Below are 55,166 nucleotides of genomic sequence, written 5' to 3' on the forward strand. Positions count from 1 at the left end.
GCCGCGGCGGGTGCGTCGTGGGTGGCGGCGCCGAACGCGGCGGCCCAAGGGGAGAACGGCGACATCAGGCTCCACCGTGTGGGTGTGCCCTTCGGCGTCTCGAAGGACGACCCGCTGGTCTGCAAGTTCTACCTCGACGCCGTCAACTTCGACATCCTCACCTCGATCGGCTACACCATCACGCCGCAGCCCCCGCTGCCCACCGCCGCCACCGTCGCCGGCTCCATCCAGCTCGCCGGAGGCGCCGGTCACACCGACCCGCTGGGGCTGGCGGACGGGCAGTACAGGCTCACGTGGATCGTGGACGGCGCCCGGAAGGAGAAGGTCTTCCGGGTCAACTGCCATGACGGCAGGCAGGACGGGCCGCAGGACCAGAACGGCCAGAACGGTCCGAACGGCCCCAACGGTCCGAATGACCAGAACGGCCCGAACGGCGGCCCGAACGGCGGCCCGAACGACCAGAATGGCCAGAACGGTCCGAACGGGCAGATCCAGGACAACCAGCGCAGCGACTCTTCCTGGGGGGAGGGTGGTGACCACAACGGCCCGCAGGGCGGTGTGCACGCGGGTGGCGGCGGCATCGCCGACACGGCGGCCGCGTTCTCGCCCGTGGCCGCGGCCACGGCCGTCACCCTGGTCGCGGCCAGCGGTGTGGTGTACGTCCGGCTGATCCGCCGCCGGCCCAATGGCGCCGCGTAGGCGCAGACGCAGGCCCTGGTACCGGACCCGCGCCTACCGCCTCGCCAGGACGGCCCTGCTGGCGATCGTCCTGGTGACAGTGGTCCGGTGGTGGGGGCAGGACGGGTCGGCCGCGCCGGACGGGTCGGACGCTGTGGCGGCGTCCGGGCCGGGCGTGGCCGAGTCCGGGCCCCCGCCCCGCCCGTTGTCCCGGTCCCGGCCGACGTCGATGCGCATCCCGTTCCTGGGTGTCGACGCGCCGGTCACCGGGGTCCGGCTCGACCGGGGCCGGCAGCTGGAGACACCGCCGGTCGACGACCCGAAGCTGATCGGCTGGTTCCAGGGCGGCGCCACGCCGGGCGAGTCCGGCCTCGCGATCGCCGTCGGCCACCGCGACACCAGGACGGGACCCGCCGTCTTCGCGGCGCTCGCCCAGATCAGGCCGGGCAAGCGGATCGAGGCCGGGCGTGCGGACGGCCGTACCGCCGTGTACACGGTGGACCGGGTGAAGGTCTACGACAAGGCCGGTTTCCCCGACAGGGAGGTGTACGGCCCGACCCGGCGTCCCGAACTCCGCGTGATCACCTGCGGCGGCCTCTTCAGCCGGCGGACGGGCTACACCAGCAACGTGGTGGTCTTCGCCCACCTGACCGCGACGAAGTGACCGGGCGGGGGCCGCGGTTCGACCTGGACGAGTGAACTCGGGCGGGAAGCGGGGGCCTTCGGGGGACAATCCCTCTAGGAAGGGGGCATGCCCACTCAACCCCTCCGCAACCGGTCGGCCCTCGCCGTGGCCGGGATCCTGCTCGCCGGCGCTCCGACCGCGTACACGGCGCTGGCCGACGACCATCCCGCCGCCCCGGCGCGTGGCAGGCCGTACATCGAGACCCGGCTGCTCTTCGGCACCGCCCGCCCGGACGGCGGACCCGCCGTCACCGACCGGCAGTTCACGGCCTTCGTCGACAGGGAAGTCACCCCGGACTTCCCCGACGGGCTCACCGTGCAGAGCGGGCGGGGGCAGTGGCGGGACGCGCACGGGACGATCGAGAAGGAGCGGTCGTACGTGCTGGTCCTGCTGTACCCGGAATCGGCGGCCAGGGGCAGCGACCGGAAGATCGAGGAGATCCGGCGGGCCTACGAGAAGGCCTTCGCGCAGGAGAGCGTGGGCAGGGTGGACGAACACGCCCAGGTCGACTTCTGATGGTCCCGACGTGTGTCCCGGGGCGCGTCTGGCGCGCTAAAACTATCGCCGCTAGTTTGTGACTCGGACGACGCAGCCCCGCCGGGAGGAAGCAGCATGAAGGCACACGACGGCCTGTACATCGACGGCGCCTGGCGCGCCGCCGAGAGCCGGGACGTGATCGAGGTCGTGAACCCCGTCGACGAGCAGGTCGTCGGCCGGGTCCCGGCGGGCGGCGCGCTGGACGTCGACACCGCCGTACGCGCCGCCCGTGCCGCCCTTCCGGTCTGGGCCGCGACCCCGCCGGCCGAGCGGGCCGCCCGGCTCGGCGCGCTGCGCGACGCGCTCGCGGCCCGGAAGGACGAGATCGCCGAGACGGTCACCGCCGAACTGGGCGCACCGCTCAAGTTCTCCCAGACGGTCCACGCGGGCGTGCCGATCGCGGTCGCCGGCTCGTACGCCGAACTGGCGGCCACCCACCCCTTCGAGGAGAAGGTCGGCAACTCCACCGTCTACCAGGAGCCGGTGGGCGTGGTCGGCGCGATCACGCCCTGGAACTACCCGCTGCACCAGATCGTCGCCAAGGTCGCCCCGGCGCTCGCCGCGGGCTGCTCGGTCGTGCTGAAGCCCGCCGAGAACACCCCGCTCACCGCCCAGCTGTTCGCGGAGGCGGTGCACGAAGCGGGCTTCCCGGCAGGCGTGTTCAACCTGGTCACCGGCCTCGGCCCGGTCGCCGGGCAGGCCCTCGCCGAGCACCCGGGCGTCGACCTGGTCTCCTTCACCGGCTCCACGGCCGTCGGCAGGCAGATCGGCGCGGTGGCCGGGGCCGCCGTGAAGAAGGTCGCTCTCGAACTGGGCGGCAAGTCCGCGAACGTCATCCTCCCGAGCGCCGACCTCGCCAAGGCCGTCAACGTCGGCGTGGCCAACGTGATGTCCAACTCCGGCCAGACGTGCAGCGCCTGGACCAGGATGCTGGTGCACACCGACCAGTACGAGGCGGCGGTGGAGCTGGCGGCCACGGCGGCCGCCAAGTACGGCGAGCGGATCGGGCCGGTCGTCAGTGCCAAACAGCAGGCGCGGGTGCGGGGTTACATCGAGAAGGGCGTCGCGGAGGGCGCCCGGCTCGTCGCGGGCGGCCCCGAATCCCCGCACGAACAGGGCTACTTCGTCAGCCCGACCGTCTTCGCCGACGTCACCCCCGAGATGACCGTCGCACAGGAGGAGATCTTCGGCCCTGTCCTGTCGATCCTGCGCTACACCGACGAGGACGACGCCCTGCGCATCGCCAACGGCACGGTCTACGGGCTCGCGGGCGCCGTCTGGGCCGGGGACGAGGCGGAGGCGGTGGCCTTCGCCCGGCGGATGGACACCGGGCAGGTCGACATCAACGGCGGACGCTTCAACCCCCTCGCCCCGTTCGGCGGTTACAAGCAGTCGGGCGTCGGCCGCGAACTGGGCACGCACGGCCTCGCCGAGTACCTCCAGACCAAGTCCCTGCAGTTCTGAGGAGGTCGCCGCGATGACTTTCACGGTCCGAGCCGCCGTACTGCCCGCCGTGGGCGCCCCGCTGTCGGTCACCGGGATCGAACTCCCGGACCCCGGCCCCGGACAGGTCAGGGTCCGGCTCGCAGCCGCCGGTGTCTGCCACTCCGACCTCTCCCTCTCCGACGGCACCATGCGGGTCCCGGTCCCGGCGGTCCTCGGCCACGAGGGCGCGGGCACAGTGGTGGCCGTGGGCGAGGGCGTCACCCGTCTCGCGCCCGGCGACCCGGTCGTCCTCAACTGGGCGCCCTCCTGCGGCAGCTGCCCCGCCTGCGCACTCGGCGAGATCTGGCTCTGCGCCAACGCGCTGAACGGCTCCGCCGACGTCTACGCCCGTACGGCGGACGGCACCGACCTGCACCCCGGCCTGAACGTGGCGGCCTTCGCCGAGGAGACCGTGGTCGCCGAGTCCTGCGTCCTCCCGCTGCCCGCGGGCATCCCGCTCACCGACGCGGCCCTCCTCGGCTGTGCGGTCCTCACCGGTTACGGCGCCGTCCACCACTCGGCACGCGTCCGCGAGGGCGAGACGGTGGCGGTGTTCGGCGTCGGCGGGGTGGGCCTGGCCACCGTCCAGGCGGCCCGGATCGCGGGGGCCTCCCGGATCATCGCGGTGGACGTCTCGCAGGAGAAGGAGGGGCTGGCGCGGGCGGCGGGCGCCACGGACTACGTCGTCGCCTCCGACACCACGCCTCGCGCGATCCGCGCCCTCACCGGCAGGCAGGGCGTCGACGTCGCCGTGGAGTGCGTGGGCCGCGCGGTCAGCATCCGCGCCGCCTGGGAGTCCACCCGCAGGGGCGGCCGTACGACGGTGGTCGGCATCGGCGCCAAGACCGAACAGGTCACCTTCAACGCCCTGGAGCTCTTCCACTGGGGCCGCACCCTCTCCGGCTGCGTCTACGGCAACTCGGACCCGGCTCGCGACCTGCCACTGCTCGCGGAGCACGTCCGGGCCGGCCGCCTGGACCTGACCGCGCTGGTGACGGAACGGATCGCCCTGGAGGACATCCCGGTCGCCTTCGAGAACATGCTGGCCGGAAAGGGCGGCCGGGCGCTGGTGGTGTTCTGAGCGGGTGCCGTCACACGGGCTTCCGGGTCTCCTCGGGCCGCGTCTCCTGTGCGGCGGCCACGACCCGGGAGGTCCGTGCCCGCGACCGGGACACCGCGACACCGGTCAGGCACAGCACCCCGCCCGCGAGCGTCAGCGCACCGGGCACCTCGCCGAGCGCCAGCCACGACATCAGGACGACCAGCGCGGGCACGGCATAGGTGGTCGCGCCCATCCGGCTGGCCGTCGTACGGGCGAGCGCGTAGGCCCAGGTGGTGAAGGCCAGGGCGAGCGGGAACACGCCCAGGTACAGCATGTTGAGCGTCGCGGACAGCGGTGCGTCGGCCGCCTCGCCGACGAGCTGCCCGGCGAACGGCAGACACAGGACGGCGCCGATCAGGCATCCGAACGTCGTCACCTGGAGGGCGCTGGCGTGGCCGAGCGCCGGCTTCTGCGCCACGACGCCGCCGGCGTACGCGACGGCCGCCAGCAGGCACAGCACCACGCCGAGCACCGAGGAACCGCCCTCGCCCGACATCGACAGGCCGACGGTCACCGCGCCCGCGAACGACACGGCCATTCCCGCGAGCAGCCGCGGTGGCATCGGATCGCCGAGCAGCCGGGCGCCGAGCAGGGCGATCAGGATCGGGCCGATGTTCACGACGAGGGCGGCGGTGCCGGCGTCCACCTGCTGCTCGCCCCAGTTCAGCACGACGCTGTAGAAGCCGAACCAGAGGAGGCCGGACACCGCGATGCCGCGCCAGGCGGGCCTGGGCGGGAGCCCTTCGCGCCGCACCACACAGAGCAGCCCGAGCACGAGTGATCCGGAGAGCAGCCGGCCGAGGGCGAGCGCGCCGGGGGAGTAGGAGCCGCCCGCACTGCGGATCGACACGAAGGCCGACGCCCAGAGCACGACGGTGACGGCCGCTGCGGCGACGGGCAGGAGACGGTGGTCGGGCTTCTTCATGTGGTCGAGGGTAAGGAGCGGGGGCGGCCCGGGGCTGGCGGATTTCGGACGGCTGGGTGGGGACGCTCACCGGCGCTGGCCGCGCGCCGCCCGCGCCCACCCGTGCCGCCCCAGCGGCACGACTGCCCGCGGCTATGTAGGACGCGGCTGGACAGCGCCCCGTAAGGGGCGCTGGGGGTACCCCCGACCGAAGGCTGGGGGAGGAACTGCGCGACAAGCCCCCACCCACCCGCCCCCGAACGACCGCCGCAACCACCCCTACGCCGTCCCCCCAACCCGCTCAAACTGTTCATTCAACCCGTCCAGCAACGCCCGCAACCCCGTCTCGAACGCCCGCTCGTCCACTTTCTCCTGCTGCTCCGCGAGCAGATGCGCCTGGCCCAGGTGCGGATAGTCGGCCGGATCGTACGCGCTCGCGTCGTCCACGAAGCCCCCGGCGAACGACCCCAGCGCCGACCCCATGACGAAGTACCGCATCAGCGCCCCGATCGACGTAGCCTGCGCCGGCGGCCACCCCGCGCCCACCATCGCGCCGTAGACCGCGTCGGCGACCCGCAGGCCCGCCGGGCGGCGGCCGGGGCCGCGGGCGAGGACCGGGACGATGTTCGGGTGGTCCCGCAGAGCCGTCCGGTAGGACACCGCCCAGTCGTGCAGCGCGGTCCGCCAGTCCCGCCCGGCGCCGTCCCCGATGTCTTCGAACATCGACAGGTCGACCTGCGCACTGACCGAGTCCGCGACCGCCTCCAGGATCTCGTCCTTGGTGCGGAAGTGGTTGTAGAGCGAGGGCCCGCTCACCCCCAGCTCGGCCGCGAGCCGGCGGGTGGAGACGGCCGCCAGACCCTCCGCGTCCACGAGTTCCCGGGCCGCCCGGACGATCCGGTCGGTGCTGAGGAGGGGCTTGCGCGGTCGGGCCATGGCGCACATAGTAGGGCCGGAGAAAGAAACTAGCAGTGCTAATTTAAAGGGTGGTCGCATGGTGAACCTGGGGCTCAGCGAGGAGCAGACCGCCGTACGGCAGCTCGCCCGGGACTTCGTCGACCGCGAGATCACCCCGAACGTGATCGCCTGGGACCGGGCCGAGGAGGTCGACCGGGGGATCGTGAAGAAGCTCGGCGAGGTCGGCTTCCTGGGCCTGACCGTCGACGAGGAGTACGGCGGCTCGGGCGGCGACCATCTCGCGTACTGCCTGGTGACGGAGGAACTGGGCCGGGGCGACTCCTCGGTCCGCGGGATCGTGTCCGTGTCCCTGGGGCTGGTCGCCAAGACCGTTGCCGCCTGGGGTACCGAGGAGCAGAGGCGGCGCTGGCTGCCGGGGCTCACCTCCGGCGCGTACGTCGGCTGCTTCGGCCTCACCGAACCCGGCACCGGCTCCGACGCGGGCAACCTCACCACCCGTGCCGTTCGCGAGGGCGACGACTACGTCGTCAACGGCACCAAGATGTTCATCACCAACGGCACCTGGGCCGACGTCGTCCTGCTCTTCGCCCGCTCCACCGACGCCCCCGGCCACAAGGGTGTCTCCGCCTTCCTGGTGCCGGCCGACACCCCCGGCCTCACCCGCCGTCCCCTGCACGGCAAGCTCGGCCTGCGCGGCCAGGCCACCGCCGAACTCGTCCTGGAGGACGTCAGGGTCCCCGCCTCGGCGATGCTCGGCCCCGAGGGCAAGGGCTTCTCGGTCGCCATGTCCGCGCTCGCCAAGGGGCGGATGTCGGTCGCCGCCGGCTGCGTCGGGATAGCGCAGGCCGCACTGGACGCGGCCGTGCGGTACGCCGGGGAGCGCGAGCAGTTCGGTACGCCGATCGCCGGGCACCAGCTCGTCCAGGAGCTCATCAGCGACATCGCCGTCGACGTGGACGCGGCCCGGCTGCTGACCTGGCGGGTCGCCGACCTGATCGACCGGGGGCTGCCCTTCGCCACCGAGTCCTCCAAGGCCAAGCTCTTCGCCTCCGAGGCCGCGGTGCGGGCCGCCAACAACGCCCTCCAGGTCTTCGGCGGCTACGGCTACATCGACGAGTACCCGGCGGGCAAGCTCCTGCGCGACGCCCGTGTGATGACCCTCTACGAGGGCACCAGCCAGATCCAGAAGCTGCTCATCGGGCGGGCGCTGACGGGCGTCTCGGCGTTCTGAGTACCTCTCTGTGCCTGCCTGAGTATCCCGGCGGATGTGGCGGGGTCCGCGTTCGCCGATGCTCTGACCATGAGTGACACACCGGTCAGACACCAGAACACGGCCGCCTTCTACGGCCAGGCCGTCGCCTCCTTCGCCCTCGCCCTCACGGCCACCGCCATCGGCATCTTCCGGCTGCACGCGGACGCCTGGGTGCGCGGGTTCCTCGGCATCGCCGTGCTCTACCTCGTCACCTCGGCCTTCACCCTCGCGAAGGTCGTCCGCGACCGCCAGGAGGCCGGGCAGATCGTCAGCCGCGTCGACCAGGCCAGGCTGGAGAAGCTGCTCGCCGAGCACGACCCCTTCGAGAAGCTCTGACCCTCCGGGGCGCTCCGAGGCTCCCTGCCGCCCGTGAAAAGCTCTGAGCGGGCACACTAAGCGCTCGCTCAGCAGGGGCGGTATGGTGGAGCTCCGGTACCGAGAGGGGCGAGCGAGCGATGAGTACGGCGGAGGAGACGACCGGCGGCGAGGTCGAGCCGTGGGAAGAGGTCACCCCTGACGCGGCCCGGCGACTGCTGGTCGCCGCCGTGGAGGCCTTCGCCGAGCGCGGCTACCACGCCACCACCACCCGCGACATCGCGGGCCGGGCCGGCATGAGCCCCGCCGCGCTCTACATCCACTACAAGACCAAGGAAGAGCTGCTCCACCGGATCAGCCGCATCGGTCACGACAAGGCCCTGGAGATCCTCCAGACGGCCGCCCGGCGCGAGGGCACCGCCACCGAGCGGCTCGCCGACGCCGTCAGCTCCTTCGTCCGCTGGCACGCCGGGCGGCGCACCACCGCCCGGGTCGTGCAGTACGAACTCGACGCCCTCGGCCCCGACGCCCGCGCCGAGATCCTCGGCCTGCGCCGCCAGGTGGACGCCGAGGTGCGCGGGATCATCCAGGAGGGCGTCGAGTCCGGCGAGTTCGACGTGATCGACGTGCACGGCACCACCCTCGCGGTGCTGTCGCTCTCCATCGACGTCGCCCGCTGGTTCAACGTGAACGGCCCCCGGACCCCCGAGGAGGTCGGCGCGCTCTACGCCGACCTCGTGCTGCGGATGGTCGGGGCCAAGTAGCCGCCCGCCGTCCTCAGAGGTAGTACCGGGACACCGACTCCGCGACGCAGACCGGCTTGTCGCCGCCCTCGCGCTCCACGCTGAAGGCGACCGTCACCTGGACGCCGCCCGTGACGTCCTCCACGCCGGTGATCTTCGCGGTGGCGCGCAGCCGGGAGCCGACCGGGACGGGGGCGGGGAAGCGGACCTTGTTGGTGCCGTAGTTCACGCCCATCTTCACGCCCTCGACCGTGATCAGCTGGGGGCCGAAGAGCGGGAGCAGCGACAGGGTCAGGTAGCCGTGCGCGATGGTCGTGCCGAACGGGCCGGCGGCCGCCTTCTCCGGGTCGACGTGGATCCACTGGTGGTCGCCGGTCGCGTCCGCGAACAGGTCGATCCGCTTCTGGTCGACTTCCAGCCAGTCGGTGTAGCCCAGCTGCTCGCCCACGGCCGCCTTCAGCTCGTCGGGGGAGGTGAAGATCCTCGGTTCTGCCATGTCGCCGGCCCTCTCGCACTCACGGATCACGCGTGCATTGTCTAAGCAACTGCTTAGCATGGTCGGGTATGCGTCCCCTGTCAACGGACCGCGGCCCGCGTCCGGTGGGTAGGCTCTGCGGGGTGCCGCAGATTCCCGAGAAGATCCACGAGCTGACCGTGGGCCAGTTGTCCGCACGCAGCGGCGCCGCCGTCTCGGCGCTGCACTTCTACGAGTCCAAGGGCCTCATCAGCAGTCGGCGGACCTCCGGCAACCAGCGCCGCTACACCCGCGACACCCTGCGCCGGGTGGCCTTCGTCCGGGCGGCGCAGCGCGTCGGCATCCCCCTGGCGACGATCCGTGAGGCCCTCTCGGAACTCCCCGAGGAGCGCACCCCGACCCGCGAGGACTGGGCCCGCCTCTCCGAGGCCTGGCGCACGGAGCTGGACGAACGCATCCGGCAGCTCAACCGCCTGCGGGACCATCTGACCGACTGCATCGGCTGCGGCTGTCTGTCGCTGGCCACCTGCGTGCTGTCCAACCCGGACGACGCGTTCGGCGAACGGCGGGCGGGTTCCAGTCTGCTGCCGGAGCGGGTGGAACGCAGGCAGTAGGGGGTGCTCGGGTCACCGGCCGTGCTGGAGCAGTGCCTCGGTCACCAACTCGGCGTTGGACAGTGCCCGTTCGCCGTCGGGGAGCAGCAGGGTGTCCTCCAGGCCGATGCGGGTCGCGAGGCCCAGCCGGCCCGCCAGCCGCAGTACCGGCCAGGCGCCGCCCTCCTCGCCGTGCAGCAGGACCGGGCGGCCGTGGGCCGTGCCCAGCTCGGTGAGCAGGGTCCGCGCCGACTCCTCGGCGGTGGCCGGGTCGGGGTCCGTCACCTCCGCCAGCACCCGCAGCACCTGCGGCCCCAGCGGCGAGGCCGCGAACCGCGCCGCCCCGTCCGTGCCGGACCAGATGCCCGCCTCCACGCCGATGCCCATGACCAGCAACTGCTCCGCGACGTCCTCGGCGCCCGGTTCGTGCCAGTTGACCGAGGCGAAGTCGGGCAGGACGGACCAGGTGCCCACGCGCTTCAGCCGCAGCGCCGGATCGGGTGCGGCCCAGGCGCCGGTGGTCACTCCGATCGGTACGCGCACCCGCGCGCGGAGCGCGTCCACCGTCGGTTCGACCACGCGCGGGGACAGGCTCTCCCGCCCGCACGGGGTCCTCGGGTGCACATGGATCTCCGTGGCTCCGGCCGCGACCGCTTCGGCGGCGGAATCCGCCAGCGCCGCCGGCGACAGCGGCACGCCCGTGCCGTCGGCACCGCCACGGCGTCCGTTCAGGCAGACCTGCAGTTCCATGCTCCGATGGTGCCGGTCGCCACTGACAACGGCCAGGGCACCGGCAGTTGGGGGGTGCGGCATGTTGGGGGGTGCGGCATCCCCGGCGCACCCCCACGTGGTCAGGCCGACATGAGAAGCCGCCCGCGCCTGGCATAGGCCAGCGCCTCGGGGGTGAGGACCGGACGCGGCACCAGGATCCCGCAGTCCGCGCAGACCGGACCGGCGGAGGGCTCGTGGTCCAGGTCGTACTTCCAGATGAGGCGCTCCCCTTCGCACACCGGGCAGACCGTGCCCGGCTCGCGCTCCAGGGCGGCGATCAGCCGTCGCAGCACCTCGGCGAGTGGTTCGTCGGGATGGACCCGTGGGTCGTCGCACCAGGCCACTCCGAATCCGCCCCAGGTCAGCCGGTGCCAGTCGTCCACGCTGCCCGGGCGGCGCAGCCCGTCGTGCTTCTCCTTCTTGCGGCGCTCGGCGAACTCGCTCTCATAGCCGAGCCATACCGTCCGCGCCTCTTCCAGCTCCTCCAGCGCGCCCACGAGGCGCACCGGATCGGGGGAACGGTCCTCGGGACCGAACCCGGCCCGCGAGCAGAGATGGTCCCAGGTCGCGCGGTGCCCGTAAGGAGCGAACCGCTCCAGGCACTTGCGCAGCGAGTAACGCCGTAGCGCCAGATCGCACCGTGGGTCTCGCACCTGTCTCGCCAGACTCCGGAAACCGGCCATCGCCCTGCACCTCCGTCACACCTGCAGCTGTACTTCGGTCACTTCGGCGTCGCCGCACGGGCTGCGCGCGGCGTTGCCGTATAGACGTATCGACACTCGAATCGGCTCCATCCGATTTCCGATGCCGTCCATAAGGCCGCCCGCCTTGACCGACAGCCGGTGACACCGCCGACGCGGGCGAGCACTCCAAAACTTGACGCATGTTCATCTTCAATCTCGGGGATACCGGCGGTAACGTCCGGCACCACCACTCGTCGTGAGGAGCCCCCATGCCGCGGCGCACCAGACATCACGCGTTGTTCGACAGACTGAGAACTCCCCGCAAGCTCCCCGGGTTCCTGAAAGCCGCATCCGTATGCGTGCTCATCGCCGGGCTGCTCTCCCCGCTGGCCCAGGCGACCACGGCCGCGGCGGCCACGGCCTCCAACGACTACTGCGGCGGCCAGTGTTCCGACATCCTGCCGCCCGGCGAGAACGGCAACGCCACCCTCGCCCAGATCCTGCTCAACCAGGCCTTCGGCACCCAGCCCAGCCATGCCGAGGACCAGCTCGGCCCCTACAACAACCTCGCCACGGGCTACTCCACCCTCACCGACGCGAAGATCAACACGTTCTTCAACGACTCGTCGTTCGGGGTCGCGTCCAGTCAAGTCGCCTCCACGGAGAACCCGGCCGGCCGCAGCGACGTGACCATCGTCCGCGACAAGGCGACCGGGGTGCCTCATATCACCGGTACCACCAGATACGGCACGGAGTTCGGCGCCGGGTATGCCGCCGCTGAGGACCGGCTGTGGCTCATGGACGTGTTCCGGCACGTCGGCCGCGGCCAGCTCACCACCTTCGCCGGCGGTGTCGCCTCCAACCAGGGCCTCGAGCAGGAGTTCTACCGCAACGCCCCCTACTCCGAGGCCGACCTCCAGGCGCAGATCGACAACGCCGTCGCCAACAACGGCGCCCGCGGCCAGCAGGCCCTCGCGGACGCCGACGCCTACCTCGACGGCATCAACTCCTACATCGACGCCTCCGACAGCGGCCGGTACTTCCCCGGCGAGTACGTGCTGACCGGGCACAAGGACTCGATCACCAACGCCGGTACGATCGACCACTTCAAGATCACCGACCTGGTGGCGCTGGCCTCCGTGATCGGCGCGCTGTTCGGCTCCGGCGGTGGCGGCGAGGTCAACAACGCCATATCGCTGCTCGCCGCCCAGGACAAGTACGGCGTGACGGAGGGCACCAAGGTCTGGGAGTCGTTCCGTGAGCGCAACGACCCCGAGGCCGTGCTCACCGTCCACAACGGCGAGAGCTTCCCGTACGGCACCAAGCCTGACAGCCCGCAGGGCGAGGCGCTGCCCGACGCTGGCTCGGTGACCACCGAACCCCTGGTCTACAACGCCACCGGCACCGGCGCCGACCAGAGCGCCGGCGCCGCCTCCGCTGCGGCGACCAAGACCGCGCTCAGCTCGGCCAGGCGCGGCATGTCCAACGCCCTCGTGGTCAGCGGCAAGTACACCGCGAGCGGCCACCCGATCGCCGTGTTCGGACCGCAGACCGGCTACTTCGCCCCGCAGCTGCTCATGCTCCAGGAGATCCAGGGCCCGGGCATCAGCGCCCGCGGCGCCTCCTTCGCCGGTCTGAGCATGTACGTCGAACTGGGCCGCGGCCAGGACTACGCGTGGTCCGCGACCACCTCCGGGCAGGACATCATCGACTCCTACGCGGTCGAACTCTGCCAGGACGACTACCACTACCTGTTCCACGGCACCTGCACGGCCATGGACGAGGTCGAGCAGACCAACTCCTGGAAGCCGACCACGGCCGACGGCACGGCCGCCGGTTCGTACACCATGAAGGTCTGGAAGACGAAGTACGGCCCGGTCGAGTACCGGGCCACCGTCGGCGGGAAGAAGGTCGCCTACACCACCCTGAGATCCTCCTACATGCACGAGGCCGACTCGATCATCGGCTTCCAGATGCTCAACGACCCCGACTACGTGAAGAGCCCGCAGACCTTCCAGAGCGCGGTGCAGCACATCAACTACACCTTCAACTGGTTCTACGCCGACTCCTCGCACACCGCGTACTACAACAGCGGCAACAACCCGGTGCGGGCGAGCGGGGTCGACCCCGAGTTCCCGGTCTGGGGCCGGGCCGCCTACGAGTGGCAGAACTGGGACCCGTCCACCAACACGGCCGACTACACCCCGGCCGCCCAGCACCCCCAGTCGATCGACCAGGACTACTACGTCTCCTGGAACAACAAACAGGCGCTGAACTACACGACCGCGAGCTGGGGCGACGGCTCGGTCCACCGCGGCAACCTGCTGAACGACCGGGTCAAGAAGCTGGTCGCCGCCGGTGGCGTCACCCGCTCTGCGCTTGTCAAGGCCATGGCGGACGCATCGCTCACGGACCTGCGTGCCGAGGACGTCCTGCCGGACCTGTTGAAGGTGATCAACAGCAGTACGGTCACCGACTCCACGGCCGCCGCGGCCGTCACCAAGCTCCAGACCTGGCTGACCGCGGGCGGCAAGCGCACGGAGACCTCGGCGGGCTCGAAGACGTACGCCAACGCCGACGCCATCCGGATCCTGGACGCATGGTGGCCGCTGCTGGTGAAGGCCGAGTTCCAGCCCGGCCTCGGTGACGACCTGTACACCGCGTTCACCAACAACCTGTACATCGACGAGACCCCTTCGGCCGCCCACGGACCGACCGGTGCGCATGCCGGAAGCTCCTTCCAGTACGGCTGGTGGAGTTATGTCGACAAGGACATCCGGTCGGTGCTCGGGCAGACGGTGTCGGGACCGCTCGCCGAGCAGTACTGCGGCGGCGGCAGCCTCAGCGCCTGCCGGGACATCCTGATCAGCACCCTCAAGACGGCGGCCGGCACCAGCGCGTCCACCGTCTACCCCGGGGACTCGCTGTGCTCGGCGGGCGACCAGTGGTGCGCCGACTCGATCGTGCAGCGCACCCTGGGCGGCATCAAGCACTACAACATCAGCTGGCAGAACCGGCCGACCTTCCAGCAGGTCGTGGAGTTCACCTCACACAGGTGAGCCGCCCACCGGTGGGCTGATGCCCCACGGCGGCGGGGTCACACGATGTGCCCCGCCGCCAGCACCACCCGCGCCAGTTCGGGGTGCACGATGTCGCTGTGCGCCCCGGACGGCGGGCCGCCCCGCTTCACGACCGCCGCCGCGTCGACGTTCACACAGCCCGGCGCGGCGAGCGGGCCATGCAGCGCCGCCGCCAGGTCCAGCGACCGGGTCCCCGGCACCTCCTGGACGCCGTCGTGGCCCATCGCACCCCACCTGGCGCCCAGCATCCGCGCCACGTCCCGCCCAGCGCCGACTCGCAGTCGTCCGCCATCCGCGAGGCCAGCGGGTACAGCGTGCCGAGCGACTCGTCGAAGTGGGAGTAGCAGCACACCAGCGGACCGTCGATCCGGTTCTGCTGCCCCTGGAGCACTCCGCCGGCGCGCGGATCGTGGGGCAGCCGGGCGGCGAACGCGTAGTGCGAGAAGGCCCCCTGCAGCAGGGTCACGGACTTCACCGTCCGCACCCCGTCGGGCAGCCCGCGCAGCGCGAACGACACCAGCCGGCCGCCGAAGCTGTGCCCCACCAGATGCACCCGCACGTCCGGTACCGTCGCAGCCAGCTGCCCGATCACCCGCCCGAGCCCACGCTCCCCGACGGTCCCGGCGCGCCGCTTCATCGCGTAGTACGTCGCCTGCCGCAACAGCTCCTTCGCGCCGTCCCAGGGGTCGGGCAACGCGAACCCGGCCGTGCCACCGCTGCCCTGGAGGGCGGCCAGCGCCGCCGCGAACTCGTCGCACAGGGTCGTCGTGTCCCCGCTGAACAGCACGGGTTCGCTCTGCGGGACGCCCTCCGCGAGCGTGTCCGCGGCGAACAGCGGCTGCGGGCCGCCGGGGAGGACCTCGACCAGCAGCCGGACGAGGCGCCCGAACTCGTCCAGTTCGCCCGCCGGCCGCTGGTCCAGCATCCGCGCGAGCTGGTCGACCACGGTGGCCCGCCCCGGGAACGTCTCCAGCAGCGCGTGCCGGGTGTCCTTGTCGAGGACGGGGGCCTGTGTCTCCTCCGCCTCCGTGGCCACCACCGACTTGGGGAAGTCGGGGATCGGCTCGTCGCAGAACCGCATCGACGGCCAGATCACCCCCGCGTACCCGATCCGCGCCTTCGGCGCGAGCTTCGGGATCGGCGCGAAGAACCGCCGGTACAGGCGGGTCGCGCCCGAACGGTCGTTGTTCCAGCCGTGCGCGAAGACGATCAGGTCATGGAGGCCGTGGCCGCCGATCTCGCCCAGCAGCCGGTCGCGTTCGGCGCCGTCCGGGTCCCCGTCCGCGTCGAAGGTCAGTTCCCAGTAGGGAGCCACACTCATCCCAGGATCCGCCATACGAGGCTCCTCGTCCCCCGAACCGGTGCGATGTGCGCGCATCGTCCCGCCACCGGGCAAGGTTGGCCATACGCCGCGCCTCACCTGTAGAGGAGAAATTCCTTTCGGACCCGGCGGAATGCGGCGAGTTCGTCCTGCCACGCGCCGGCGATCTCGTCCGGGCCCGCGCCGGCGTCGATCATCGTGCGCACGCGCGCGGACCCGGTGAGCTTGTCGACCCAGTCGTCCGGGCGCCAGGCGAAGCCGCTCCACACCTTCTTCGCGGTGACCAGGAGGGCGATTCCGGTGCGTACCGGGTCGTAGGCGGCCCGGTCGTGCACATGGATCTGCACCCCGCCGACGGTTCTGCCCTGGAACTTGGAGAAGGTCGGCGCGAAGTACGCCTCCCGGAACCGCACGCCGGGCAGCGCGAGCTCGTTGGCGGCGGCCGCCCAGCGCGCGTCGATCCCCTCCGCGCCCAGCAGTTCGAAGGGGCGGGTGGTGCCGCGTCCCTCCGACAGGTTCGTGCCCTCGAAGAGACAGGTCCCCGAGTACACCAGGGCGGTGTCCGGGGTGGGCATGTTGGGACTCGGGGGCACCCACGGCAGGCCGTAGGCGTCGTAGAAGCGCGAGCGCCGCCAGCCGGTCATCGGTACGACGTCCAGGGCGACCGGCGTCCCCAGGAACTCCGCGTTGAACAGCCGCGCGAGTTCGGCGACCGTCATCCCGTGCGCCTGCGCGATCGGCTGCCGTCCGACGAAGCTGGCGAACTCCCGGTGCAGGACCGGGCCCTCGGCCGTGCGGCCGGTCACCGGGTTCGGGCGGTCGAGGACGACGAAGCGCCTGCCCGCCAGTTGCGCGGCCGCCATGCAGTCGTAGAGCGTCCAGATGTACGTGTAGAAGCGGGCGCCGACGTCCTGGATGTCGAAGACGACGGTGTCCACGCCGGACGCGGTGAAGACGTCGGCCAGGGCCTGTCCGCTCTTGAGGTACGTGTCGTAGACGGGGAGGCCGGTCGCCGGGTCGTCGTAGCGGCCCTCGGAGCCGCCGGCCTGGGCGGTGCCGCGGAACCCGTGTTCCGGGCCGAAGACCGCCGTCAGTTCGACCCGGGGGTCGGCGTGCATGACGTCGACGATGTGGCGGACGTCCTGGGTGATGCCGGTGGGGTTGGTGACGATGCCGACCTTCTGGGCGGCGAGGAGGGTGTAGCCGGCGGCGGCGAGGTGATCGAAGCCGGTTCTGAGGGTGCCGTGGGCGTCGGCCGTGGTTGCCGTGGGCAGGGCTGTCACGGCCGCTGCCGTTGCCGTGGCCGCGGTGAGCAGACTTCGTCGGGACGGGCGCATGTGGGGGGCCTCCGTCGTCGTCCGGGTGCAGGCCGGATGGGGTTGGTCGCGCAGTTCCTCCCCCAGCCGAAGGCTGGGGGTACCCCCAGCGCCCCTTCGGGGGCGCGCTGCAGCTTAGGGGATGCGACAGCTGCCCTTTTCTCAAACATACCGACCGGTTAGTGTGTCCGTGCTGAGCCGAGTCTGGTCGCGTCGTGTCGAAGGAGACCGATGGTGGGAGCCGTGCAAGATGCCCGAGTCGTCGTCACCGGGGCGGGAGGTGGCATCGGGGCTGCTCTCGCCCGTCGGTTCGCCGCCGAAGGCGCCCGTGTCGTCGTGAACGACCTGGACGGGGACAGGGCGGCCGCCGTCGCCGCGGAGATCGGCGGGATCGCCCTCGCGGGGGACGCGTCCGGCATCGTCGGTGCCGCCAGGGACGCGCTCGGCGGGAGCGTCGACGTCTACTGCGCCAACGCCGGGCTCGGGTCGGGTGGGTCCGAGGCGGCCGAGCCGGCCGTGTGGGAGTCCGCCTGGGACGTCAACGTCATGGCTCACGTACGCGCCGCCCAGGAGCTGCTGCCGGACTGGCTGGAGCGGGGGAGCGGGCGGTTCGTGTCCACCGTGTCCGCGGCCGGGCTGCTCACCATGATCGGTGCCGCGCCCTACAGCGTGACCAAGCACGCCGCCTACGCCTTCGCGGAGTGGCTGTCGCTGACGTACCGGCATCGCGGCCTGAAAGTGCACGCCATCTGCCCGCAGGGCGTCCGTACCGACATGCTCGCCGCCACCGGCAGCGCGGGCGATATCGTGCTCCAGCCGACCGCCATCGAACCGGAGGCCGTCGCCGACGCGCTGTTCAAGGGGATGGCCGAGGACCGGTTCCTGATCCTGCCGCACCCCGAGGTCGCCGACTTCTACCGGGCCCGGGCCACCGACCCGGACCGCTGGCTGACGAGCATGAACCACATCCAGCAGAAGTGGGAGGCATCCCGGTGAGCGAGTCGGTGACCGAGTCCATCTACGCCGCCCGGCCCTGGGTGGGGCTGCTCAACGACGTCCAGCGCGGGCCGGTCGACCCGCCCGCCTCGCTGGTGCACGCCCTGCGGGCCGCCGTGGCCGAGGCGCCCGACCGCACCTGCCTCGCCTACTTCGACGCCCGCCTCAGCTTCCGCGAGGTCGACGAGCTGAGCGACTCCGTCGCCGCGCATCTCGCCGAGCGGGGTCTGGCGCGCGGGGACCGGGTCGCCGTCATCCTGCAGAACTCGCCGCACTTCGTGCTCGCGCTGCTCGGCGCCTGGAAGGCCGGCGCGACCGTCGTGCCGGTCAACCCGATGTACAAGGCGGGGGAGGTCACGCACGTCCTGCGGGACGCCGAGGTGGCCGCGCTGGTCTGCTCGCAGCGGGCCTGGGAGTCGTACCTGCGCGACACGGCCGCCGACTCGCCGGTGCGGATCGTGCTCACCGCGAGCGAGCTGGACTTCCAGACGCGCGGCGACGCGCGCGTACTGACCTTCGAGCGGCTGCCGCAGGCCGCGGACGCCGAGGACCTGGTCGCCGTCGCCCGGAAGGGCGGGACGGCGCCCGACGGGCGGGACCCGGAGCCCTCCGACATCGCCCTGATCAGCTACACCTCGGGGACCAGCGGCGCCCCCAAGGGCGCCACCAACCTGCACGGCAACATCATGTACAACGCGGAGCGGCAGCGGACCGGGCTCGCGCTGCCCGACGCGCCGGTCTACTACGCCCTCGCGCCCCTCTTCCACATCACCGGCATGGTCTGCCAGCTCTGCGCCTGTCTCACCAGCGTGGGCACGCTCGTCCTGACCTACCGCTTCGAGCCGGGCCTGGTGCTGGAGGCGTTCGCCGAGCACCGCCCGCAGTACACGGTCGGCCCGTCCACCGCCTTCATGGCCCTGGCCGCCCACCCGGACGTCACCCCGGAGCACTTCGCCTCCTTCGTCAACATCTCGTCGGGCGGCGCCCCGCTGCCGCCGGCCCTGGTGGAGAAGTTCCGCGCGGGGTTCGGGCCGTACATCCGCAACGGCTACGGGCTGACCGAGTGCACCGCGCCCTGTGCCTCCGTACCGCCGGAGCTGGAAGCGCCCGTCGACCCCGTCTCCGGGACCCTCGCGGTCGGGGTGCCCGGCCCGGACACCGTCGTGCGGATCATCGACGACGAGGGCAACGAGGTGCCCTTCGGCGAGCAGGGCGAGATCGCGGTGCGCGGGCCGCAGGTGGTGCCCGGCTACTGGCGGCGGCCCGAGGCCACCGCCGAGACCTTCCCGGACGGCGAACTGCGCACCGGCGACATCGGGTTCATGGACCCGCAGGGCTGGCTGTACGTCGTCGACCGCAAGAAGGACATGATCAACGCGTCCGGCTTCAAGGTCTGGCCGCGCGAGGTCGAGGACGTGCTGTACACCCATCCGGCGGTACGCGAGGCGGCCGTGGTCGGGGTGCCGGACGGGTACCGCGGCGAGACCGTCAAGGCCTACATCAGTCTTCGCCCGGGAACTGCAACCGATCCGGACGATCTCGCCCTCTATTGCAAGGAGAGACTGGCCGCCTACAAGTATCCGCGCCAGGTGGAGATCCTGCCCGACCTGCCGAAGACGGCAAGTGGGAAGATCCTCCGACGGGAACTTCGTTCCCGACCGCAACAGGGTTAGCAGAATTACGAGAAAGGCAGGTGGCGGCAGTGCCCAGGACGACGGACGGAGACGGGGCTCCTGTTCCGCAGCGGCTTCTTGCCGCCGCCACCCGGCTCTTCGCGGAGCAGGGGTACGACCGCACCTCCGTGCAGGAGATCGTGGAGGCGGCCGGCGTCACCAAGGGGGCGCTGTACCACTACTTCGGCTCCAAGGACGATCTCCTGCACGAGGTGTACGCGCGCATGCTGCGCGTCCAGCAGGAGCGGCTCGACGCCTTCGCGAACGCGGACGAGCCGATCGAGAAGCGGCTGCGGGGCGCGGCGGCCGACGTGGTCGTCACGACCATCGAGAACCTCGACGACGCGTCGATCTTCTTCAGGTCCATGCACCACCTGAGCCCGGAGAAGAACAAGCAGGTGCGCGCCGAACGCCGCCGCTACCACGAACGCTTCCGCGCGCTCATCGAGGAGGGGCAGCGCGAGGGCGTCTTCTCCACCGCGACCCCGGCCGACCTCGTCGTCGACTATCACTTCGGCTCGGTCCACCACCTGTCGACCTGGTACCGCCCCGACGGCCCCATGACCCCCCAGGAGGTCGCCGACCATCTGGCCGACCTGCTGCTGCGGGCACTGCGGCCCTGATCGTCCGGTGCCGCCGGGCAAGGAGCAGCATGCTGGGTTTCATGGACGCCTACGTCCTGTGGCGCCGGATGCCGTTCCCGCGGAGCGGTTCGACCGCGGGCCTGGTCCTCGCGCACAGCGATCTGGCGGGCGCCGACGAGTACGTGACGACGGTGATCCGGTTCGTGGAGAGCGGGATCTTCAAGCCGGCGCCGGTCGACGTGCTCGCGGAGCTCCGGGAGCTCATGCTGCGGCTCGACCGGCTCGGTGCGGCCGCCACGGGTGCGGACCTGGAGGCCGCCCGCTCGCAACACGCGTACGCGGCCCTGCTGGACCTCGTCTACCGGCAGTACCTCGAAGCGGGAGGGTCACCGGCGTGAGCGGCCCCGCGAGAAAGGCCCCGGCGTGACGCCGGGGCCTTTCTCGTGCTCTTCCCGTCCTACAGGTACTTCTTCAGCTCCCGCCGCGCCAGCGACCGCTGGTGCACCTCGTCCGGGCCGTCGGCGATCATCAGTGTGCGGGCCCCGGCGTACAGGTCGGCCAGCGGGAAGTCCTGGCTGACGCCGCCCGCGCCGTGCAGCTGGATCGCGCGGTCGATGATGCCGACGACCGCACGCGGCGTGGCGATCTTGATGGCCTGGATCTCGGTGTGGGCGCCCCGGTTGCCGACGGTGTCCATCAGCCAGGCCGTCTTGAGGACCAGCAGCCGCAGCTGCTCGACCGTCACGCGCGCGTCGGCGATCCAGTTGTGCACCACACCCTGCTGGGCCAGTGCCTTGCCGAAGGCCTCGCGCGAGACGGCCCGGCGGCACATCAGCTCGATCGCCCGCTCGGCCATGCCGATCAGCCGCATGCAGTGGTGGATCCGGCCCGGGCCGAGCCGGGCCTGGGCGATGGCGAACCCGCCGCCCTCCTCGCCGACCAGGTTCGACACCGGCACGCGCACGTGGTCGAAGACCACCTCGGCGTGGCCGCCGTGGTAGTGGTCCTCGTAGCCGAAGACCTTCATCGCGCGCTTCACGGTGACGCCCGGAGTGTCGCGCGGCACCAGCACCATGGACTGCTGACGCCGGATGTCGGCGCCGTCCGGGTCGGTCTTGCCCATCACGATGAAGATCTTGCAGTCCGGGTTCATCGCCCCCGAGATGTACCACTTGCGGCCGGTGATGACGTAGTCGTCGCCGTCCCGCTCGATGTACGTGGTGATGTTGGTGGCGTCCGAGGAGGCCACCTCCGGCTCGGTCATCGCGAACGCCGAGCGGATCTCGCCGGCCAGCAGCGGCTCCAGCCACTGCTTCTTCTGCGCCTCGTCGGCGAACTGGGCCAGCACCTCCATGTTGCCGGTGTCCGGCGCCGCGCAGTTCAGCGCGGTGGGCGCCAGGTGTGGGGAGCGGCCGGTGATCTCGGCGAGCGGCGCGTACTGGAGGTTGGTGAGGCCGGCGCCGTACTCGGCGTCGGGCAGGAAGAGGTTCCACAGGCCCTGCCTGCGCGCCTCGGCCTTCAGCTCCTCGACCACGGCCGGGGTGTCCCACGGCGAGGCCAGTTCGGCCCGCTGCTCCTCGGCGACCGCCTCGGCCGGGTAGACGTACTCGTCCATGAAGGCGAGCAGCTTGGCGCGCAGTTCCTCGGTGCGCGCATCGAACGCGAAGTCCATGGCCGGTCAGCCTTCCTGAAGAGTGGTCAGTCCGTGGTCGATGAAGACGGGCACGAGGTCGCCGATGCGGTCGAAGCCCTGCCCGAGCGTCTGGCCCAGCGTGTACCGGTAGTGGATGCCCTCCAGGATCACGGCGAGCTTGAACCAGGCGAACGCCGTGTACCAGGCGATCTGCGCGACGTCCCGCCCCGAGCGGGCCGCGTACCGCTCGACCAGCTCCCGCGGGTCCGGGTGGCCGGGCGCCTCGGCGGTCGTCGACACCGGTGAGTCCGGCGCGCCCAGCGGCAGGCTGTACATCACCAGCAGGCCCAGGTCGGTCAGCGGGTCGCCGAGCGTGGACATCTCCCAGTCGAGGATCGCCTTGATCCGGTCGTCGTCACCGATCAGCACGTTGTCCAGGCGGTAGTCGCCGTGGATCACCGTGGGCGCGGGCGACACGGGCAGGCGGCGGCCCAGGGTCGCGTGGAGCTCGTCGATGCCGGCCAGTTCACGGTTGCGGGAGGCGTCCAGCTGCTTGCCCCAGCGGCGGAGCTGGCGGTCCAGGAAGCCCTCGGGGCGGCCGAAGTCGGCGAGGCCGACCTCCGCGGGATCCACGGCGTGCAGTTCGACAAGCGTGTCCACCAGGGAGAGCACGGCGTCGCGGGTGCGCTCCGGGCCGAGCGGGACGAGCTGGTCGGAGGTGCGGTACGGGGTGCCCGCCACGAACTCCATCACGTAGAACGGCGCGCCGAGGACATCCTCGTCCTCGCACAGCAGCACCGGACGCGGCACCGGCACCTCGGTCGGGTACAGCGCGCTGATCACCCGGTGCTCGCGTCTCATGTCGTGGGCGGTGGCCAGGACATGGCCCAGCGGTGGCCGCCGTACGACCCACTTCGAGGCGGAGTCGGCGACCGCGTAGGTGAGGTTCGACCGTCCGCCCTCGATCAGCCTTCCGGTCAGCGGACCGGTCACCAGGCCGGGGCGCTCGCGGTCGAGCAGGCCGCGCAGCCGGTCGAGATCGAGTCCGGGCGGGTGGTCGGGGCTCATGCATCGCTCCTACGAACGAATGAACAGGACCCAACTCATGATGCCGACCAGTCGGTATGTCGTCCAGCGGGTGAGCCAAACGTGACCGGGACCACCCTACGGCCCGAACGGCGGGCGGCGGCTCCCCGCGCGCAGAGCGGGGAGCCGCCGTGGGTGAGGGCCGGCTCAGTGATCGTCCCAGTGGCCGTCGTGCTCGGCGTGCCGGTGGCCGTCGTGCAGATAGTCGATGTGATCGCCGTGCAGGACCCCGGTGTGCCCGCAGCCCTCCCCGTGCCGGTGCTCGTGCGCCTCGTGGGTGACGTGGCCGTCGGGCTCGCACTCGTCCCAGTGGCCGCCGTGCTCGCGGTGCAGGTGCCCGTTGTGGGCGTAGTCGATGTGGTCGCCGTGCGGCACCTGGTCGTGCCCGCAGTCCGGTCCGTGGCTGTGGCCGTGTGCGGTGTGTTCCTGATGAAGGGTGGTCATGGTGCTCGCCTTCAGGGGTACAGGGTTCAGGAGTGTGGCGTGATGCCGACGGCCAGGCTGCCACGCAAACGGCACATATGCGGGCATCCCGGTTGCGTGGCGTCCGAGCACCCCGGAGGGTCGTTTGCATGAAAGGCATCAGCTACAGCCGGTACGGCGGCCCCGAGGTGCTGGAGTACGGCGAGGTCAAGGACCCGAAGGTCGGCCCCGACTCGGTGCTGGTGAAAGTCCGCGCGGCGGCCGTCAACCCGGTCGACTGGAAGTGCCGCGAGGGCCAACTGCACGGCATCCTGGACGCCGTCTTCCCGGTGATCCCCGGCTGGGACGTCTCCGGGGTGGTCGTGCAGCCGGGCGCCGCCGTCACCGAGTTCGCGGTCGGCGACGAGGTGATCGGCTACGTCCGCGAGGACTTCCTCTCCCGGGGCACGTTCGCCGAGTACGTCGCCGCCCCGGTGCGCACCCTCGCCCGCAAGCCGCGCAACCTCACCTACGAGCAGGCCGCCGGGCTGCCGCTGGCCGGCCTCACCGCCTACCAGGTGCTGGTGCACGCCCTGGAGGTCAAGCGCGGCGAGACGGTCCTGGTGCACGCCGCAGCCGGCGGGGTCGGCTCGCTCGCCGTCCAGATCGCGGTCCACCTCGGCGCCCGGGTCCTCGGCACGGCGAGCGAGCCCAACCACGACTTCGTCCGCGGCCTCGGCGGCGAGCCGGTGACCTACGGCGCGGGCCTGGCCGAACGCGTGCGGGGACTGGCTCCGGAGGGCGTGGCCGCCGTCTTCGACACCGTCGGCGGGGAGGCCCTGACCGTCTCGGCGAACCTCCTCGCCCCCGAGGGCCGGATGGCCTCGATCGCCGACCCGGACGTGGTGGACTTCGGCGGCCGCTACTGCTTCGTGCGCCCCGACACCGAGGACCTCACCCGGCTCACCGCGCTCGCGGAGCAGGGCGTGCTCAGCGTCCACGTCGCCGACACGTTTCCCCTGAGGGCGGCGGCCGACGCGCAGCGCCGCAGCCAGCAGGGGCACACCCGGGGCAAGCTGGTGGTCACCGTGGACTGGCCGGAGGAGGGCTGAACGGCGGCCGACGGGGGGCTACACGACCAGTGCGGCGGCGCACAGCGCGACGGCGACCGTGCACAGCACCGCCGCGGCCGCCTGCCGGGGGGTGAGAGCCGGGGGGTGGCCGATGACCGCGAGGGCGCGGATACGGCGGTGGGCGACCAGGAGGAAGCCCAGCCACAGGATGCAGCAGGCGGCGCAGGCGACGACGCCGGCGGCCGAGGTGCTGCCGTGCAGTGCGGTCTTGGCCGCGAGTACCGCGGCGACGGTCGCCGACAGGGTCGTACGGCGCCAGGCCAGCCGGGTCCGCTCCGGCTGGAGCCCGGGGTCGCGGGACGGCTCCGTCATCCCTCCCACCCGACGAGCACGACGACGACCATCGCTACGGCGACCACCGCGATGACCACGCTCAGCAGTGCCGGGAACCGGGACACCGGCAGGTCCTCACCGCGCCGCATCGCCCGCTCGCAGCGCATCCAGTGGTTCACGGCGCGCAACGAGCAGAGGACACCTGCGGCGAGGAGGGCGAGGGCGAGGCCGATGCGCCAGCCGCGGCCCAGGTCGGGCAGGAACTGGTCCACGGCGAATCCGCCGCCGATGAGGGCGAGGGCGGTGCGCAGCCAGGCCAGGAAGGTCCGCTCGTTGGCGAGGGAGAAACGGTAGTCGGGGGTCGTGCCCTCCTGCCGCACGACCTCGGGGGCGAACCACAGGCGGACGTTCCGTACGAATTCGATCACGTGTAGGAAGCCTACCGGGGGGCCGTCGTAGTCCGGGTGCGGGCCGGTGGGGGCTGATCGCGCAGTTCCTCCCCCAGCCTTCGGCCGGGGGAGCACCCTGCCAGCGCCGGTAAGCGTCCCCCCGCCTCAGCCCCGCCACTCCCGCAGCCGCTCCCACGCCGCCACCCCGTCCGGCACCCACTCCCACTCCCCGAGCCGAGACAGCAGTTCCTCCTCGCTCAGGAAGTCGTGCCACGCCACCTCCTCCACCTGCGGTCGCACCGGCAGCTCGCAGCGCGCCTCGTACACCGCCGACCACCAGCTCTGCCCGGCGCCGTCGTCGTACAGGAACTTGAAGAGGAACGTCGGCCGGGGGAGACCGCTCACGCCCAGTTCCTCCTCGGCCTCCCGCAGCGCCGCGTCGTCGTAGGACTCGCCCGCACCGACCACACCGCCGACGAACATGTCGTACAGGGAGGGGAAGACCAGCTTGGTCGCGGTGCGGCGGTGGACGAAGACGCGGCCGGCGGCATCGCGTGCCTGGATGAAGACGCAGCGGTGGCGCAGGCCCCGGGCGTACGCCTCACCGCGCGGGGACGTGCCGATCACCTGGTCGTTCTCGTCGACGATGTCGAGGATCTCGTCAGCAGCGCTCATGCCGCCATCCAACCAGGCGGGCGGCCGTCGGCGTCAGCGCGGCTGGAGGTCCAGTGACGGCTCCTTCGGCGCCGTACCGCGCGGCATCGCCGGATGCAGACCGAGCAGCACGATGCCCGCCACGATCGCCGCGAGCCCCGCCGCCTCCCAGGCCAGCGCCCCGGTGTCGGTGCGCAGCCGGTCCCCGAGGAACCCCACCCCGCACAGGATCCCGGCGAGCGGCTGGGCCGCGGTGAGCGCGGGCAGCGAGTTGCGCAGCTCCGCCGTCTCGAACGCGCTCTGGACGAGGATCAGCCCGGTGACTCCGAGCACCAGCACGCCGTACGGCTGCCAGCCGGTCAGCACCTCCATGATGCCGCCCTCGGAGAAGCGGGTGCTGGTGACCCGGGTCAGGGCGTCCTGGACGCCGTAGAGCAGGCCGGCGGCGAGGGCGAGCAGGGTGGGGCCCGCGCTCAGGCGGGACCGCTTGGCGTAGGTCGTGAGCAGCAGGGCTATGCCGACCATCACGCCGATGATCAGCCAGTGGCGCAGCGGGTTGGTGACGGCGTCGCCGCCGCGTGGCTGTCCGGCCAGGATGAACGAGGTCACCCCGCCCGCGAGCAGGATGAGGCCCGCCCAGCCCTGGTGGCTCAGGGGATGCCTGGTCTGGTGCCGGGAGAGCGCGAGGGCGAACAGGAGGTTCGTCGCGAGCAGTGGTTCCACGAGGGAGATCTCGCCCTTGCCGAGGGCGATCGCGCCGAGGATCATGCCGGCCACCATCAGGCCGATACCGCCGAGCCAGCGCGGCACCCGCATCAGGTCGAGCAGCAGCCGGGGCGAGAGGAAGTCGCTGAGCGGTGCCTTCTGGGCGACGTTCTGCTGGAGCACGAACCCGAAGCCCAGGCAACAGGCCGCGCTCACGGCGAGAATCAGAACCAGAACGGACACGCTGCGTACCTCGATCTGCGGCCGGGCTACGGAGTGCGTAGTGGCCGACTGTAGCGCTCCCGGATGGGGATTGCTCCGGGAGTACCCGGAACCGGGCGGTTGACTCGGTCACGCCGCCCGGGTCGATCACGGTGGGCGGTGCGGAGCGGCGACGGGACCCTACGGCCATGGTCCGACGCCCGGGCGGCCCGCGCCATGGCGTACACCACAGCCGGAACCCGGAGCCCCACGGCCACCGTACGCCAACCGGACCCCGGCGCGCGTCAAGTTCCGCTCCGCGCAAGGTAGTTGAACGGAGTACCAGCCCCGTTCAACTTGACGCAAAGTCTTGGCTGGGGGTTTGCTGTGCGTGATCGGCCGATGGCAGCCCGACAACCAGGAAGTTCCGCGGTGCCCCCAACCCCGCCCCTCTTGGGCCCAGGCCCGGCCGTGGCAGGCCCCGGCCCGGCCGTCGCCGAGGCTCCTCCCGCGACAGCGCACCCCGGGTGCGAACACTGTCCCGACGACGCCTTCGACGACGCCGAACTCATCTCCGCGCGGGCCGCGTTGGCCCAGGGCCGCTGGCAGTCCGCCCGCTCCCTGTTGCTCCACACGGGTGATGAATGGGACCGCCGGGGCCACCGCGTCACGGTCCTCGCCCGCGAGCCCTACGCCATCGCCTGGGCCCGCGAGTGGCTGCTCGCCGAGCCCGGCTCCGCAGGCGCCGCCACCCTGTACGCCCTGACCCTGGTCCGGCGCGCCCTGCGCGGCAAGGAGGAGCCGGACCGGGCCCGCGAGGCCTGCGCCGGCGCCGCCGCACTCGCCCCCGCCGACCCGACCCCCTGGCTCGGCCTCCTGCTGCTCGCCCGCCACCTGGGCACCCACGAGGAGACGCGCCGCGTCTTCACCGAGGTGCGCCGCCGGCATCCCGAGCACCACCACGCCCACCACCTGATGGCGGCCCGGATCGCGGAGACCGAGACCCGGGGGACGCACGAGCTGCGCGCCTTCGCGGAACGCGCGGCGGCCGACGCCCCGGCCGACTCCCCGCTCGCCGTCCTGCCGGTCGTCGCCCACACCGAACGCCACCGGGCGCTGGCCGCCGCCGGCCGGGCTCCCGCCGACCCGGCCGCCGCCGGGCACTGGACCGAGCCGTCCGCGCTGCGCGCCCTGGGCGCCGCCTTCGACTGGTGGCTGGAGTGGGGGATCGAGGAGCACCCCCGCCGGTACATCGACCTCAACCACCTCGCCCACGCCACCTTCGGCGCCGGCCGGTACGCCGAGGCCGCTGCCCTGTTCCAGCGGATCGGCCGCCATGCCACCGCGGCGCCCTGGTCGTACCCGGACCGCGACCCGTGCGAGGCGTTCCGGGCGGCCCGCGGGCGGACGCTGCGCGGTTCATGAGAAGAGGTTGTGGATTCCTTACGGCCGCCGGATTCCGTGGCCGAACACGGCCCGACGGTGTTCGAATGAGTGCGTGAACTCTGAACGATCCGAGGAACCACGGCGCACCGAGGAGGGCAGCCCGGTCGGCCGCCGGGTGTTCCTCGGCACGATCGGTCTCGGCGCGCTCGGCCTGGTGACCGCGCCGGTGCTGCAGCGCATGACCGAGACGGTCCTCGGCGCCTTCTCCGGCAAGGACCCCACGGGTCTGACCGGACTCCTCCCGAACGGCGGCGGCTTCCGCTACTACTCGGTGACCGGGTCCGTGCCGGACAAGACCGCCGCGGACTACCAGCTGAAGATCGACGGCCTGGTCGACAAGCCGCAGACGTACACCCTGGCCGACCTGCGGGCCCTGCCGCAGACCAGGCTGGTCAAGGACGTCCAGTGCGTGACCGGCTGGCGGGTGCCCGACACGCCCTTCGAGGGCGTCCGCCTCTCCCACCTCCTGGACCTGGCGGGCGTCCGGGACAGTGCCAAGGCGATCCACTTCACCTGCTTCGACGGCGCGTACACCGAGAGCCTCACCCTCGACCAGGCGCGCCGGTCGGACGTCCTGGTCGCGCTGCGCATGCAGAACAAGGCCATCACCCACGACCACGGCGGCCCGGTCCGCCTCTACGTCGCCCCCATGTACTTCTACAAGTCGGCCAAGTGGCTCTCCGGCATCACGGTCACCGACAAGGTCGAACCGGGATACTGGGAGAACCTCGGCTACGACGTCGACGCCTGGGTCGGCCGCTCGAACGGACGTGACGATGAGCCTACGAGCTGAGGCCCCGGCCGCCACGGACCGGCTGCACCGCTTCACCGCGGCCGAGCGCTGGATCCACCGCACCACGGCGCTGCTGATGGGCCTCTGCGTCGCGACGGCCGCCTGCCTCTACATCCCGCAGCTGGCGATCCTGGTCGGCCGCCGCGAACTGGTCGTCCGCATCCACGAGTGCGCGGGCCTCGCCCTTCCGGTCCCGGTCCTCCTGGGCCTCGCCTCCCGTGCCTTCCGCAGGGACCTCGGCTTCCTGAACCGCTTCGGCCCCCACGACAAGCTCTGGCTGCACGCCGCCCTGAGCCGTGACAAGCGCCCGTCCTCCCGGCCGGCGGGCAAGTTCAACGCCGGGCAGAAGATCTACGCGAACTGGATCGCCGGCGCGACGCTCGTCATGCTCGCCACGGGCCTTTTGATGTGGTTCACCCACCTCACCCCCCTGATGTGGCGCACCTCGGCCACCTTCGTCCACGACTGGCTGGCCCTCACCATCGGCATCGTCCTGGCCGGCCACGTCGGCATGGCCCTGGGCGACCCGGAGGCGAGACGGGGCCTGCGCACGGGAACGGTGAGCCGTGAGTGGGCCAAGCGCGAACATCCCCTGTGGCGGCCGTAACCGCGAGACGCCGCCGAACGCATGCCGACGGCGTCCGGCGGTGCCTCGTCGACCGCACCGCCGGACGCCGCTCCCGTCCCGCCTCTAGATCACCAGGGACAGCAGCAGCACCAGGCCGCCCGCCACCACCGAGATGATCGTCTCCATGACCGACCAGGTCTTGAGGGTCTGGCCGACGGTCAGGCCGAAGTACTCCTTGACCAGCCAGAATCCCGCGTCGTTGACATGGCTGAAGAACAGCGAGCCGGCGCCGATGGCCAGGACCAGGAGGGCCGTGTGGGCCGTCGACATGTCGGCGGCGAGGGGAGCCACCAGGCCCGCCGCGGAGACCGTGGCGACCGTCGCGGAGCCGGTCGCGAGGCGGATCGCGACCGCGATCAGCCAGGCCAGCAGCAGGGCCGGGATCGACCAGTCCTTGGAGATCTCCAGGATCATCTGGCCGACACCGCAGTCGATCAGCGTCTGCTTGAAGCCGCCGCCCGCGCCGACGATGAGGAGGATACCCGCGATGGGCACGAGCCCCTTCTCGACGGTCTGCGAGATCCGGTCCCGGGAGAACCCGGCCGGCCGGCCCAGCGTGAACATGCCGACGATGACGGCCGCGAGCAGCGCGATCAGCGGGGAGCCGACGACGTCGAAGACGCGCTGGACGGTGTCCGCCGGGTCGTCGACGACTATGTCGACCAGTGCCTTGGACAGCATCAGCACGACCGGCAGCAGGATGGTGGCGAGGGTGGCGCCGAAGCCGGGGCGGCTCGCCAGCTCCTCGGACGGACGCTGCGGGAGCATCCGGTCGGGGGCCTGCACGTCCACCCAACGGGCCGCGACCTTCGAGAACAGCGGACCGGCGATGATCACCGTCGGGATCGCGACCAGGACGCCGAGGGCCAGGGTGACGCCCAGGTTGGCGTGGACCGCGTCGATCGCGACCAGCGGGCCGGGGTGCGGCGGCACCAGGCCGTGCATCACGGACAGACCGGCGAGGGCCGGGATGCCGATGCGCATCAGGGAGTAGTGGCCGCGCTTGGCGACCATCAGCACCACCGGGATGAGCAGCACGATGCCGACCTCGAAGAACAGCGGCAGCCCGATCACGGAGGCGATCAGCACCATCGCCCAGGGCATCGCCCGCCCGCCGGCCTTGGCGAGGATCGTGTCGACGATCTGGTCGGCGCCGCCGGAGTCGGCCAGCAGCTTGCCCAGGATCGCCCCGAGCGCGATCAGGACACCCACGCCGGCGACGGTGGCGCCGAGCCCGGTGGTGAAGCTGGTGATGACCTTGTCGAGCGGCGCCCCGGCGAACGCGCCGAGCGCGAGCGAGCCGATGGTCAGCGCCAGGAAGGCGTGGAGCTTGAACTTGGTGATGAGCAGGACGATGACGGCGATGCCCAGCAGGACGGCGATGCCGAGCCGGGCGTGTCCGGCCGAGGTGATGGGCGCGACGGTGTCCGCTGCCAGCATCTCGACGCTGAGTCTGGTCACGGGGTTCCTTGCAGTTGTCGGAACGGGAACTGGGTGATTACTGAGGGGTGCGGTCGGGCAGCGCGTCGAGCGCGCGGACGGCCCGTGCGGTGATCTCCTCGGGGGTGCCCGAGACCTCCACGGCGACACCGGCCTCGTCCGCCTCCAGCGGCTGGAGCGTGGCGAACTGGGAGTCCAGCAGCGCGGTCGGCATGAAGTGGCCCTGCCGGTGCGACATCCGGTCCTCGATGAGCCGCCGGTCACCGGTCAGGTGCAGGAACACGATGCCGGGGGCGGCGGCCCGGAGCCGGTCGCGGTACGACCGCTTCAGCGCGGAGCTGCTGACCACTCCGCCGAGCCCCGCCCGCCCGTGTGCCCAGGCGCCGATGGCGTCCAGCCACGGCCACCGGTCGGCGTCGTCGAGCGGGTGGCCGGCCGACATCTTGGCGATGTTGGCCGGCGGGTGGAAGTCGTCGCCCTCGGCGTACGGGACGCCGAGCCGGGCGGCGAGCAGGGGACCGATCGTGGTCTTGCCCGTGCCGGCGACGCCCATCACCACGACGACGTGAGGGGTCCGCATCCCTGCCTCGCTCTCTTCCTCGGATGCCTCGGGTCCTCGCCGAGACCTCGACGAGAGGACACCGGCGTACGACATCCGGTGTCGGCCTCACTGAAACCCATTAGGTACGACGAATTCAAGAGTCTGTGACTAATAAGTCTGACTTTTTGGCCCTGTGATCCACTCGGTACGCTGAGTGCATGAGCACACCGGGCCGGGGCCTGCACGGCCGAGTACTGGACACCCTCGGCCCCGCCATCACCGCGGGCGAGTACCCGCCGGGCAGCGTCCTGCGCACCGACGAGCTCGCCCAGCACTTCGAGGTGTCACGCTCCGTGATGCGCGAGGCGGTCCGGGTCCTCGAATCCATGCACCTGGTCGAGTCCCGCCGCCGGGTGGGCGTCACCGTCCGCCCGAAGGCCGAGTGGAACGTCTACGACCCGCAGGTCATCCGCTGGCGCCTGGCCGGCGCCGACCGCCCGCACCAGCTGCGCTCGCTCACCGTGCTGCGCTCGGCGATCGAGCCGGTGGCGGCAGGCCTGGCGGCGCGGCACGCCACGGCCGAGCAGTGCGCCGAGCTCACCGAGTGCGCCCTCGGCATGGTCGCCAACTCACGCGGCCACAGGCTGGAGGGGTACCTCTTCCACGACGTGGCCTTCCACCGGGTGATCCTGGTGGCGTCGGGCAACGAGATGTTCGCCCGGCTCGGCGACGTCGTGGCCGAGGTCCTCTCGGGCCGTACCCAGCACGAGGTCATGTTCGAGGACCCCGACCCCGCCGCCGTCACCCTCCACGTCCAGCTCGCGGAGGCGGTGCGCGAGGGCGACGCGTCCCGCGCGGAACACCTGACCCGCGAGATCACGGCGGGCGCCCTCCAGGAGCTGGACATCCTCGCGCCGTAGCCCTACTGCTCCGGGAACTCCCCGTCCAGATACACCCAGGCCCCGTCGACCCGCTCGAACCGGCTGCGCTCCAGCAGCGAGCCGTCCCGGAACGAGGCGCGGAAGGTCACCGTGCCGGTGGAGTGGAAGGCCGAGCCGTCGGTCGTCGCCAGGATCTCCAGACCGGTCCACCGCATCCCGGGGTCCAGGTCGAGCCGGGCGGGCCGGGTCCGGGGATGCCAGGTGCGCAGCAGGTACGGCTCGTCACGCTTCACGAAGGCGCTGTAGCGCGAGCGCATCAGCGCCTCCGCGGTGGGCGCCGCCGCACCGCGGTGGAACCGGCCACAGCAGTTCTCGTACGTCTCCGCGAGACCGCACGGGCAGGCGGCGGACTGCTGCCGGGGTCGCTTCGGTGCCACGGACAAGCCCCCTACGCCGACTCGGCGTTGGTGGGCGGCTGGGCCGGACGTGCCGGGATCGCCAGGGTGGGGAGCGCGGGCAGTGCCGTGCGGTGCACCCAGGCGTCGAGGAGGCCGTCCAGCGGCTCGTCCGCGAACCGGTTGACGTGAGCCGTGAACATCGCGGTCGTCACTGACCCGCCCCGGTGCAGCCCCGCCCACGCCCGCAGCATGTGGAAGAACCGCTCGTCGCCGAGCGCGCAGCGCACCGCGTGGATGGTGACCCCGCCGCGTTCGTAGAGCCGGTCGTCGAACATCGCCTTCTTGCCCGGGGCCGCGATCCGGATGTCCTGCGGCAGTCCGGACAGCAACCGGTGGGCGCCGGCCGCCAGTTGCTGGGCGCTACGGCCGCCGGACCGCTCCGACCACAGCCACTCCGCGTACTTGGCGAGCCCCTCGTTCAGCCAGATGTGCCGCCAGTCGGCGATGGACACGCTGTTGCCGAACCACTGGTGGGCGAGTTCGTGCGCCACCAGGCGTTCCGAACCCCGCGCCCCGTCCACGTGGTTGGCGCCGAACAGCGACAACCCCTGGGCCTCGACGGGGACATCGAACTCTTCGTCGGCGACGACCACGGCGTACTCGTCGAAGGGATACGGCCCGAACAGCCGCTGGAACAGGTCCATCATGGCGGGCTGCCGCGCGAAGTCCCGCGAGAACTCCGGGAGCAGCTGTGCCGGTATGTGGCCGTGCATCGGGATCCCGCCGAAGCCCGGGTCGCCGAGCAGCACCGTCTGGAACTTGCCGATCGCCAGGCTCACCAGGTAGCTCGACGTCGGCGCCGCCTGCTCGTACACCCAGGTCGTCGTGGACGCCTTCGTGGTCCGGGTGAGCAGCCGGCCGCCGGCCACCACCGAGTACGCCGACGGGCAGGTGACCGAGAGCAGGTACGACGCCTTGTCGGCCGGCCGGTCGTTGCACGGGAACCAGGAGGGCGCGCCGACCGGCTGGCTGGCCACCAGCGCGCCGTCCGTCAGCTCCTCCCAGCCGATCCCGCCCCAGGGGCTGTTCACCGGCTTGGGGTTGCCCGACCAGTGGATCTCCACGGTGAAGGCGGCCCCGGCGCGCAGCGGCTTCGCGGGCTTGACCCGCAGCCGGCCGCCGCGGTGCGTCCAGTGCGGCTGGCGGCCGTCCACCCGAATCCGCCCGATCTTGAAGTCGGCCAGGTTCAGCTGGAACTCGGGCAGCGCGGCACGGCCCGCGATCGCGTTGATCCGGGCCATGCCGGCCAGGCGGTTGGGTCCCGGCCGGTAGTCCAGCGTGAGCTCATAGCGATGCACCCGGTACCGGGAATCGCCGTTGTCCGGGAAGTACGGGTCCGGACCCGCTGACTGCTGCACTGCCACTTCCGCGATCGCTCCCTGCGCTGTGCTCGAACCGTCCCTCGGTGCACCGATGCCCGCGGCCACCACCGGACGGCCCGCGCTCAGGGACGCCATGCCTCGATCGGGTTGCCGAGCCAGCGGGTGTCGTCGGGGACCGACTCCGCCGCCATGACGAGCGACGCGGGACCCAGGGTGGTGCGGGCCCCGATCGTGCTGCCGGGCAGCACGATCCCGCCAGGGCCCAGGGTGGCGCCCTCACGGAGAACCACAGTATCCGTCCGCAAGATCCGGTCGTGGAAGAGGTGAGTCTGCAGGACACAGCCGCGGTTCACGGTGGCCGCGTCCTCCAGTGTGACCAGATCCGTCTCCGGGAGCCAGTAGCTCTCCACCCAGACGCCCCTGCCGATGCGGGCGCCGAGCCCGCGCAGCCAGGCCGTCATCACCGGGGTACCCGGCACCGAGCCGGCCAGCCACGGCACCGCCAGCACCTCGACGAACGTGTCGGCCAGCTCGTTGCGCCACACGAACGAGCTCCACAGCGGGTGCTCCCCGCTGCGGTGCCGCCCGACCAGCACCCACTTGGCCAGCACGGACACCAGACCGGCGACGGCACCGGCGCCGAGCAGCACCAGCCCCGACAGCAGCGGCGCCCAGGCACCCAGCGCGCACAGCGCGGCCACCGTCAGCCCCGCCAGCGCCACCGAGCACAGCACCGGCACGATCCGGCACGTCTCCACCAGCGCCCGCGCCCACAGCAGCCGGGCCGGCGGCTCGTACGTCCGGCTCTGGTCGCCGTCGGCCGCGCTGCGCGGCAGCTTCACCGGCGGCAGCCCCAGGTACGACGTGCCCTTCTTGGCCTTCTTCGGCGTCGCCGACAGCACCCCCACCAGACCGCCGTCCGGCACGCTGCGGCCCGGCGCGGTCATCCCGGAGTTCCCGAGGAACGCCCGCCGCCCGATCTCCGCACGCCCTATCCGCACGTACCCGCCACCGAGCTCGTACGGCGCGGTCAGCGTGTCGTCGGCCAGGAACGCGCCCTCGCCGACCGTCGTCAGGGTCGGCAGCGCGAGCACGGTCGACACCTCGGCCCCGCGCCCGATCCGCATCCCGAGCAGCCGCAGCCACACCGGCGTGACCAGGCCCGCGTACAGCGGGAACAGCGTCTCGCGGGAGCGGTCCATCAGCTGGGACACCGTCCACGCCTGCCAGCCGGTCCGGCTGTGCGTCGGGTAGGTGCCGGTGCGCAGCCCCAGGCTCAGCAGCCGCACGGAGACCAGGATCAGCAGGGCGTACGCCAGCCCGAAGGCCAGCGTGGCCGGGACCAGCGCGACCGCCGCGCCCCGCAGGGCCTCGGCGAGGCCGTCGCCGGGGGCCACGAAACGCCCGGCGACCAGCAGCGCGGCGGCACCGGAGAGCACCGGAAGCGCGCTGAGCCCGAGACCCGTCAGGCCGTACATCACCCGCCAGTAGGTGCCGCGCTGCGGCCGGTGCTTGGGCCAGTTCCGCTTGGCCTTGCCCAGCTTGACCGCCGGGGCGCCGGCCCAGCGCTGGCCGGTCGGGATCTGCCCGGTGACCGCCGAGCCGGGGGCCACCTCGGCGCGCTTGCCGACGCGGGCGCCCGGGAAGAGCATGCTGCGCGTCCCGACGACCGCGTGGGCGCCGATCCGGACCGGGCCGATCACCAGCCGGTCCCCGTCCAGCCAGGAGCCGGACAGGTCCACCTCGGACTCCACGGCCGCGCCCCGCCCGACCCTGAGCAGGCCGGTGACCGGCGGCAGCGAGTGCAGGTCCACCTCGGGACCGATCTTGGCGCCGAGCGCCCGCGCGTACCGCTCCAGCCAGGACCCGGTCAGCGTGGTCGCCCCGGCGGACTCGGCCAGCCGCTCCGCCGCCCACAGCCGCAGATGGACGGAGCCGCCGCGCGGGTAGGTGCCCGGCTTCAGGTCCCGCAGCAGCAGCCGCGCGCCACCGGCCGCGATCGCGATCCGGCCGGGCGGGGTGAACAGCACCAGAGCCCCGACGGCGACCAGCCACCAGGGCGCGGTGGGCAGCCAGCCGTAGCCGCCCAGCACGTTGCCGAGCGCGGCGAGGACCACCGTCCAGCGCAGCCCGAGCAGGGTGAACAGGGGGAGCAGGAGCAGCAGCTGCACCAGCTGGGCGCCGCGCGGCACGGGCGCGACGGTGCGCTCGGCGCCGTCGTCCTGCACGGACTCCTCCAGCCGGCGGGCCAGCTTGCGCAGCACCGGCTGCTGGTAGATGTCGAGGACGGCCGCGCTCGGGTAGCGGGTGCGCAGCCGGGTGGTGAGCTGGGCGGCGGACAGGCTGCCGCCGCCGATCGCGAAGAAGTCGTCGGAGGCGCTGCCCACCGGGATGCCGAGGACCTCGGTCCACTGCTCGGCGAGCCAGGCCTCGGTGCCGTACAGCTGCTCGGCCGGGCCGCCGGTCTCCAGGCCCTCCAGGGGCCAGGGCAGGGCGTTGCGGTCGACCTTGCCGGAGGTGCGGGTGGGCAGCTCGGCGACCGGCGCAAGCAGCGGCACGAGGGCCGCGGGCAGCTCGGCGCGCAGCTTCTCGACGGCCGCCGCGTGGTCCCAGCCGTCCTGGGTGACGACATAGCCGACCAGGAGCTGGTTGCCGCTGCGCGCGGTCCGTACGGCCGCCGCCGCGCCCGCGACACCGGGGAGCGCCTGGAGGGCCGCGTCGACCTCGCCCAGCTCGATCCGGCGGCCGCCGAGCTTGATCTGCTCGTCGGCGCGCCCGAGGAAGACCAGCCCCTCACGGTCGGCGCGCACCAGGTCACCGCTGCGGTACGCCCGCTCCCAGCCCAGCGACTCCAGCGGCGCGTACTTCTCGGCATCCTTCTCCGCGTCGAGGTACCGGGCGAGGCCGACCCCGCCGATCACCAGCTGGCCGCTCTCGCCCATGGCCACGGGCACGCCCGCGTCGTCCACGACGGCGAGCTCCCAGCCGTTCAGCGGCAGCCCGATGCGGATCGGCTCCTCGCCGGTCATCAGGGCGGCACAGGCGACCACGGTGGCCTCGGTGGGGCCGTAGGTGTTCCAGACCTCGCGGCCCTCGGTCACCAGCCGCTGCGCCAGCTCGGGCGGGCAGGCCTCGCCGCCGAAGATGAGGAGGCGGACGTCGTTGAGGGTCTCGGGCTCCCAGAGGGCGGCCAGGGTGGGCACGGTCGAGACGACGGTGATCTCCTGCTCGACCAGCCAGGGGCCGAGGTCGGCGCCGGAGCGCACCTGGGAGCGCGGCACCGGCACCAGACAGGCGCCGTAGCGCCACGCGAGCCACATCTCCTCGCAGGAGGCGTCGAAGGCCACCGAGAGGCCCGCCATGACCCGGTCGCCGGGCCCGATCGGCTCCTCGGTCAGGAACAGCGCGGCCTCGGCGTCGACGAAGGCGGCGGCGCTGCGGTGGGTGACGGCGACGCCCTTGGGCTTGCCGGTGGACCCCGAGGTGAAGATGATCCAGGCGTCGTGCTCGGCGCCGGGACGGCCTGAGGACCGCTCGGAGGCGCGGCGTACGTCGATGTGCAGCCTCTCGCCGAGGACGGCCGCCACCTCCGCCTCGCCGAACACCAGTGCGGCCCGCTCGTCCGGATCCTCGGCGTCGACGGGCACGTACGCGGCACCGGCCGCGAGGACGCCGAGTACGGCGATGTAGAGGTCATTGGTCCCGGAGGGGACCCGGACGCCCACGCGGTCCCCGAGCCCGATCCCGGCCTCGGCGAGCCGCACCCGCAGCCGCGCCACCTCGGTGGCGAGCGCGCGGTAGGTGAGCTGGGCGGTGCCGTCGTCCAGTGCGGGCTCATCGGGGTGCGCCCGTACCGTTGCTTCGAACACGTCCACGAGCGTGCGCGGCGATGCCGCCGCCCCGGCCGAGAACCGTGCCGTGTCCCCGAACTCCTCGCGGATCTCTTCGTCGAGCAGGCCGAGAGCACTGCTCTCGTCAATCGCTGCCATCCGGTCCTCGCGTCTCGTTCCCGGAACCTCCGGGGTGCCGGCGGGCCCGCAGGTCTGCCTGGGGTTGTCCGGCTCCGGCTAGGTAACAAGCCGGAAATATTAGTACGACGCTAGGTTCCCGTTCATCTCGCGGCCACCTGGAGACGGCCGTTCGGAGCAGTCCCTTGAATCTTAAGCAACTCCTGACCTGGGATTCTCCGCGCACGACGAGAGATGGGACACACAGCGTGAGGCAGGTCAACTCCATGTGTCCGGCGGTCCGTACGACAACGGCCGGCCCTGCGGCGGAGAGGGGGGAGAGAACGCCGCGGAACCGGCCGTCGCCGTGGGGGCGGAGGAAACGTCACGAGGCGCCGGACGTCACGCGGCGCTGACCTCGGCCCAGATGGACTTGCCCCAGGGCAGGTTGCCCACACCCCAGCGGCCCGAGCAGAGCGCGTCGAGGATCAGCAGGCCGCGCCCCCGGTCCCGTTCGACCGAGATGGGGCGCAGCCGGGGATGGCGGCCCAGCGGGTCGTGCACCTCGACCCGGGTCCGGGAGCCGTCGGTGTCGATGACGAGACGGACCGGGTCGTCCGGGTCGGTCTCGTAGCGCAGGGAGTTGGTGACCAGCTCGCAGGTGACCAGGGCGACCGCGTCGATGTGGTCGCGGGAGGCGTCGGGGGTGTGGTGCGCGATGAAGTCGCTCACGAACAGCCGGGCGGCTTTGGCCGACTGAGGTTCGCTGGCCAGTAACAGGACCGGCGGTGGGGCGACTTGCACGGGGCGGGGTTCGGTCGTGGTGCTCCGCTGGCGTTCGATCATGTGCATCCCCTCACGGGCATGTCCCAACGCAGGCACGGTAGTTCGCCATGCGAGTGCGGTCACTGTCGTATTTCCCGGATTCATGGTGCCTTCACGGCACAGTCGATAGCAATACGTCCCACGAGATGTGAAATATTGCGCATCGCCTTGAGAGACTTGCGGCACAAGTCGTCAGTCGGTGGCGGGGGTCGGCGCGGCACGGGCAGACTGTCGGGCAGTTCACCGGACAGAAGGGGGAACCCGTGAGCACGCCCACGGTGCGCCGGCGACGGCTCGGTGCGAAGCTGCGCGAACTGCGCGGCGAACTCACCCTCGACGAGGTTGCCGAGCACTCCGAGGGCGCGTTCGTCTCCTCCAAGCTGTCCCGGATGGAGACCGGCAAGACCGCCCCCAAGGCAGCGGACATCCAGGCGCTGCTCCACCTGTACGGCGAACTCGGCCGCGACGTGAGCGACGAACTGCGCGCGGCCCTGATCACGCTCACCAAGGAGGGCGGCCGGCGCGGCTGGTGGCACTCGTACCGGGGTGTCCTCACCCCGGTGTACGAGGACCTGATCAGCCTGGAGGCGGAGGCCGAGACGGTCTCCACCTGGCAGCTGGGCATGGTCCCCGGACTGCTCCAGACCGCCGAGTACGCCCGCGAGATCATCCGGGCGACCGCCATGTCCGAGGCGGTCGAGGCACGGGTCGACGCGCTCGTCGAGGTACGGCTGGCACGCCAGGCCGTCCTCACCCGGGATAGCGACCCGCTGGCGCTCTGGGCGATCATCTCCGAACAGGCCCTGCGCTCCACCACCGAGGATCCCGCCCTGATGTACGAGCAGTTGGGGCGCCTGCTTACGATGGGGCGGCGGCCGAACATCAACATCCAGGTGTTGAGATCGGACGCTCCCCTGCACGCCGGGCTCACCGGCACCTTCAGCATCCTGGGCTTCGGTCCGCACACGGACCTGGACGTCGTCCACCAGGAAGGGCTGACCTCCGCCCTGTACATCGAGGAACGTGATCGGGTCTCCACGCACCGGGCCGCGTGGCAACGCCTCACGTCTGCCGCCGAGTCCGTCGAGGCGTCGGTGGAACTGATCACCCAGATAAGGAAGAACGAATAGCGAATGAAGCACGTTGACGACGCGTCGACTCTGCCGGTGACCTGGTGGAAGTCCTCGGCGTCCGCATCACAGTCCGACTGCGTGGAATGCGGGATCGTCGACGAGGCGACGGTCGCCGTCCGCGACAGCAAGCGGCCCGACGGGCCCGCGCTCCTGCTGGACCGCACCACGCTCCGTGCGTTCACCTCCGCCGTCGCCCTGCGTGACGGCCGAATAGGCGGCCTGGACGGCCTCGGCTGAGACAGCGGCGCCCACCGTGAGGTGGTCGCCCGCGCTCCACTCCAAAAACCGCTCAAAAACCAAGAAACCCCTGCTCAGCAGGGGTTTCTTCATGGTTTCCTTCATGGTGTCCGAGGGGGGACTTGAACCCCCACGCCCGATAAAGGGCACTAGCACCTCAAGCTAGCGCGTCTGCCATTCCGCCACCCGGACAAGGTGTCTGTCGTGCGAAGTGTTCCGTGCGGGTTTCCCTCGCGGCGACGGAGGAAACACTACCAGGCTTTCGGGGGTGGCCGATCACACCCCGTTCCGGGACCCGCGGGCGTGAACGGCGTGTGACGGGCCGGGACCGGCCTTGGGCCCGGAGCGGGAAGGGAGAGAGGATGGCGGGGACCGGGCGGCAGTGACAGCGGAAGGAAGCAGCGTGAGCGAGACGGACACGGCCAGGGGCGTCACCGGCGAGGACGAGGTCGTGGACCTCTGCCGCGAGCTGATCCGGTTCGACACCAGCAACTACGGCGACCACTCCGGTCCCGGTGAGCGCAAGGCCGCCGAGTGGGTCGCCGAGAAGCTCGCCGAGGTCGGCCTGGAGCCGAAGATCTTCGAGTCCCACCCGGGCCGCGCCTCGACGGTGGCCCGCATCGAGGGCGCGGACCCCTCCAGGCCCGCCCTGCTGATCCACGGCCACCTCGACGTCGTACCGGCCAACGCCGACGACTGGACCCACCACCCCTTCTCCGGCGAGATCGCGGACGGGTGCGTGTGGGGGCGGGGCGCCGTCGACATGAAGGACATGGACGCGATGACCCTGGCGGTCGTCCGGGACCGGCTGCGCAGCGGCCGGAAGCCGCCCCGGGACATCGTGCTGGCCTTCCTCGCCGACGAGGAGGCCGGCGGCACCTGGGGCGCCCGGCACCTGGTCGACCACCACCCGGACCTCTTCGACGGCGTCACCGAGGCGATCAGCGAGGTCGGCGGGTTCTCCTTCACGGTGAACGAGCAGCGCCGGCTCTACCTCATCCAGACGGCCGAGAAGGGCATGCACTGGATGAAGCTGAAGGTGGCCGGCACCGCCGGGCACGGCTCGATGATCCACCGCGACAACGCGATCACCGAACTCTCCGAGGCCGTGGCCCGGCTCGGCCGGCACAGGTTCCCGGTGCGGGTCACCAAGACCACCCGGGCCTTCCTCGACGAGCTGGGCGACGCGCTCGGCACCGAGCTCGACCCGGAGGACATGGAGTCGACGCTGGCCCGGCTCGGCGGCATCGCCAAGCTGATCGGCGCGACCCTCAGCAACACCGCCAACCCGACCCAGCTGAACGCCGGCTACAAGGTCAACGTCATCCCCGGCGAGGCCACCGCGCACGTGGACGGCCGCTTCCTGCCCGGTCACGAGGAGGAGTTCCTCGCCGACCTCGACCGGATCCTCGGCCCGAACGTGGTCCGTTCGGACGTGCACTCCGACAAAGCCCTGGAGACCAGCTTCGACGGGGCCCTGGTGGAGGCCATGCAGTCCTCGCTGCTCGCCGAGGACCCGACGGCCAAGGCCATCCCCTACATGCTCTCCGGCGGCACCGACGCCAAGTCCTTCGACGACCTCGGCATCCGCGGCTTCGGCTTCGCGCCGCTCAAGCTGCCGCCGGAGCTGGACTTCGCGGGCATGTTCCACGGCGTGGACGAGCGGGTGCCGGTGGACGGGCTGCAGTTCGGCGTGCGCGTGCTCGACCGCTTCATCGACGCGTCGTGAAGCCGTACGGGTCGTGAAGCCCTGGCTTCAGCTAATCGGGCGGCTGTACGAGGTCGACTGAAAAGAGTGAATGCGACGATAAGCTCGTAGCTCCATTACTCCCTCCTCGTTACATCTCATGCGATCCGCTACTTGGAATCGCATTGCCAACAAGGAGGAATAATGCTCAAGAAGGTCGTCGCTGCTGCGGCTGCCACTGGTGGTCTGGTTCTCGCGGGCGCGGGCCTGGCCGTCGCCGACTCGGGTGCCCAGGGTGCTGCCGTGGGTTCCCCGGGTGTCATCTCCGGCAACGTGATCCAGGTTCCCGTGCACGTCCCGGTGAACGTCTGCGGCAACACGATCTCCGTGATCGGGCTGCTGAACCCCGCCTTCGGCAACACCTGCATCAACAAGTGACGCCGACTCCCTGAGGGGCGTCGTCTTTCCGTCGGCCCTGGAGCGCGCGCCATGCGCTCCGGGGCCGGCCGGTTTTTCCGCAGGTTTTCTCTGCGGTGAATGCTAGGTCAGGATCCAAGGCAGGGGGGAATTCATAAAATGCGACAGAGTACCCGTAAGGGCCTTATGACAGTGGCCGCGGCGACCGGCGTGATCGCCGCGGCGGGCGGTTACGCCCACGCCGACTCGGGAGCCGTCGGCTCCGCCACCGACTCACCCGGCGTGCTCTCCGGCAACACCGTGCAGGCGCCGGTACACGTACCGGTGAACGTCTGCGGGAACACCGTGAACGTCGTCGGCGCCCTCAACCCGTCGATGGGCAACAAGTGCGCCAACCGGGGCGGCGGGGGCGGTGCTTCGACGGGCTACGGCGACACCGGAGGCTACGGCGGTCACGGTGGTCACGGCAGCCATGGCGGCTCGCACGCCGGGGGACACACCGCGGGCTCGCCCGGTGTCGGCTCGGGCAACACCGTGCAGGCGCCGATCGACGTCCCGGTCAATGTCTGCGGCAACAGCGTCAACGTCATCGGCGTCGGCAACGCCGCGGTGGGCAACGAGTGCGCCAACGGCGGGGGTTCCGGCCACACGGGGCACCCAGGACACCCCGGGCACCCCGGAACTCCGGGACATCCGGGTGGGGGTCACCCCACGCAGCCGCCCGGACACGGTGGTCACGGAGGTCATGGTGGTCACGGAGGCCATGGCGGCCATGGCGGTCACGGTGGGCATGGCGGCCATGGCACGCCACCTGGGCACGGGGGCAACCCGCCCGGGAAGCCGGGGAATCCCGGAACTCCGGGGCAGCCGGGACACCCGGGACACCCGGGGACCCCGGGCCAGCCGGGACACCCGGGCACTCCGGGTCAGCACCCGGGAACGCCTCCCGCTCACTCCGGGGGCAACACCGTCCCGACCGGTGCCCACGGCTCCAGCGTCGTCAATCCGCTGGGCAGCGCCTCGGTGAGTCAGCCCGTCGCCGCCCCGCAGCTCGCGCACACAGGCAGTGACCTGCCGCTCGGTCTCGCGCTCCCGGCGGGCGCGGGCGCGCTGCTCGCGGGCGCGGTCCTGTACCGCAGGGCGCGCGCCGCTGCGTAGCGCACGGACGGTGACGCACCGGCGGCGGTGCGTGGAACGGTAGGGGCCCCGTCGACGCGGGGCCCTTTCCGTCAGTCGGCCAGTCTCACCATGTGGCACGCACCTGGCGGATGATCCGCCGGCGCAACCGCACCCTGCGGCTGCCGTCGCGCATGAGGCTCAGTCGGTCCAACTCCCAGTGTCCGTACTCGGCATGGTCCGTCAGCAGACGTGTGGCCTCCTTGCGGGACACCCCGCGAGGTACGTACACGTCGACAAATTCGTATTCCGGCATCGCATCTATTGTGCGGGCTGGTGCCCGGTACGGATAGCGTCTGCACTATGTCTGATGCTGCGCAGCCCACCGCTGCCGAGGTACGCGCCGCCGCCGAGGCGGTCAAGACCGCGCTCGACCGCCATCTGGCCGCGGTCGAACGCAGGTCGGGGGAGGACGACCCGGCTGTCTACGAGGCGTTCAACCAGCTGGCCGCGGCCGCCGAGGTCTACGACGAGCTCCTGTACGACCGCTACGACGAGGTCACACCCTTCGAGATTCCCGGTACGGACGACTCGCTGCCGCCGTACGCGGGCCCCGAGGAACCGAACGCGATCAGCGTGCTGATCCGCCGCGACTACGCCGTGGCGGAACCGCAGCGGCTGCTGGCGCAGGCCCAGCGGGTCGAGGCGGCGGAGTACGACGACGGCCCCGGCGCGGACGAGGACGCGGCCGGCACGATCCACGGGGCGCTGGGCGTCCTGTTCGGCGAGTTCGAGCCGGACGAGATCGCCTCCCGGCACAAGGAGTTCGGCCTGGAGGAGGGCGACTCCACGCTCTGGGTGACCGCGGCGGACGAGCCGGCCGAGCCCGGAGAGTGGCTGGAGGCACCCTTCGAGGGGGTCGACCCGCAGCGGGTGGTGTGCCGCTTCGACGTCAGCGCGGTCTTCGACGACGAGGACGCGGAGGACGGCGAGGACGCCGGGGAGACCGACGAGCTGGACGACCTCGACCTGGACGAGGACGAGGATCTGGAGCCGTTGGACGCCGAGCGTTGATCCACCGGCCGGCGGCTCGGCCCGGGCCGAGCCGCCGGGACGCCGGTCAGCCCGCCGCCGGGACCTGCGTCTTCAACAGCAGCGGCAGACGGGTCGTCCGCGGCTTCGGCAGGGTCTCGGCCACCGCTTTGGGCAGGGCCTGTTCCACGCCGTGGACCACCGAAAGGTGGCGCTCCGCCCGGCTGAACGCCGTGTACACCCAGGGGCGGCTGAGCGACTGGACCGCGTCCCCGGGCAGCACCACGACCGCCGCCGGCCAGCGGCCACCCGCCGCCTGGTGGGCGGTCAGGGCCCAGCCGTGGCGGACCGCCTGCTCCACCCGCTCCTTCGGCACGACCACGGGCGCGCCCGCGCACGACAGGTGCAGCCCGTCCGCGTCGGCCGTCACCACCTGGCCCGGCACCGTACGGCCCGGCGCGGGGGAGTAGGCGATCCGGTCACCGGGGTCGAAGCCGCCGAAGCGGCCGGGGCCCGGATTGAGCCTTTCCTTGAGGGCGCTGTTGAGGGTGCGGGTACCGGCCGCTCCGCCGTGGCCCGGGGTGATCACCACGGTCTGTTCGGCGGGGACGCCGAGCGCGCGCGGGACGGAGTCGGCGACCAGCTGCACCGTACGGTGCACCGCCTCGCCCGCGTCCCGTACCGGCACGATCACGACCTCCTTGCCGGGCGCCTCGACCTGGGTGAGCTCGCCGACGCCGATCCCGGAGACCAGTTCGCCGAGCGGGCCGGGGTCGGGCGTGCGGGAGGCGATCTGCGGGCACACCCGGGCCGCGAGCAGGTCGGCGAAGACCCGCCCGGGGCCCGCGGACCACAGCACCGCCGGATCCCCGCTCAGCACCAGCCGGGCCCCGTCGGGCAGGGCCTCCACGAGCATCGCCGCACCCTCCACGTCCAGCTGGGGCGCGTCCAGCACGACCAGCAGGTCGAGGTCGAGGGCGCCGTCCGCGTCCCGGCCGGGCCCCGCGGCGCCGGCGAGCAGGTCGGCGACGGTGCCCACGGCCTCTGCGCCGCCCCCGAGGCGCCGGCTGCCGTCAGGGGTGTGGGTGACCGCGAAGGCGCGCAGTCCGGCCGCGTGGGCGGCGCTGAGCAGGCCCGCGGGTTCGGCGCGGGCCGCCTCGCCGCCCGTGTGCAGCACCAGGCCGTGCCCGGCGACCGCCCGGGCCAGCTCCGCCGCGCCGCCGGAGGCCGCCGCCGCGGCCGCCTCCCAGGGCTCCGAGGCGTCCTTGGCCAGGGAGTTGACCAGCCGGGCCAGCCCGTCGGCGAGGCTCTCCTCGGCCAGCGCGTACCGCTCCAGGGCGACCAGGACCCGGACCGGCCGCTCCTCCTCGTCGTCCTCGGGCTCCGGGGCGCTCGGATCCAGGGGGTCCTGGAAGACCAGTGCCTCGCCCTCCGCGAGCGCGTCCTGTACGGCCGCCTCCGGGTCGGGCACCGCGCGCTGGGCCAGTGCGGCGGCGAGCGCCGGCATCTCCAGCGCGGTGTGCCCGGCCACGGCGGCCTGCTCGAGAAGCCAGCAGGTCATCGCCCGGCCGCGCCGCTCGTCGTCCGGACCGCACTCGGCGCCGAGCAGCGCCCGCGCGAACCCGTCGGCCTGGTCCGGCCGTACCCCGGTGACCCGGAGCAGCTGCCAGGGGTCCTCCCGCAGCAGCGTCTCCGCGCCCTCACCGAGAGCGGTGGCGACCTGGGGCGCGAGGGACTCGGGCGCACCGCCGTCGGACAGGACCCGTCGTACGTCCGCGATCGTCTCCGTGGCGGGCCCGGCGGCGGCCGGTACGGGCCGGGGCCTGCGGGCGGGCTCCGGGGCGGGGGCCGCCGGGCGGGGGGCCGGCTCCGGGGCGGTGAAGACGGTGGCCGCCGGTTTCCCGCCGCTCTCCACGGCCCGGATCGCCGCGAGCAGGTCGGCCGCCTTGCCGCTGAGCTTGGTCCCGCTCTCGATCGGCGCCGACTTCTCGGCCTTCCGCCGCTCGATCCGCTCCCGCTCGACCCGCTGAGCGGCCAACTCGGCCGCGGCCTCGGACTGCTGGGCCGCGCTTTCGGCACCCCCCTCGCCGACGGCCTCGCCGCTCGCCGCGTCCCCTTCGCCGACGGCCGGTCCGCCGCCGGACCGGGACCCGTCGGCCGCCGTGTCACCATCCGCGTCCACCCCGTCGGAGCCGGCCGTGAGGGCTTCGGCGGCCTCCGCTCCGCTGTCCTCGGCCGCCTCGGACGAGGGGCCGCCGTTCGCGGCCGTGCCGCTCGCCGCGGCCGGGCCGGCGGTGAGGTTGCCGGTCTCCGTCGTTCCCCCGGCGGTCGTGCCCTCGTCGGCCTCGGGCTTGTCGCCCAGCCCCGGCTCCGTGCTCACAGCGTGCTCCAGTCGTGATCGGGATAGCGGTGCACAGGCGCCGACACATCGTCGAGCGCCCGGCAGATCTCGTCAGGAAGCGTAAGCGCCTCCACTGACAACGCCCCCGAGAGCTGCTGCGCGTTGCGCGCGCCGACGATCGGCGCGGTCACGCCCGGCCGGTCCCGCACCCAAGCGAGCGCCACCTGGAGCGGGGTGACCGCGAGCCCGTCCGCCGCCGTCTGCACCGCGTCCACGATCCGGGTCGCGGTGTCGTCGAGATACGGCTCGACGAACGGCGCCAGATGCTCGGAGGCGCCGCGCGAGTCCGGGGGAGTGGCGTGCCGGTACTTCGCGGTCAGCACGCCCCGGCCCAGCGGGGAGGACGGCAGCAGGCCGATGCCCAGGTCGAGGGCGGCGGGCAGCACCTCGCGCTCGATGCCCCGCTGGAGCAGCGAGTACTCCAGCTGCGTGCTGGCCAGCCGGGTGCGGGTGCCCGGTGCCGCGAGCTGCCAGGTCGCCGCCTTCGCCAGCTGCCAGCCGCAGAAGTTGGAGACCCCGGCGTACCGGGCGCGACCGCTGCTCACCGCCAGGTCGAGGGCCTGCAGGGTCTCCTCCAGCGGGGTGTCCGGGTCGTAGGCGTGCACGTGCCAGACGTCGACGTGGTCGGTGCCGAGGCGGGCCAGGGAGGCGTCCAGTGCGGCGAGCAGGTGGCCGCGCGAGCCGTTGTAACGCCGGTCGGGGTCGGGGACGCTGCCCGCCTTCGTCGAGATGACCAGGTCCCGGCGGGGCACCAGCCCTTCTATGAGCTGCCCGAGCAGATACTCGGCCTCACCGTCGCCGTAGACGTCCGCGGTGTCGACGAGGGTCCCGCCGGCCTCCCAGAACGCCTTCAGCATGTCCGCGGCGTCGTGCTCGTCGACGTCCCGGCCCCAGGTGAGGGTGCCGAGTCCGATTCTGGACACACGCAGGCCGGTACGGCCGAGATGCCTCTGCTCCATGCCCGCGAGATTACTGGCCAGAGCTGGTGCGTTGGGTTGCCTGTGGATAACCGATTTCACAAGGCAGCGGTGCGTTTGCAGGGGACGGGAGCCGACCCGCCCAGGGGCGCGGGGAACTGCGCGACCAGCCCCCACTGCCCGCAGTCGAACGCGAACCGAACCTCCGCCAGGAAAATCCCCGCGCTAAGGTCTCTCGCAACAGCGACGTTACTGATCGGTAAGGGGAGCGGCCATGAAACTCGGGATCAACCTCGGCTACTGGGGTGCCGGGATGGACGGGGACAACCTGGCCGTGGCGCAGGAAGCCGAGCGGCTCGGGTACGCCGTGTGCTGGGCCGCCGAGGCCTACGGCTCCGACGCCGCCACCGTGCTCAGCTGGGTCGCCGCCCAGACCGAGCGCATCGACGTCGGCTCGGCCATCTTCCAGATCCCGGCCCGGCAGCCCGCCATGACCGCGATGACGGCCGCCACCCTCGACTCCCTCTCCGGCGGCCGTTTCCGGCTCGGCCTCGGCGTCTCCGGACCTCAGGTCTCCGAGGGCTGGTACGGCGTCAAGTTCGACAAGCCGCTCTCCCGCACCCGCGAGTACGTGGAGATCGTGCGGAAGGCGATGACCCGGGAACGGCTGTCGTACGAGGGCGAGCACTGGACGCTGCCGCTGCCGGGCGGCCCCGGCAAGCCGATCAAGCTGACCGTGCACCCGGAGCGCGAGCACATCCCGGTCTACATCGCCGCCATCGGCCCGAAGAACCTGGAGCAGACCGGCGAGATCGCCGACGGCGCGCTGCTGATCTTCCCCTCCGCCGAGCACCTGGAGGAGACGGCCGTGAAGTACCTGCGCGCGGGCCGGGAGAAGGCAGGCCGGACCCTCGACGGGTTCGACATCTGCCCGACGCTGCCGCTCGCCGTCGGCGACGACAAGGACGTGGCCTCGCTCGCCGACACCTTCCGGCCCTACACCGCGCTGTACGTCGGCGGTATGGGCAGCCGCAAGCAGAACTTCTACAACCAGCTCGCCCAGCGGATGGGCTACGAGCGGGAGGCCGCCGAGATCCAGGACAAGTACCTGTCCGGGGACAAGAACGGGGCCGCGGCCGCCGTACCGCACGACCTGATCGACCAGACCACGCTGCTCGGCTCCGTGGAGCGGATCGCCGACCGGATGAAGGCCTATGCGGCCGCCGGGGTCACCACGCTCTCCCTCGCGCCCGCCGGGTTCGCCCTGGACGAGCGGCTCGCCTCGCTGCGGGCCGGCGCCGAGGCCCTGGAGCGCGCCGGGCTCGCGTGAGCCTTCGGCACGGGAGAGAAGTCAGCGGCCGTGGTGGGGGCTCGGGGGGTCTTCCCCGCCACGGCCGTCATGCAGAACAACGCGCCCGTGCCCGCGCGGTTACGCCCCCCGGGGTGACCGCGCTGCTCTTCCTTTCGGCCGAGTCCGCCCGCGCACCTGTTGCAGCGACTCCGACGCGGCATTTGACTCGTTCTTTGCGGGTCTGGTGAGTCCTCCAGGGAGGTGCCCACGATGCTTTCGGCCAGGAGCCTGTTCCAGGAGATCGTCGACGACGACGAGTCCTTCCGGCTCTTCTGCTCCATCGCGGCCAGCGGCGAGTCCCAGGGCGGCTGGGAGAACGCACGGATCGCCGCCCTGGTACCGCGGAGCGAACGCGACCTCGCCCCCAGGATCGCCCGGCACGGGGCCGACGAGGACAAGCACGGGCGCGTCTTCCACGCCCTGCTGAAGAAGCGCGGGCTGGCGCCCGTTCCGGTGCCTGCCGACACCGACTACACGATGATCCTGGAGCGGCACGGCATCGGGCTCGCCCACGACCGGCTCCGGGCCGACCGGCCGCTCACGGTGCCGGACATCGTCGGCTACCTCGCCCACAGCCGGGTCACCGAGCAGCGCGCCTCCGAGCAGATGGCGCTGCTGCGCCGGTACTTCGGCGACCACCCGGACGTGGGCCGCGCCGTGCGCATGATCTCCGGTGACGAGGACAACCACCTCGCCTACTGCCACGAGGAGCTGCTGCGTCTCGCCGCCGCCGGGCACGGCCGCGTCATCCAGCGCACGCTCCGCGCGTGCGCCCTCGCCGAGATCCGCATCCACCGGGACGTCAGCCTCGCCGTCATGGCCCACTTGGGCCGCATCCTCGGCTGGCCGCGGGCCAGGTCCGTGCTCCTGACGTTCGGCATCCACGCCGTCTACGCCTACGAACGCGCCGTCGGCTGGCGCCGCATGGTCTCCCTGCGGATGCCAGAGCACAGGAGGGCCCTGGGCGGCCCCGCGACCCCCGCCCCCGAGTTCGCCTGAGCCCACGGGGCCCGAGGGCCGCAGGCGTCCCTCACATCCACCCGCGGCGCTTGAACAGCCGGTACAGCGACAGCTCCAGCAGGACCATGAGCATGATCACCGCCGGGTACGCCCAGAGCCAGTGCAGCTCGGGCATGTGGTCGAAGTTCATGCCGTAGATCCCCGCGATCAGCGTCGGTACCGCGGCCATGGCCGCCCACGCGGAGATCTTCCGCATGTCGTCGTTCTGCCGCACGCTCATCTGCGCGAGATGGGCGTTGAGGACGTCCGACACCAGCCGGTCCAGGCCCTCCACGCTCTCGTTCACCCGCGTCAGGTGGTCGTTGACGTCCCGGAAGAACGGGCGGGCCTCCGCGTGCACGAAGGGCACGGTCACGCCGCTGCCGTACGGGCCCACGCCGGCCAGCTTGGTCATGGGCAGCGCCAGCGGCGCGGTCGCGCGGCGGAACTCCAGGATCTGCCGCTTGAAGGTGTAGATCCGCGACGCGGTGTGCCGGGAGCCGCCGCCGCTCGGCGAGAACACCTCGGTCTCCAGTTCCTCCAGGTCGGTCTGCAACTCGGTCGCGACCTCCAGGTAGTGGTCCACGACCGCGTCGGAGATCGAGTACAGCACCCCCGTCGGCCCGTGCTTCAGCATCTCGTGCTGCTCCTCCAGATGCCGCCGGATGTCGCCGAGCGGCGACGGCGTCCCATGGCGCACGGTGACCACGAAGGAGTCCCCGATGAAGATCATCAGCTCGCCGGAGGTCACCGTGTCGCTCTTCGGCTCGTACGTCACCGGCTTCAGGACGACGAACAGCGAGTCGTCGTACACCTCCAGCTTGGGCCGCTGGTGGGCGGTCAGGGCGTCCTCGACGGCCAGCGGATGCAGCCCGAACTCGTCGGTGACCAGGTCGAACTCGCGCTCCGTCGGCTCGTACAGGCCGATCCACAGGAAACTGTCGCCACGCGCGCGTGCCTCGGCGAGGGCGTCGGAGAAGTCCTGCGGGGTCTCCGTCCGCTCCCCGTCCCGGTAGATGGCGCAATCGACGATCACGGAGCGTATTCTCCCGTCGCCCGTCCATCGGCGCACTTCGGGGTGCGCCTACCCTGGGCGGCATGCCCACGCTGATCCTCGTAAGGCACGGACGGTCCACCGCCAACACCTCGGGTGTGCTGGCCGGCTGGACGCCGGGCGTCGCCCTCGACGAGCGGGGGGCCGCCCAGGCCGCCGCACTGCCCGGCCGGCTCGCCGGGCTGCCGATCTCCGAGCTCGTCACCAGCCCGCTGCAACGCTGCCAGGAGACGGTCCGACCCCTGCTCGACGCCCGCCCCGAACTCACCGCCCACACCGACGAGCGGATCGGGGAGGCCCACTACGGCGACTGGTCCGGCCGCAAGCTCGCCGAGCTCAAGGACGAGCCGCTGATGGAGGTCGTCCAGGCCCACCCCTCGGCGGCCGCGTTCCCCGGCGGCGAGTCCATGCGGGCCATGCAGACCCGCGCCGCCGAGGCGGTCCGCGAGTGGAACGCGCGCGTGGAGCGCGACCACGGCTCGGACGCCGTCTATCTCATGTGCTCGCACGGTGACATCATCAAATCCCTCGTCGCGGACGCGCTCGGTCTGCATCTCGACCTCTTCCAGCGGATCTCCGTCGAACCGTGTTCCATCACCGCGATCCGTTACACCCGCCTCAGGCCGTTTCTCGTTCGTCTCGGGGACACCGGGGATTTCGCCTCCCTCGCCCCCCGCGAGGAACCCCCCGGGGAAGACGCCCCGGTCGGTGGCGGCGCCGGCGCGCCGTGATCGTCAGCCGCAGTAGGGTGAAGCGATCCACGTAAGCGGCCCCCCGGCCGCGTCGTCGCCCGCCCGAAACCCACGCACTCTCGATTCCCATGGAGACAGGACGTGTCCCGTCAGGTGTTCCTCTACGATCCGCCGGACCGCTTCGTCGCGGGCACGGTCGGAATGCCCGGACGCCGTACGTTCTTCCTCCAGGCCACGGCCGGCCCCCGGACGACCAGCGTGGCCCTGGAGAAGACCCAGGTCGCCGCACTTGCCGAACGTATGGACGAGCTCCTCGACGAGGTCGTGCGCCGCAGCGGCGGCAACGCGGCCGTGCCCGCCGTCGCGCCTGCCGAGATCAGCGACAGCGCCCCCCTCGACACCCCCATCGAGGAGGAGTTCCGCGTCGGCACCATGGCGCTCGCCTGGGACGGCGAGGAAGAGCGCATGATCGTCGAGGCGCAGGCACTCGTGGAGCTGGAGGCCGACTCCGAGGAGGACCTCGCCGAGGCCGAGGAGCGGCTCCTGCAGGACGAGGAGAACGGGCCCCCGATGCTGCGGGTCCGGCTGACCGGCGCGCAGGCCAGGGCCTTCGCCAAGCGCGCCCTGGACGTCGTCAACGCCGGGCGGCCGCCGTGCCCGCTGTGCAGCCTCCCGCTCGACCCGGAAGGACACGTATGTCCGCGCCAGAACGGATACCGCCGCGGAGCGTGACCGCCGCCGAACTGCTCGCCCACGGTGAGCTGAAGGTACGCGGCCGCATCCGCGACGCCTCCAACGCGGCACTGTTCTGCACGGTCGCGCACGACGGCCAGGAGGCCTCCTGCGTCTACAAGCCGGTCGCCGGGGAGCGCCCGCTGTGGGACTTCCCCGACGGCACCCTCGCCCAGCGCGAGGTGGCCGCCTACGAGGTCGCCGCGGCCACCGGCTGGGACCTGGTCCCGCCCACCGTGCTGCGCGACGGGCCGTACGGCGAGGGCATGGTCCAGCTGTGGATCGACGTCGACCCCGAGGGCGCCGAACTGCTCGCCCTGGTGGACGCGGAGGAGCCCGAGCCCGGCTGGAAGGCGATCGGGCTCGCCGAGGTCGGCGACGGGAAGACCGCGCTGCTGGTGCACGCCGACGACGAACGGCTGCGCCGGCTCGCCGTCCTCGACGCCGTCATCAACAACGCCGACCGCAAGGGCGGCCATCTGCTGCCCACCGCGGACGGCCGGCTCTACGGCATCGACCACGGCGTCACCTTCAACGTCGAGAACAAGCTGCGCACCCTGCTGTGGGGCTGGGCGGGGGAGGACCTGACCGGCGAGGCCGTCGAGGTCCTCGTGGGCCTGCGCGCGGCCCTCGGAGGGCCGCTGGGAAGCCGCCTGGCCGAGCTGATCACCACCGCGGAACTCGACGCCACGCGCGCGCGTGTCGAGACGTTGCTCACCGCCGGCAAGCACCCGGAGCCGAGCGGCGAGTGGCCGGCCATCCCCTGGCCGCCCGTATAGCGCCACCAGCACATTCCGGCCCCGAGATCAAGACGGCCTTCCCGGCCGTCCGGTTCGTATACCGAACTCGGGTCCGGTTACGCTCATGTACATGCATGCCTGGCCCGCTTCCGAGGTCCCCGCCCTGCCTGGTCAGGGCCGCGACCTGAGGATCCACGACACCGCGACCGGCGGTCTCGTCACCCTTGACCCCGGTCCCGTCGCCCGCATCTACGTCTGCGGCATCACGCCGTACGACGCGACCCACATGGGGCACGCGGCGACCTACAACGCGTTCGACCTGGTTCAGCGCGTGTGGCTCGACACCAAGCGGCAGGTGCACTACGTCCAGAACGTGACGGACGTCGACGACCCGCTCCTGGAGCGCGCGGAGCGCGACGGCGTCGACTGGGTCGCCCTCGCCGAGCAGGAGACGACCCTCTTCCGCGAGGACATGACCGCCCTGCGGATGCTGCCGCCGCAGCACTACATAGGCGCGGTCGAGGCCATACCCGGCATCGTGCCGCTCGTCGAACGTCTGCGCGATCTCGGTGCCGCCTACGAACTCGAGGGCGACATCTACTTCTCCGTCGAGTCCGACCCGAACTTCGGCAAGGTCTCCAACCTCGACGCGGCCGCGATGCGGCTGCTGTCCGCCGAGCGCGGCGGCGACCCCGACCGCCCCGGCAAGAAGAACCCGCTCGACCCGATGCTGTGGATGGCCGCCCGCCAGGGCGAACCGAGCTGGGACGGCGGATCCCTGGGCCGTGGCCGCCCCGGCTGGCACATCGAGTGCGTGGCCATCGCCCTCGACCACCTCGGCATGACCTTCGACGTCCAGGGCGGCGGCTCCGACCTCGCCTTCCCGCACCACGAGATGGGCGCCTCGCACGCCCAGGTGCTCACCGGCGAGTTCCCGATGGCCAAGGCGTACGTCCACGCCGGCATGGTCGCCCTCGACGGCGAGAAGATGTCCAAGTCCAAGGGCAACCTGGTCTTCGTCTCCCGACTCCGCCGGGACGGCGTCGACCCGGCCGCCATCCGCCTCGCTCTGCTCTCCCACCACTACCGGGCCGACTGGGAGTGGACCGACCAGGTCCTGGCCGACGCGGTGGCCCGCCTGGACCGCTGGCGCGCGGCGGTCTCCCGCCCGGACGGCCCGCCCGCCGAGTCCCTGGTGGAGGAGATCCGCGACGCCCTGAGCAACGACCTGGACGCCCCGGCCGCCCTGGCCGCGGTGGACCGCTGGGCGGCCCTCCAGCAAGCGGAGGGCGGCACGGACACGGGCGCACCCGGGGTCGTGTCACGAGCGGTGGACGCGTTGCTGGGCGTGGCCCTTTAGACGAACGGCAGCCCCCGCGCCCTTGCCTTCAGGGGCGCGGGGAACTGCGCGACCAGCCACAACTCACCCGCCCCGAGCACTCGACGCGCACCCCCCTTCTTGTCGACGAGGCCGACAAGAAGGGGCGGCACGCATCTCGCGTACCGCCCCTGTTTCAGTCCTCGGAGGTGTCCTCGCCGTCCGGCCCGGTGCCCTCCGGGTCTCCGCCGTCCCCGGCATTCCCCGTGCTCTCGGGCGTGTCGGGCTTCGGCGGCCGCGGCCGGGCCTTGCCACCCGGGTTCCCCGGGGTGTCCCGCAGGTACGACGCACTGTCGCTGCCGTCCGCCGTGGCGTGACCGCCGGGCGGGTTCACGTCCCGGCGCCGCAGGTACCGCTCGAACTCACGGGCGATGGCCTCGCCGGACGCCTCCGGGAGCTCGGCGGTGTCCCG

The 55,166-nt window shown here is 72.0% G+C and carries 55 protein-coding genes, 1 tRNA gene and 1 pseudogene (2 of these 57 only partly in view); 31 read left to right on the forward strand and 26 right to left on the reverse strand.

Features of this window, described 5'->3' with window-relative positions; all coding sequences use genetic code 11:
- The 5 genes from ACZ4UV_RS42920 to ACZ4UV_RS42940 form a co-directional block, all read left to right on the forward strand.
- Window positions 1-699, forward strand: partial view of a hypothetical protein gene (locus ACZ4UV_RS42920; RefSeq protein WP_467845729.1) — the 3' portion only. The gene continues 69 nt to the left of window position 1, outside the view; 699 of the gene's 768 nt are visible here — the last part of the coding sequence; its start codon lies off the left edge, out of view; the stop codon is at window positions 697-699.
- Window positions 686-1,342, forward strand: a complete 657-nt coding sequence (locus ACZ4UV_RS42925; protein WP_467845733.1) for a class F sortase — start codon at window positions 686-688, stop codon at window positions 1,340-1,342. Before ACZ4UV_RS42920 ends, ACZ4UV_RS42925 begins: the two co-directional genes overlap by 14 nt.
- An 87-nt stretch (window positions 1,343-1,429) precedes the next feature.
- The gene (locus ACZ4UV_RS42930; RefSeq protein ID WP_467845740.1) at window positions 1,430-1,879 is read left to right on the forward strand and encodes a DUF3574 domain-containing protein; all 450 of its coding nucleotides are present in this window, start codon (window positions 1,430-1,432) and stop codon (window positions 1,877-1,879) included.
- 96 nt (window positions 1,880-1,975) lie between these two features.
- Window positions 1,976-3,364, forward strand: a complete 1,389-nt coding sequence (locus tag ACZ4UV_RS42935; protein WP_451020992.1) for an aldehyde dehydrogenase family protein — start codon at window positions 1,976-1,978, stop codon at window positions 3,362-3,364.
- 13 nt (window positions 3,365-3,377) lie between these two features.
- Window positions 3,378-4,466: a Zn-dependent alcohol dehydrogenase gene (locus ACZ4UV_RS42940; RefSeq protein WP_451020993.1), complete on the forward strand. Its 1,089-nt coding sequence runs from the start codon at window positions 3,378-3,380 to the stop codon at window positions 4,464-4,466.
- Between the two features lie 10 nt (window positions 4,467-4,476).
- Here ACZ4UV_RS42940 and ACZ4UV_RS42945 read toward each other — a convergent pair whose 3' ends face one another.
- Together ACZ4UV_RS42945 and ACZ4UV_RS42950 are read right to left on the reverse strand one after the other, a co-directional pair.
- On the reverse strand, window positions 4,477-5,412 hold the full coding sequence (locus tag ACZ4UV_RS42945) for a DMT family transporter (protein ID WP_390046106.1): 936 nt from the start codon (window positions 5,410-5,412) through the stop codon (window positions 4,477-4,479).
- A gap of 258 nt (window positions 5,413-5,670) precedes the next feature.
- Complete coding sequence (locus tag ACZ4UV_RS42950) at window positions 5,671-6,327, reverse strand: TetR/AcrR family transcriptional regulator (protein ID WP_467845747.1); 657 nt, start codon at window positions 6,325-6,327, stop codon at window positions 5,671-5,673.
- A 61-nt stretch (window positions 6,328-6,388) separates the two neighbouring features.
- Here ACZ4UV_RS42950 and ACZ4UV_RS42955 point away from each other — a divergent pair, with 61 nt between their 5' ends.
- The 3 genes from ACZ4UV_RS42955 (at window position 6,389) to ACZ4UV_RS42965 (ending at window position 8,640) form a co-directional block, all read left to right on the forward strand.
- Entirely contained in the window at window positions 6,389-7,540 is a 1,152-nt protein-coding gene (locus ACZ4UV_RS42955) for an acyl-CoA dehydrogenase family protein (protein WP_451021621.1), read from the forward strand.
- Between the two features lie 69 nt (window positions 7,541-7,609).
- Window positions 7,610-7,897 carry a YiaA/YiaB family inner membrane protein gene (locus ACZ4UV_RS42960; protein ID WP_093504975.1) on the forward strand — a complete coding sequence of 96 codons (288 nt, stop codon included), beginning with the start codon at window positions 7,610-7,612 and terminating at the stop codon, window positions 7,895-7,897.
- A 119-nt stretch (window positions 7,898-8,016) separates the two neighbouring features.
- On the forward strand, window positions 8,017-8,640 hold the full coding sequence (locus ACZ4UV_RS42965; RefSeq protein WP_351488484.1) for a TetR/AcrR family transcriptional regulator: 624 nt from the start codon (window positions 8,017-8,019) through the stop codon (window positions 8,638-8,640).
- A 13-nt stretch (window positions 8,641-8,653) separates the two neighbouring features.
- On the opposite strand, the gene ACZ4UV_RS42970 is transcribed toward ACZ4UV_RS42965, so the two are convergent.
- Window positions 8,654-9,115 (reverse strand): MaoC family dehydratase, encoded by a 462-nt coding sequence (locus ACZ4UV_RS42970; protein ID WP_390046111.1) that lies wholly within the window; start codon window positions 9,113-9,115, stop codon window positions 8,654-8,656.
- Between the two features lie 122 nt (window positions 9,116-9,237).
- Between ACZ4UV_RS42970 and soxR the strand changes: the two genes are divergently transcribed.
- Window positions 9,238-9,708, forward strand: a complete 471-nt coding sequence (gene soxR, locus ACZ4UV_RS42975) for a redox-sensitive transcriptional activator SoxR (protein WP_390046113.1) — start codon at window positions 9,238-9,240, stop codon at window positions 9,706-9,708.
- Between the two features lie 12 nt (window positions 9,709-9,720).
- Here the strand turns inward: soxR and ACZ4UV_RS42980 are convergent, their stop codons facing one another.
- Both ACZ4UV_RS42980 and ACZ4UV_RS42985 read right to left on the reverse strand, forming a co-directional pair.
- The gene (locus ACZ4UV_RS42980; RefSeq protein WP_467845757.1) at window positions 9,721-10,437 is read right to left on the reverse strand and encodes a 3-keto-5-aminohexanoate cleavage protein; all 717 of its coding nucleotides are present in this window, start codon (window positions 10,435-10,437) and stop codon (window positions 9,721-9,723) included.
- Window positions 10,438-10,538: 101 nt separating this feature from the next.
- Window positions 10,539-11,141: a hypothetical protein gene (locus tag ACZ4UV_RS42985; protein WP_351488492.1), complete on the reverse strand. Its 603-nt coding sequence runs from the start codon at window positions 11,139-11,141 to the stop codon at window positions 10,539-10,541.
- Between the two features lie 269 nt (window positions 11,142-11,410).
- Here ACZ4UV_RS42985 and ACZ4UV_RS42990 point away from each other — a divergent pair, with 269 nt between their 5' ends.
- Window positions 11,411-14,200: a penicillin acylase family protein gene (locus ACZ4UV_RS42990; protein ID WP_451021617.1), complete on the forward strand. Its 2,790-nt coding sequence runs from the start codon at window positions 11,411-11,413 to the stop codon at window positions 14,198-14,200.
- 38 nt (window positions 14,201-14,238) lie between these two features.
- Here ACZ4UV_RS42990 and ACZ4UV_RS42995 read toward each other — a convergent pair.
- Window positions 14,239-15,557, reverse strand: a pseudogene (locus ACZ4UV_RS42995) (serine-threonine protein kinase).
- An 80-nt stretch (window positions 15,558-15,637) separates the two neighbouring features.
- A complete protein-coding gene (locus ACZ4UV_RS43000) occupies window positions 15,638-16,879 on the reverse strand; it encodes an exo-beta-N-acetylmuramidase NamZ family protein (protein ID WP_467845766.1) in 1,242 nt (413 codons plus the stop codon).
- Between the two features lie 210 nt (window positions 16,880-17,089).
- On the opposite strand from ACZ4UV_RS43000, the gene ACZ4UV_RS43005 reads away from it, so the two are divergent.
- From ACZ4UV_RS43005 to ACZ4UV_RS43020, 4 genes are read left to right on the forward strand one after another with little or no spacing between them, the layout of a single operon-like run.
- Complete coding sequence (locus ACZ4UV_RS43005; protein ID WP_467845770.1) at window positions 17,090-17,854, forward strand: SDR family oxidoreductase; 765 nt, start codon at window positions 17,090-17,092, stop codon at window positions 17,852-17,854.
- Between the two features lie 8 nt (window positions 17,855-17,862).
- Window positions 17,863-19,527, forward strand: coding sequence for a class I adenylate-forming enzyme family protein (locus ACZ4UV_RS43010; protein WP_451022452.1), 1,665 nt, complete (start codon window positions 17,863-17,865; stop codon window positions 19,525-19,527).
- Window positions 19,528-19,556: 29 nt separating this feature from the next.
- Window positions 19,557-20,150 (forward strand): TetR/AcrR family transcriptional regulator, encoded by a 594-nt coding sequence (locus tag ACZ4UV_RS43015; protein WP_451022447.1) that lies wholly within the window; start codon window positions 19,557-19,559, stop codon window positions 20,148-20,150.
- Window positions 20,151-20,179: 29 nt separating this feature from the next.
- A complete protein-coding gene (locus ACZ4UV_RS43020) occupies window positions 20,180-20,509 on the forward strand; it encodes a hypothetical protein (RefSeq protein WP_451022448.1) in 330 nt (109 codons plus the stop codon).
- Window positions 20,510-20,568: 59 nt separating this feature from the next.
- Here the strand turns inward: ACZ4UV_RS43020 and ACZ4UV_RS43025 are convergent, their stop codons facing one another.
- The 3 genes from ACZ4UV_RS43025 to ACZ4UV_RS43035 all read right to left on the reverse strand — a co-directional run bounded on the left by ACZ4UV_RS43025 (window position 20,569) and on the right by ACZ4UV_RS43035 (window position 23,274).
- The gene (locus ACZ4UV_RS43025) at window positions 20,569-21,783 is read right to left on the reverse strand and encodes an acyl-CoA dehydrogenase (RefSeq protein WP_451022449.1); all 1,215 of its coding nucleotides are present in this window, start codon (window positions 21,781-21,783) and stop codon (window positions 20,569-20,571) included.
- 6 nt (window positions 21,784-21,789) lie between these two features.
- Entirely contained in the window at window positions 21,790-22,812 is a 1,023-nt protein-coding gene (locus ACZ4UV_RS43030; RefSeq protein ID WP_451022450.1) for a phosphotransferase family protein, read from the reverse strand.
- Window positions 22,813-22,977: 165 nt separating this feature from the next.
- Window positions 22,978-23,274, reverse strand: a complete 297-nt coding sequence (locus tag ACZ4UV_RS43035; RefSeq protein WP_390046135.1) for a hypothetical protein — start codon at window positions 23,272-23,274, stop codon at window positions 22,978-22,980.
- 128 nt (window positions 23,275-23,402) lie between these two features.
- On the opposite strand from ACZ4UV_RS43035, the gene ACZ4UV_RS43040 reads away from it, so the two are divergent.
- Window positions 23,403-24,344 (forward strand): NADP-dependent oxidoreductase, encoded by a 942-nt coding sequence (locus ACZ4UV_RS43040; RefSeq protein ID WP_467845780.1) that lies wholly within the window; start codon window positions 23,403-23,405, stop codon window positions 24,342-24,344.
- A gap of 18 nt (window positions 24,345-24,362) precedes the next feature.
- Here ACZ4UV_RS43040 and ACZ4UV_RS43045 read toward each other — a convergent pair whose 3' ends face one another.
- The 4 genes from ACZ4UV_RS43045 to ACZ4UV_RS43060 all read right to left on the reverse strand — a co-directional run bounded on the left by ACZ4UV_RS43045 (window position 24,363) and on the right by ACZ4UV_RS43060 (window position 26,629).
- Window positions 24,363-24,677, reverse strand: a complete 315-nt coding sequence (locus ACZ4UV_RS43045) for a DUF202 domain-containing protein (RefSeq protein ID WP_451021933.1) — start codon at window positions 24,675-24,677, stop codon at window positions 24,363-24,365.
- Window positions 24,674-25,066, reverse strand: coding sequence for a YidH family protein (locus tag ACZ4UV_RS43050; protein WP_189264843.1), 393 nt, complete (start codon window positions 25,064-25,066; stop codon window positions 24,674-24,676). The genes ACZ4UV_RS43045 and ACZ4UV_RS43050 overlap by 4 nt, the downstream gene beginning before the upstream one ends.
- Before the next feature lie 126 nt (window positions 25,067-25,192).
- On the reverse strand, window positions 25,193-25,702 hold the full coding sequence (locus tag ACZ4UV_RS43055; RefSeq protein ID WP_390046138.1) for an NUDIX hydrolase: 510 nt from the start codon (window positions 25,700-25,702) through the stop codon (window positions 25,193-25,195).
- A gap of 33 nt (window positions 25,703-25,735) precedes the next feature.
- A complete protein-coding gene (locus ACZ4UV_RS43060) occupies window positions 25,736-26,629 on the reverse strand; it encodes a DMT family transporter (RefSeq protein ID WP_351502847.1) in 894 nt (297 codons plus the stop codon).
- A gap of 390 nt (window positions 26,630-27,019) precedes the next feature.
- On the opposite strand from ACZ4UV_RS43060, the gene ACZ4UV_RS43065 reads away from it, so the two are divergent.
- The 3 genes from ACZ4UV_RS43065 to ACZ4UV_RS43075 all read left to right on the forward strand — a co-directional run bounded on the left by ACZ4UV_RS43065 (window position 27,020) and on the right by ACZ4UV_RS43075 (window position 29,433).
- A complete protein-coding gene (locus tag ACZ4UV_RS43065; RefSeq protein ID WP_451021931.1) occupies window positions 27,020-28,012 on the forward strand; it encodes a hypothetical protein in 993 nt (330 codons plus the stop codon).
- A gap of 73 nt (window positions 28,013-28,085) precedes the next feature.
- Window positions 28,086-28,826: a molybdopterin-dependent oxidoreductase gene (locus tag ACZ4UV_RS43070; RefSeq protein ID WP_451021930.1), complete on the forward strand. Its 741-nt coding sequence runs from the start codon at window positions 28,086-28,088 to the stop codon at window positions 28,824-28,826.
- The gene (locus tag ACZ4UV_RS43075; RefSeq protein ID WP_451021929.1) at window positions 28,810-29,433 is read left to right on the forward strand and encodes a cytochrome b/b6 domain-containing protein; all 624 of its coding nucleotides are present in this window, start codon (window positions 28,810-28,812) and stop codon (window positions 29,431-29,433) included. Before ACZ4UV_RS43070 ends, ACZ4UV_RS43075 begins: the two co-directional genes overlap by 17 nt.
- An 84-nt stretch (window positions 29,434-29,517) precedes the next feature.
- Here the strand turns inward: ACZ4UV_RS43075 and ACZ4UV_RS43080 are convergent, their stop codons facing one another.
- Both ACZ4UV_RS43080 and ACZ4UV_RS43085 read right to left on the reverse strand, forming a co-directional pair.
- Window positions 29,518-30,915 (reverse strand): GntT/GntP/DsdX family permease, encoded by a 1,398-nt coding sequence (locus tag ACZ4UV_RS43080; RefSeq protein WP_351501582.1) that lies wholly within the window; start codon window positions 30,913-30,915, stop codon window positions 29,518-29,520.
- A 37-nt stretch (window positions 30,916-30,952) separates the two neighbouring features.
- A complete protein-coding gene (locus ACZ4UV_RS43085) occupies window positions 30,953-31,474 on the reverse strand; it encodes a gluconokinase (RefSeq protein ID WP_351501580.1) in 522 nt (173 codons plus the stop codon).
- 179 nt (window positions 31,475-31,653) lie between these two features.
- Here ACZ4UV_RS43085 and ACZ4UV_RS43090 point away from each other — a divergent pair, with 179 nt between their 5' ends.
- Window positions 31,654-32,355 (forward strand): FadR/GntR family transcriptional regulator, encoded by a 702-nt coding sequence (locus ACZ4UV_RS43090; RefSeq protein WP_351501578.1) that lies wholly within the window; start codon window positions 31,654-31,656, stop codon window positions 32,353-32,355.
- A 2-nt stretch (window positions 32,356-32,357) separates the two neighbouring features.
- Here the strand turns inward: ACZ4UV_RS43090 and ACZ4UV_RS43095 are convergent, their stop codons facing one another.
- From ACZ4UV_RS43095 to ACZ4UV_RS43110, 4 genes are all read right to left on the reverse strand, one after another.
- Window positions 32,358-32,753, reverse strand: coding sequence for a YchJ family protein (locus ACZ4UV_RS43095; RefSeq protein ID WP_451021927.1), 396 nt, complete (start codon window positions 32,751-32,753; stop codon window positions 32,358-32,360).
- A gap of 11 nt (window positions 32,754-32,764) precedes the next feature.
- A complete protein-coding gene (locus ACZ4UV_RS43100; RefSeq protein ID WP_351501574.1) occupies window positions 32,765-34,138 on the reverse strand; it encodes a M1 family metallopeptidase in 1,374 nt (457 codons plus the stop codon).
- Between the two features lie 80 nt (window positions 34,139-34,218).
- The gene (locus ACZ4UV_RS43105) at window positions 34,219-38,085 is read right to left on the reverse strand and encodes a Pls/PosA family non-ribosomal peptide synthetase (protein ID WP_390046157.1); all 3,867 of its coding nucleotides are present in this window, start codon (window positions 38,083-38,085) and stop codon (window positions 34,219-34,221) included.
- Window positions 38,086-38,445: 360 nt separating this feature from the next.
- Window positions 38,446-38,889 (reverse strand): ATP-binding protein, encoded by a 444-nt coding sequence (locus tag ACZ4UV_RS43110; protein WP_351501570.1) that lies wholly within the window; start codon window positions 38,887-38,889, stop codon window positions 38,446-38,448.
- Window positions 38,890-39,131: 242 nt separating this feature from the next.
- On the opposite strand from ACZ4UV_RS43110, the gene ACZ4UV_RS43115 reads away from it, so the two are divergent.
- Entirely contained in the window at window positions 39,132-39,998 is an 867-nt protein-coding gene (locus ACZ4UV_RS43115) for a helix-turn-helix domain-containing protein (RefSeq protein ID WP_351501568.1), read from the forward strand.
- Between the two features lie 3 nt (window positions 39,999-40,001).
- Window positions 40,002-40,238 carry a DUF397 domain-containing protein gene (locus ACZ4UV_RS43120; protein ID WP_390046159.1) on the forward strand — a complete coding sequence of 79 codons (237 nt, stop codon included), beginning with the start codon at window positions 40,002-40,004 and terminating at the stop codon, window positions 40,236-40,238.
- Window positions 40,239-40,342: 104 nt separating this feature from the next.
- Here the strand turns inward: ACZ4UV_RS43120 and ACZ4UV_RS43125 are convergent.
- Window positions 40,343-40,430, reverse strand: a tRNA-Leu gene (locus tag ACZ4UV_RS43125).
- 211 nt (window positions 40,431-40,641) lie between these two features.
- Between ACZ4UV_RS43125 and ACZ4UV_RS43130 the strand changes: the two genes are divergently transcribed.
- The 3 genes from ACZ4UV_RS43130 to ACZ4UV_RS43140 all read left to right on the forward strand — a co-directional run bounded on the left by ACZ4UV_RS43130 (window position 40,642) and on the right by ACZ4UV_RS43140 (window position 43,500).
- Complete coding sequence (locus tag ACZ4UV_RS43130; RefSeq protein ID WP_451019602.1) at window positions 40,642-41,967, forward strand: M20/M25/M40 family metallo-hydrolase; 1,326 nt, start codon at window positions 40,642-40,644, stop codon at window positions 41,965-41,967.
- Window positions 41,968-42,129: 162 nt separating this feature from the next.
- Window positions 42,130-42,363 carry a chaplin ChpH gene (chpH, locus tag ACZ4UV_RS43135; protein ID WP_046732802.1) on the forward strand — a complete coding sequence of 78 codons (234 nt, stop codon included), beginning with the start codon at window positions 42,130-42,132 and terminating at the stop codon, window positions 42,361-42,363.
- A gap of 138 nt (window positions 42,364-42,501) precedes the next feature.
- Window positions 42,502-43,500: a chaplin gene (locus ACZ4UV_RS43140; RefSeq protein WP_467845802.1), complete on the forward strand. Its 999-nt coding sequence runs from the start codon at window positions 42,502-42,504 to the stop codon at window positions 43,498-43,500.
- Window positions 43,501-43,585: 85 nt separating this feature from the next.
- Here the strand turns inward: ACZ4UV_RS43140 and ACZ4UV_RS43145 are convergent, their stop codons facing one another.
- Window positions 43,586-43,774: a DUF5703 family protein gene (locus ACZ4UV_RS43145; protein ID WP_046732800.1), complete on the reverse strand. Its 189-nt coding sequence runs from the start codon at window positions 43,772-43,774 to the stop codon at window positions 43,586-43,588.
- Between the two features lie 47 nt (window positions 43,775-43,821).
- Between ACZ4UV_RS43145 and ACZ4UV_RS43150 the strand changes: the two genes are divergently transcribed.
- Window positions 43,822-44,532 (forward strand): hypothetical protein, encoded by a 711-nt coding sequence (locus tag ACZ4UV_RS43150; protein WP_467845806.1) that lies wholly within the window; start codon window positions 43,822-43,824, stop codon window positions 44,530-44,532.
- A gap of 46 nt (window positions 44,533-44,578) precedes the next feature.
- Here ACZ4UV_RS43150 and ACZ4UV_RS43155 read toward each other — a convergent pair whose 3' ends face one another.
- A complete protein-coding gene (locus tag ACZ4UV_RS43155) occupies window positions 44,579-46,870 on the reverse strand; it encodes a helix-hairpin-helix domain-containing protein (protein ID WP_467845811.1) in 2,292 nt (763 codons plus the stop codon).
- Entirely contained in the window at window positions 46,867-47,850 is a 984-nt protein-coding gene (locus tag ACZ4UV_RS43160; RefSeq protein WP_351490155.1) for an aldo/keto reductase, read from the reverse strand. Before ACZ4UV_RS43160 ends, ACZ4UV_RS43155 begins: the two co-directional genes overlap by 4 nt.
- A 232-nt stretch (window positions 47,851-48,082) precedes the next feature.
- Here ACZ4UV_RS43160 and ACZ4UV_RS43165 point away from each other — a divergent pair, with 232 nt between their 5' ends.
- Together ACZ4UV_RS43165 and ACZ4UV_RS43170 are read left to right on the forward strand one after the other, a co-directional pair.
- Window positions 48,083-49,138: an LLM class F420-dependent oxidoreductase gene (locus tag ACZ4UV_RS43165; protein WP_351490158.1), complete on the forward strand. Its 1,056-nt coding sequence runs from the start codon at window positions 48,083-48,085 to the stop codon at window positions 49,136-49,138.
- Between the two features lie 231 nt (window positions 49,139-49,369).
- Window positions 49,370-50,158, forward strand: a complete 789-nt coding sequence (locus tag ACZ4UV_RS43170; protein WP_451021205.1) for a ferritin-like domain-containing protein — start codon at window positions 49,370-49,372, stop codon at window positions 50,156-50,158.
- Between the two features lie 31 nt (window positions 50,159-50,189).
- Here ACZ4UV_RS43170 and corA read toward each other — a convergent pair whose 3' ends face one another.
- Window positions 50,190-51,194, reverse strand: a complete 1,005-nt coding sequence (corA, locus tag ACZ4UV_RS43175; protein WP_451021204.1) for a magnesium/cobalt transporter CorA — start codon at window positions 51,192-51,194, stop codon at window positions 50,190-50,192.
- Window positions 51,195-51,256: 62 nt separating this feature from the next.
- On the opposite strand from corA, the gene ACZ4UV_RS43180 reads away from it, so the two are divergent.
- From ACZ4UV_RS43180 to mshC, 4 genes are all read left to right on the forward strand, one after another.
- Window positions 51,257-51,943, forward strand: coding sequence for a histidine phosphatase family protein (locus ACZ4UV_RS43180; RefSeq protein WP_351490166.1), 687 nt, complete (start codon window positions 51,257-51,259; stop codon window positions 51,941-51,943).
- A 102-nt stretch (window positions 51,944-52,045) separates the two neighbouring features.
- Window positions 52,046-52,636: a DUF3090 domain-containing protein gene (locus tag ACZ4UV_RS43185; RefSeq protein ID WP_351490168.1), complete on the forward strand. Its 591-nt coding sequence runs from the start codon at window positions 52,046-52,048 to the stop codon at window positions 52,634-52,636.
- On the forward strand, window positions 52,600-53,415 hold the full coding sequence (locus ACZ4UV_RS43190; protein ID WP_451021202.1) for an SCO1664 family protein: 816 nt from the start codon (window positions 52,600-52,602) through the stop codon (window positions 53,413-53,415). The genes ACZ4UV_RS43185 and ACZ4UV_RS43190 overlap by 37 nt, the downstream gene beginning before the upstream one ends.
- Window positions 53,416-53,506: 91 nt before the next feature.
- Window positions 53,507-54,736, forward strand: a complete 1,230-nt coding sequence (gene mshC / locus ACZ4UV_RS43195; protein ID WP_451021201.1) for a cysteine--1-D-myo-inosityl 2-amino-2-deoxy-alpha-D-glucopyranoside ligase — start codon at window positions 53,507-53,509, stop codon at window positions 54,734-54,736.
- A 154-nt stretch (window positions 54,737-54,890) separates the two neighbouring features.
- Here the strand turns inward: mshC and ACZ4UV_RS43200 are convergent, their stop codons facing one another.
- Window positions 54,891-55,166, reverse strand: partial view of a PAC2 family protein gene (locus tag ACZ4UV_RS43200; protein ID WP_451021200.1) — the 3' portion only. It continues 759 nt past the right edge of the window; 276 of the gene's 1,035 nt are visible here — the last part of the coding sequence; its start codon lies beyond the right edge, outside the window — the gene reads right to left on this strand; it ends in the stop codon at window positions 54,891-54,893.

This window comes from Streptomyces sp. NPDC028289 (assembly GCF_055565975.1).

Coding starts and splice junctions, on each gene's coding strand:
- ACZ4UV_RS43180 (WP_351490166.1), top strand. CDS start 51,257: ATGCCCACGCTGATCCTCGTAAGGCACGGACGGTCCACCGCCAACACC.
- ACZ4UV_RS43025 (WP_451022449.1), bottom strand. CDS start 21,783: ATGGACTTCGCGTTCGATGCGCGCACCGAGGAACTGCGCGCCAAGCTG.
- ACZ4UV_RS43085 (WP_351501580.1), bottom strand. CDS start 31,474: ATGCGGACCCCTCACGTCGTCGTGGTGATGGGCGTCGCCGGCACGGGC.
- chpH (WP_046732802.1), top strand. CDS start 42,130: ATGCTCAAGAAGGTCGTCGCTGCTGCGGCTGCCACTGGTGGTCTGGTT.
- ACZ4UV_RS43165 (WP_351490158.1), top strand. CDS start 48,083: ATGAAACTCGGGATCAACCTCGGCTACTGGGGTGCCGGGATGGACGGG.
- ACZ4UV_RS43105 (WP_390046157.1), bottom strand. CDS start 38,085: ATGGCAGCGATTGACGAGAGCAGTGCTCTCGGCCTGCTCGACGAAGAG.
- ACZ4UV_RS43020 (WP_451022448.1), top strand. CDS start 20,180: ATGCTGGGTTTCATGGACGCCTACGTCCTGTGGCGCCGGATGCCGTTC.
- ACZ4UV_RS42940 (WP_451020993.1), top strand. CDS start 3,378: ATGACTTTCACGGTCCGAGCCGCCGTACTGCCCGCCGTGGGCGCCCCG.
- ACZ4UV_RS42965 (WP_351488484.1), top strand. CDS start 8,017: ATGAGTACGGCGGAGGAGACGACCGGCGGCGAGGTCGAGCCGTGGGAA.
- ACZ4UV_RS43055 (WP_390046138.1), bottom strand. CDS start 25,702: ATGAGCGCTGCTGACGAGATCCTCGACATCGTCGACGAGAACGACCAG.
- ACZ4UV_RS43190 (WP_451021202.1), top strand. CDS start 52,600: ATGTCCGCGCCAGAACGGATACCGCCGCGGAGCGTGACCGCCGCCGAA.
- ACZ4UV_RS43045 (WP_451021933.1), bottom strand. CDS start 24,677: ATGACGGAGCCGTCCCGCGACCCCGGGCTCCAGCCGGAGCGGACCCGG.
- ACZ4UV_RS42960 (WP_093504975.1), top strand. CDS start 7,610: ATGAGTGACACACCGGTCAGACACCAGAACACGGCCGCCTTCTACGGC.
- ACZ4UV_RS43170 (WP_451021205.1), top strand. CDS start 49,370: ATGCTTTCGGCCAGGAGCCTGTTCCAGGAGATCGTCGACGACGACGAG.
- ACZ4UV_RS43120 (WP_390046159.1), top strand. CDS start 40,002: ATGAAGCACGTTGACGACGCGTCGACTCTGCCGGTGACCTGGTGGAAG.
- mshC (WP_451021201.1), top strand. CDS start 53,507: ATGCATGCCTGGCCCGCTTCCGAGGTCCCCGCCCTGCCTGGTCAGGGC.
- ACZ4UV_RS42990 (WP_451021617.1), top strand. CDS start 11,411: ATGCCGCGGCGCACCAGACATCACGCGTTGTTCGACAGACTGAGAACT.
- ACZ4UV_RS43000 (WP_467845766.1), bottom strand. CDS start 16,879: ATGCGCCCGTCCCGACGAAGTCTGCTCACCGCGGCCACGGCAACGGCA.
- ACZ4UV_RS43090 (WP_351501578.1), top strand. CDS start 31,654: ATGAGCACACCGGGCCGGGGCCTGCACGGCCGAGTACTGGACACCCTC.
- ACZ4UV_RS42930 (WP_467845740.1), top strand. CDS start 1,430: ATGCCCACTCAACCCCTCCGCAACCGGTCGGCCCTCGCCGTGGCCGGG.
- ACZ4UV_RS43035 (WP_390046135.1), bottom strand. CDS start 23,274: ATGACCACCCTTCATCAGGAACACACCGCACACGGCCACAGCCACGGA.
- ACZ4UV_RS43160 (WP_351490155.1), bottom strand. CDS start 47,850: ATGGAGCAGAGGCATCTCGGCCGTACCGGCCTGCGTGTGTCCAGAATC.
- ACZ4UV_RS43140 (WP_467845802.1), top strand. CDS start 42,502: ATGCGACAGAGTACCCGTAAGGGCCTTATGACAGTGGCCGCGGCGACC.
- ACZ4UV_RS42935 (WP_451020992.1), top strand. CDS start 1,976: ATGAAGGCACACGACGGCCTGTACATCGACGGCGCCTGGCGCGCCGCC.
- ACZ4UV_RS43005 (WP_467845770.1), top strand. CDS start 17,090: ATGGTGGGAGCCGTGCAAGATGCCCGAGTCGTCGTCACCGGGGCGGGA.
- ACZ4UV_RS42980 (WP_467845757.1), bottom strand. CDS start 10,437: ATGGAACTGCAGGTCTGCCTGAACGGACGCCGTGGCGGTGCCGACGGC.
- ACZ4UV_RS42985 (WP_351488492.1), bottom strand. CDS start 11,141: ATGGCCGGTTTCCGGAGTCTGGCGAGACAGGTGCGAGACCCACGGTGC.
- ACZ4UV_RS43150 (WP_467845806.1), top strand. CDS start 43,822: ATGTCTGATGCTGCGCAGCCCACCGCTGCCGAGGTACGCGCCGCCGCC.
- ACZ4UV_RS43145 (WP_046732800.1), bottom strand. CDS start 43,774: ATGCCGGAATACGAATTTGTCGACGTGTACGTACCTCGCGGGGTGTCC.
- ACZ4UV_RS42945 (WP_390046106.1), bottom strand. CDS start 5,412: ATGAAGAAGCCCGACCACCGTCTCCTGCCCGTCGCCGCAGCGGCCGTC.
- ACZ4UV_RS42925 (WP_467845733.1), top strand. CDS start 686: ATGGCGCCGCGTAGGCGCAGACGCAGGCCCTGGTACCGGACCCGCGCC.
- ACZ4UV_RS43030 (WP_451022450.1), bottom strand. CDS start 22,812: ATGAGCCCCGACCACCCGCCCGGACTCGATCTCGACCGGCTGCGCGGC.
- ACZ4UV_RS43110 (WP_351501570.1), bottom strand. CDS start 38,889: ATGATCGAACGCCAGCGGAGCACCACGACCGAACCCCGCCCCGTGCAA.
- ACZ4UV_RS43075 (WP_451021929.1), top strand. CDS start 28,810: ATGAGCCTACGAGCTGAGGCCCCGGCCGCCACGGACCGGCTGCACCGC.
- ACZ4UV_RS42970 (WP_390046111.1), bottom strand. CDS start 9,115: ATGGCAGAACCGAGGATCTTCACCTCCCCCGACGAGCTGAAGGCGGCC.
- ACZ4UV_RS43040 (WP_467845780.1), top strand. CDS start 23,403: ATGAAAGGCATCAGCTACAGCCGGTACGGCGGCCCCGAGGTGCTGGAG.
- ACZ4UV_RS42950 (WP_467845747.1), bottom strand. CDS start 6,327: ATGGCCCGACCGCGCAAGCCCCTCCTCAGCACCGACCGGATCGTCCGG.